The sequence below is a fragment of the Streptomyces sp. NPDC002004 genome (genome assembly GCF_053593975.1).
Genome location: NZ_JBSFDP010000016.1, coordinates 92632 through 149814 on the forward strand (window position 1 = coordinate 92632; position 57183 = coordinate 149814).

At 72.1% G+C, this 57183-nt stretch carries 50 protein-coding genes, 1 tRNA gene and 1 riboswitch (2 of these 52 cut by a window edge); of the genes, 22 read left to right on the top strand and 29 right to left on the bottom strand.

Annotation, left to right across the window (positions count from 1 at the left end; genetic code table 11):
* The 4 genes from ectA to thpD form a co-directional block, all read left to right on the top strand.
* Positions 1-90, top strand: the 3' end of a protein-coding gene (gene ectA / locus ACWCP6_RS23290; RefSeq protein WP_450934430.1) for a diaminobutyrate acetyltransferase. It extends 501 nt beyond the left edge of the window; 90 of the gene's 591 nt are visible here — the last part of the coding sequence; the start codon falls outside the window, past its left edge; its stop codon occupies positions 88-90.
* 70 nt (positions 91-160) lie between these two features.
* Complete coding sequence (gene ectB, locus ACWCP6_RS23295; RefSeq protein ID WP_450934431.1) at positions 161-1432, top strand: diaminobutyrate--2-oxoglutarate transaminase; 1272 nt, start codon at positions 161-163, stop codon at positions 1430-1432.
* Positions 1433-1481: 49 nt separating this feature from the next.
* A complete protein-coding gene (locus ACWCP6_RS23300) occupies positions 1482-1892 on the top strand; it encodes an ectoine synthase (RefSeq protein WP_450934432.1) in 411 nt (136 codons plus the stop codon).
* A gap of 5 nt (positions 1893-1897) precedes the next feature.
* A complete protein-coding gene (thpD, locus tag ACWCP6_RS23305) occupies positions 1898-2785 on the top strand; it encodes an ectoine hydroxylase (RefSeq protein WP_450934433.1) in 888 nt (295 codons plus the stop codon).
* A gap of 139 nt (positions 2786-2924) precedes the next feature.
* Here the strand turns inward: thpD and hutI are convergent, their stop codons facing one another.
* The 4 genes from hutI to hutU all read right to left on the bottom strand — a co-directional run bounded on the left by hutI (position 2925) and on the right by hutU (position 8520).
* Positions 2925-4097, bottom strand: coding sequence for an imidazolonepropionase (hutI, locus tag ACWCP6_RS23310; protein WP_450934434.1), 1173 nt, complete (start codon positions 4095-4097; stop codon positions 2925-2927).
* 105 nt (positions 4098-4202) lie between these two features.
* The gene (locus tag ACWCP6_RS23315) at positions 4203-5534 is read right to left on the bottom strand and encodes a formimidoylglutamate deiminase (RefSeq protein ID WP_450934435.1); all 1332 of its coding nucleotides are present in this window, start codon (positions 5532-5534) and stop codon (positions 4203-4205) included.
* Positions 5531-6859, bottom strand: a complete 1329-nt coding sequence (locus ACWCP6_RS23320; protein WP_450934436.1) for an allantoate amidohydrolase — start codon at positions 6857-6859, stop codon at positions 5531-5533. The genes ACWCP6_RS23315 and ACWCP6_RS23320 overlap by 4 nt, the downstream gene beginning before the upstream one ends.
* Positions 6856-8520, bottom strand: a complete 1665-nt coding sequence (gene hutU / locus ACWCP6_RS23325) for a urocanate hydratase (protein WP_450934437.1) — start codon at positions 8518-8520, stop codon at positions 6856-6858. Before hutU ends, ACWCP6_RS23320 begins: the two co-directional genes overlap by 4 nt.
* Before the next feature lie 125 nt (positions 8521-8645).
* Here hutU and ACWCP6_RS23330 point away from each other — a divergent pair, with 125 nt between their 5' ends.
* The 5 genes from ACWCP6_RS23330 to ACWCP6_RS23350 all read left to right on the top strand — a co-directional run bounded on the left by ACWCP6_RS23330 (position 8646) and on the right by ACWCP6_RS23350 (position 12685).
* The gene (locus ACWCP6_RS23330) at positions 8646-10115 is read left to right on the top strand and encodes a diaminopimelate decarboxylase (protein WP_450934438.1); all 1470 of its coding nucleotides are present in this window, start codon (positions 8646-8648) and stop codon (positions 10113-10115) included.
* 404 nt (positions 10116-10519) lie between these two features.
* A complete protein-coding gene (locus tag ACWCP6_RS23335; protein ID WP_450934439.1) occupies positions 10520-10927 on the top strand; it encodes a hypothetical protein in 408 nt (135 codons plus the stop codon).
* The gene (locus ACWCP6_RS23340; RefSeq protein WP_450934440.1) at positions 10924-11700 is read left to right on the top strand and encodes a transcriptional regulator; all 777 of its coding nucleotides are present in this window, start codon (positions 10924-10926) and stop codon (positions 11698-11700) included. Before ACWCP6_RS23335 ends, ACWCP6_RS23340 begins: the two co-directional genes overlap by 4 nt.
* Before the next feature lie 82 nt (positions 11701-11782).
* On the top strand, positions 11783-12175 hold the full coding sequence (locus ACWCP6_RS23345) for a roadblock/LC7 domain-containing protein (protein ID WP_450934441.1): 393 nt from the start codon (positions 11783-11785) through the stop codon (positions 12173-12175).
* 135 nt (positions 12176-12310) lie between these two features.
* Complete coding sequence (locus ACWCP6_RS23350; protein WP_450934442.1) at positions 12311-12685, top strand: hypothetical protein; 375 nt, start codon at positions 12311-12313, stop codon at positions 12683-12685.
* Positions 12686-12756: 71 nt separating this feature from the next.
* Here ACWCP6_RS23350 and ACWCP6_RS23355 read toward each other — a convergent pair whose 3' ends face one another.
* On the bottom strand, positions 12757-13605 hold the full coding sequence (locus tag ACWCP6_RS23355) for a MurR/RpiR family transcriptional regulator (RefSeq protein ID WP_450934443.1): 849 nt from the start codon (positions 13603-13605) through the stop codon (positions 12757-12759).
* A 317-nt stretch (positions 13606-13922) separates the two neighbouring features.
* On the opposite strand from ACWCP6_RS23355, the gene ACWCP6_RS23360 reads away from it, so the two are divergent.
* Both ACWCP6_RS23360 and ACWCP6_RS23365 read left to right on the top strand, forming a co-directional pair.
* The gene (locus ACWCP6_RS23360; protein WP_450934444.1) at positions 13923-15437 is read left to right on the top strand and encodes a purine-cytosine permease family protein; all 1515 of its coding nucleotides are present in this window, start codon (positions 13923-13925) and stop codon (positions 15435-15437) included.
* Between the two features lie 110 nt (positions 15438-15547).
* Complete coding sequence (locus ACWCP6_RS23365) at positions 15548-15961, top strand: hypothetical protein (protein ID WP_450934445.1); 414 nt, start codon at positions 15548-15550, stop codon at positions 15959-15961.
* 370 nt (positions 15962-16331) lie between these two features.
* Here the strand turns inward: ACWCP6_RS23365 and ACWCP6_RS23370 are convergent, their stop codons facing one another.
* On the bottom strand, positions 16332-17720 hold the full coding sequence (locus ACWCP6_RS23370; protein ID WP_450934446.1) for a cystathionine beta-synthase: 1389 nt from the start codon (positions 17718-17720) through the stop codon (positions 16332-16334).
* Between the two features lie 143 nt (positions 17721-17863).
* Between ACWCP6_RS23370 and ACWCP6_RS23375 the strand changes: the two genes are divergently transcribed.
* From ACWCP6_RS23375 to ACWCP6_RS23385, 3 genes are all read left to right on the top strand, one after another.
* Entirely contained in the window at positions 17864-18886 is a 1023-nt protein-coding gene (locus ACWCP6_RS23375; RefSeq protein WP_450934447.1) for an SGNH/GDSL hydrolase family protein, read from the top strand.
* Between the two features lie 1115 nt (positions 18887-20001).
* Positions 20002-21222 (top strand): acetyl-CoA C-acetyltransferase, encoded by a 1221-nt coding sequence (locus tag ACWCP6_RS23380; RefSeq protein ID WP_450934448.1) that lies wholly within the window; start codon positions 20002-20004, stop codon positions 21220-21222.
* Positions 21223-21520: 298 nt separating this feature from the next.
* Positions 21521-22300 carry a hypothetical protein gene (locus ACWCP6_RS23385; protein ID WP_450934484.1) on the top strand — a complete coding sequence of 260 codons (780 nt, stop codon included), beginning with the start codon at positions 21521-21523 and terminating at the stop codon, positions 22298-22300.
* Between the two features lie 27 nt (positions 22301-22327).
* Here ACWCP6_RS23385 and ACWCP6_RS23390 read toward each other — a convergent pair whose 3' ends face one another.
* Positions 22328-22639 (bottom strand): hypothetical protein, encoded by a 312-nt coding sequence (locus ACWCP6_RS23390; protein ID WP_450934449.1) that lies wholly within the window; start codon positions 22637-22639, stop codon positions 22328-22330.
* A gap of 101 nt (positions 22640-22740) precedes the next feature.
* Between ACWCP6_RS23390 and ACWCP6_RS23395 the strand changes: the two genes are divergently transcribed.
* On the top strand, positions 22741-22971 hold the full coding sequence (locus tag ACWCP6_RS23395) for a DUF4287 domain-containing protein (RefSeq protein WP_450934450.1): 231 nt from the start codon (positions 22741-22743) through the stop codon (positions 22969-22971).
* A gap of 129 nt (positions 22972-23100) precedes the next feature.
* On the opposite strand, the gene ACWCP6_RS23400 is transcribed toward ACWCP6_RS23395, so the two are convergent.
* From ACWCP6_RS23400 to ACWCP6_RS23410, 3 genes are all read right to left on the bottom strand, one after another.
* Entirely contained in the window at positions 23101-24012 is a 912-nt protein-coding gene (locus tag ACWCP6_RS23400) for a Bax inhibitor-1/YccA family protein (protein ID WP_450934451.1), read from the bottom strand.
* A gap of 516 nt (positions 24013-24528) precedes the next feature.
* Positions 24529-24906 (bottom strand): hypothetical protein, encoded by a 378-nt coding sequence (locus ACWCP6_RS23405; protein WP_450934452.1) that lies wholly within the window; start codon positions 24904-24906, stop codon positions 24529-24531.
* 119 nt (positions 24907-25025) lie between these two features.
* Positions 25026-25108: transfer RNA gene (locus ACWCP6_RS23410), tRNA-Leu, on the bottom strand.
* A 380-nt stretch (positions 25109-25488) separates the two neighbouring features.
* Between ACWCP6_RS23410 and ACWCP6_RS23415 the strand changes: the two genes are divergently transcribed.
* Positions 25489-26259: an ABC transporter ATP-binding protein gene (locus ACWCP6_RS23415; protein ID WP_450934453.1), complete on the top strand. Its 771-nt coding sequence runs from the start codon at positions 25489-25491 to the stop codon at positions 26257-26259.
* Positions 26260-26832: 573 nt separating this feature from the next.
* Positions 26833-29361, top strand: coding sequence for an ABC transporter permease (locus tag ACWCP6_RS23420; protein WP_450934454.1), 2529 nt, complete (start codon positions 26833-26835; stop codon positions 29359-29361).
* A gap of 82 nt (positions 29362-29443) precedes the next feature.
* Here ACWCP6_RS23420 and ACWCP6_RS23425 read toward each other — a convergent pair whose 3' ends face one another.
* From ACWCP6_RS23425 to ACWCP6_RS23490, 14 genes are all read right to left on the bottom strand, one after another.
* Positions 29444-30799, bottom strand: coding sequence for a class I SAM-dependent methyltransferase (locus ACWCP6_RS23425; RefSeq protein WP_450934455.1), 1356 nt, complete (start codon positions 30797-30799; stop codon positions 29444-29446).
* A 241-nt stretch (positions 30800-31040) separates the two neighbouring features.
* Positions 31041-32423 carry an NAD(P)/FAD-dependent oxidoreductase gene (locus ACWCP6_RS23430; protein WP_450934456.1) on the bottom strand — a complete coding sequence of 461 codons (1383 nt, stop codon included), beginning with the start codon at positions 32421-32423 and terminating at the stop codon, positions 31041-31043.
* Positions 32424-32877: 454 nt separating this feature from the next.
* Positions 32878-33834, bottom strand: coding sequence for a Ppx/GppA phosphatase family protein (locus ACWCP6_RS23435; RefSeq protein WP_450934457.1), 957 nt, complete (start codon positions 33832-33834; stop codon positions 32878-32880).
* A 43-nt stretch (positions 33835-33877) separates the two neighbouring features.
* Positions 33878-34399: a DUF501 domain-containing protein gene (locus tag ACWCP6_RS23440; RefSeq protein WP_450934458.1), complete on the bottom strand. Its 522-nt coding sequence runs from the start codon at positions 34397-34399 to the stop codon at positions 33878-33880.
* 34 nt (positions 34400-34433) lie between these two features.
* On the bottom strand, positions 34434-34904 hold the full coding sequence (locus ACWCP6_RS23445; protein ID WP_450934459.1) for an FtsB family cell division protein: 471 nt from the start codon (positions 34902-34904) through the stop codon (positions 34434-34436).
* Positions 34905-35146: 242 nt separating this feature from the next.
* The gene (gene eno, locus ACWCP6_RS23450) at positions 35147-36430 is read right to left on the bottom strand and encodes a phosphopyruvate hydratase (RefSeq protein ID WP_450934460.1); all 1284 of its coding nucleotides are present in this window, start codon (positions 36428-36430) and stop codon (positions 35147-35149) included.
* A gap of 237 nt (positions 36431-36667) precedes the next feature.
* Positions 36668-37339, bottom strand: coding sequence for a transglycosylase family protein (locus ACWCP6_RS23455; protein WP_450934461.1), 672 nt, complete (start codon positions 37337-37339; stop codon positions 36668-36670).
* Between the two features lie 4 nt (positions 37340-37343).
* A riboswitch (cyclic di-AMP (ydaO/yuaA leader) is annotated at positions 37344-37515 on the bottom strand.
* A 200-nt stretch (positions 37516-37715) separates the two neighbouring features.
* Positions 37716-38759, bottom strand: a complete 1044-nt coding sequence (locus ACWCP6_RS23460) for a transglycosylase family protein (RefSeq protein ID WP_450934462.1) — start codon at positions 38757-38759, stop codon at positions 37716-37718.
* 233 nt (positions 38760-38992) lie between these two features.
* Complete coding sequence (locus ACWCP6_RS23465) at positions 38993-40324, bottom strand: cytochrome P450 family protein (RefSeq protein ID WP_450934463.1); 1332 nt, start codon at positions 40322-40324, stop codon at positions 38993-38995.
* Positions 40325-40431: 107 nt separating this feature from the next.
* On the bottom strand, positions 40432-43053 hold the full coding sequence (locus ACWCP6_RS23470; RefSeq protein ID WP_450934464.1) for a DNA ligase LigA-related protein: 2622 nt from the start codon (positions 43051-43053) through the stop codon (positions 40432-40434).
* Between the two features lie 49 nt (positions 43054-43102).
* Positions 43103-44113: a nucleoside triphosphate pyrophosphohydrolase gene (locus tag ACWCP6_RS23475; RefSeq protein WP_450934465.1), complete on the bottom strand. Its 1011-nt coding sequence runs from the start codon at positions 44111-44113 to the stop codon at positions 43103-43105.
* 49 nt (positions 44114-44162) lie between these two features.
* Positions 44163-44846, bottom strand: coding sequence for a SurA N-terminal domain-containing protein (locus ACWCP6_RS23480; RefSeq protein ID WP_450934466.1), 684 nt, complete (start codon positions 44844-44846; stop codon positions 44163-44165).
* 135 nt (positions 44847-44981) lie between these two features.
* Positions 44982-45284 (bottom strand): hypothetical protein, encoded by a 303-nt coding sequence (locus ACWCP6_RS23485; RefSeq protein WP_450934467.1) that lies wholly within the window; start codon positions 45282-45284, stop codon positions 44982-44984.
* A gap of 50 nt (positions 45285-45334) precedes the next feature.
* Positions 45335-46165, bottom strand: coding sequence for a glycoside hydrolase domain-containing protein (locus ACWCP6_RS23490; protein ID WP_450934468.1), 831 nt, complete (start codon positions 46163-46165; stop codon positions 45335-45337).
* 429 nt (positions 46166-46594) lie between these two features.
* On the opposite strand from ACWCP6_RS23490, the gene ACWCP6_RS23495 reads away from it, so the two are divergent.
* The gene (locus tag ACWCP6_RS23495) at positions 46595-47335 is read left to right on the top strand and encodes a hypothetical protein (RefSeq protein WP_450934469.1); all 741 of its coding nucleotides are present in this window, start codon (positions 46595-46597) and stop codon (positions 47333-47335) included.
* A 92-nt stretch (positions 47336-47427) separates the two neighbouring features.
* On the opposite strand, the gene ACWCP6_RS23500 is transcribed toward ACWCP6_RS23495, so the two are convergent.
* A complete protein-coding gene (locus ACWCP6_RS23500) occupies positions 47428-47682 on the bottom strand; it encodes a hypothetical protein (protein WP_450934470.1) in 255 nt (84 codons plus the stop codon).
* Between the two features lie 75 nt (positions 47683-47757).
* Entirely contained in the window at positions 47758-48357 is a 600-nt protein-coding gene (locus ACWCP6_RS23505) for a TetR/AcrR family transcriptional regulator (RefSeq protein ID WP_450934485.1), read from the bottom strand.
* A gap of 68 nt (positions 48358-48425) precedes the next feature.
* Between ACWCP6_RS23505 and ACWCP6_RS23510 the strand changes: the two genes are divergently transcribed.
* On the top strand, positions 48426-49256 hold the full coding sequence (locus tag ACWCP6_RS23510; protein WP_450934471.1) for a class I SAM-dependent methyltransferase: 831 nt from the start codon (positions 48426-48428) through the stop codon (positions 49254-49256).
* A 233-nt stretch (positions 49257-49489) separates the two neighbouring features.
* Here the strand turns inward: ACWCP6_RS23510 and ACWCP6_RS23515 are convergent, their stop codons facing one another.
* Both ACWCP6_RS23515 and ACWCP6_RS23520 read right to left on the bottom strand, forming a co-directional pair.
* Complete coding sequence (locus tag ACWCP6_RS23515; RefSeq protein WP_450934472.1) at positions 49490-50245, bottom strand: HNH endonuclease family protein; 756 nt, start codon at positions 50243-50245, stop codon at positions 49490-49492.
* 111 nt (positions 50246-50356) lie between these two features.
* Positions 50357-51289, bottom strand: coding sequence for an SCO6745 family protein (locus ACWCP6_RS23520; protein ID WP_450934473.1), 933 nt, complete (start codon positions 51287-51289; stop codon positions 50357-50359).
* A gap of 138 nt (positions 51290-51427) precedes the next feature.
* Here ACWCP6_RS23520 and ACWCP6_RS23525 point away from each other — a divergent pair, with 138 nt between their 5' ends.
* From ACWCP6_RS23525 to ACWCP6_RS23535, 3 genes are all read left to right on the top strand, one after another.
* The gene (locus ACWCP6_RS23525) at positions 51428-52033 is read left to right on the top strand and encodes a TetR/AcrR family transcriptional regulator (RefSeq protein ID WP_450934474.1); all 606 of its coding nucleotides are present in this window, start codon (positions 51428-51430) and stop codon (positions 52031-52033) included.
* A gap of 203 nt (positions 52034-52236) precedes the next feature.
* Positions 52237-53070 (top strand): SDR family NAD(P)-dependent oxidoreductase, encoded by an 834-nt coding sequence (locus ACWCP6_RS23530; protein ID WP_450934475.1) that lies wholly within the window; start codon positions 52237-52239, stop codon positions 53068-53070.
* Positions 53071-53198: 128 nt separating this feature from the next.
* The gene (locus tag ACWCP6_RS23535; protein WP_450934476.1) at positions 53199-53570 is read left to right on the top strand and encodes a MerR family transcriptional regulator; all 372 of its coding nucleotides are present in this window, start codon (positions 53199-53201) and stop codon (positions 53568-53570) included.
* Between the two features lie 80 nt (positions 53571-53650).
* Here ACWCP6_RS23535 and mfd read toward each other — a convergent pair whose 3' ends face one another.
* Positions 53651-57183, bottom strand: the 3' portion of a protein-coding gene (mfd, locus tag ACWCP6_RS23540) for a transcription-repair coupling factor (RefSeq protein ID WP_450934477.1). The gene runs 7 nt beyond the window's last position; 3533 of the gene's 3540 nt are visible here — the last part of the coding sequence; its start codon lies off the right edge, out of view; the stop codon is at positions 53651-53653.

A 57183-nucleotide genomic window follows, 5' to 3' on the forward strand; every position in this document is an offset into this window, starting at 1 on the left:
TTCGCCGCCGAGGTGTTCCCGGAGGGCGAGGCGCACGACCCCGAGGTGCTGTACCGCATCGGTCCGCTGGCCCTTCCCCGCACGGCGTAGCCCGCTCGGCGTTCCCCCCACCCCCCGAGCCCTCAACCCCTCACACCCCATATCTCCCAGGAGAAATGCTGTGACCATCACCCAGCCCGACCTGAGCGTCTTCGAGACCGTGGAGTCGGAGGTGCGGAGCTACTGCCGTGGCTGGCCCACCGTCTTCGACCGGGCGCTGGGCAGCCGCATGTACGACGAGGACGGTCACGAGTACCTCGACTTCTTCGCCGGTGCCGGGTCCCTCAACTACGGCCACAACAACCCCGTCCTCAAACGCGCCCTGATCGACTATCTGGAGCGGGACGGCGTCACGCACGGCCTCGACATGTCGACGACGGCCAAACGCGGGTTCCTGGAGGCCTTCCAGAACATCGTGCTGCGCCCGCGCGACCTGCCGTACAAGGTCATGTTCCCGGGCCCGACGGGCACCAACGCCGTGGAGTCGGCGCTGAAGCTGGCCCGCAAGGTCAAGGGCCGGGAGTCGATCGTGTCGTTCACGAACGCCTTCCACGGCATGTCGCTCGGCTCGCTCGCCGTCACCGGCAACGCGTTCAAGCGCGCCGGGGCCGGAATCCCGCTGGTGCACGGCACGCCGATGCCGTTCGACCACTACCTGGACGGGCAGGTGCCCGACTTCCTGTGGTTCGAGCGGCTGCTCGAGGACCAGGGCTCCGGCCTCAACCAGCCCGCGGCCGTGATCGTCGAGACGGTGCAGGGCGAGGGCGGCATCAACGTGGCGCGCGCGGAGTGGCTGCGCGGACTCGCCGACCTGTGCGCGCGGCGCGACATGCTGCTGATCGTCGACGACATCCAGATGGGCTGCGGCCGGACCGGCGCCTTCTTCTCCTTCGAGGAGGCGGGCATCGTGCCGGACATCGTGACCGTCTCCAAGTCGATCAGCGGCTACGGACTGCCGATGTCGCTGTGCCTGTTCAAGCCGGAGCTGGACGTCTGGGAGCCGGGCGAGCACAACGGCACGTTCCGCGGGAACAACCCCGCCTTCGTGACGGCGGCCGCCGCACTGGAGACGTACTGGAGCGACGGCCCCGCGATGGAGAAGCAGACCCTGACGCGCGGCCAGCAGGTCGAGCAGGGGCTGATCGCGCTCACCGAGGAGAACCTCGCGGACGTCAAGGAGTACCGGGGCCGCGGCCTGGTGTGGGGCATCGAGTTCCACGACAAGGCACGGGCCGGCCGAGTTGCTCAGCGGGCCTTCGAACTGGGCCTGCTGATCGAGACGTCGGGACCGGAGAGCGAGGTCGTGAAACTCCTGCCCGCGCTCACCGTCACGCCCGACGAGCTGGACGAGGGGCTGCGGACCCTGACCCGGGCGGTCCGGGAGACCGCCTGAACCAGGGCCCCGCGCCACCCCCTCACGTAAGAAAGGAAGTTGCACCACCGTGATCGTCCGATCCTTCAAGGACATCGAAGGCACCGACCGGCATGTCAAGGCCGCCTCCGGGACCTGGGAGAGCAAGCGCATCGTGCTGGCCAAGGAGAAGGTCGGCTTCTCCTTCCACGAGACCGTCCTGTACGCGGGCACGGAGACGTCGATGTGGTACGCGAACCACATCGAGGCCGTCCTCTGCGTGGAGGGCGAGGCCGAGCTGACGAACGACGAGACCGGCGAGAAGCACTGGATCACGCCCGGCACGATGTACCTGCTGGACGGCCACGAGCGGCACACCATGCGGCCCAGGACCGACTTCCGCTGTGTGTGCGTCTTCAATCCCCCGGTGACCGGACGGGAGGACCACGACGAGAACGGCGTCTACCCGCTGCTGACCGAACCCGAGACCGAGGAGGCCTGAGACCCATGGCGACCCTGACCGACCTGTACCCGAGCCGTGGCACCGCCGAGGTGTCCGTGCCGCGCCAGGACCCGGTCGTCTGGAGCCCGCCGGGCGCACCGGGGCCGATCAGCACGTCCGATCTGCACGCGTACGAGCGTGACGGCTTCCTCGCGGTCGACCAGCTGATCACCGACGAGGAGGTCGCGGTCTACCACGCGGAGCTGGAGCGCCTGGTCTCGGACCCGGCGATCCGGGCGGACGAGCGGTCGATCGTGGAGCCGGCGTCGCAGGAGATCCGCTCGGTCTTCGAGGTGCACCGGATCAGCGAGCTGTTCGAGGCGCTCGTGCGTGACGAGCGTGTGGTGGGCCGGGCGCGGCAGATCCTCGGCTCGGACGTGTACGTCCACCAGTCGCGGATCAACGTCAAGCCGGGCTTCGGTGCGAGCGGCTTCTACTGGCACTCGGACTTCGAGACCTGGCACGCCGAGGACGGTCTGCCGAACATGCGGACCGTGTCCGTCTCGATCGCGCTGACCGAGAACTACGACACCAACGGCGGTCTCATGATCATGCCGGGGTCGCACAGGACGTTCCTCGGCTGCGCGGGTGCGACGCCGCAGGACAACTACAAGAAGTCGCTCCAGATGCAGGACGCGGGCACTCCGTCGGACGAGGCGCTGACGAAGTTCGCCGACCGGCACGGCATCAGACTCTTCACGGGCCGGGCCGGGTCGGCGACCTGGTTCGACTGCAACTGCATGCACGGCTCCGGCGACAACATCACGCCGTATCCGCGGAGCAACGTCTTCATCGTGTTCAACAGCGTGGAGAACGCTGCGGTGGAGCCGTTCGCGGCACCGGTGCGCCGGCCGGAGTTCATCGGCGCGCGGGACTTCACTCCCGTGCGGTGACGCGGAAACCACTCGCGGCCGGGCCCGGCACCCCCCGGGGGGGGGGGGGGGCGGCCGGGGGCGGGGGGGGTGTACCCCCGCGGGGGGGGCGGGGCGGCCCCCCGCCCCCCGCCGCGGGGCCGTGGGACCGGACCGCGGCTCAGACCGCGCGTGTGCCGCGCCGCCAGACCCCAGTGACCAGCGGGACGCCCGGCCGGTAGGCCAGGTGGACGTGGCTGGGCGCGTCGAGCAGCGCAAGGTCGGCGTAGGCGCCCGGGGAGACCCGGCCGATGTCGGCGCGGCGCAGTGCACGCGCGCCGCCCCCCGTCGCCGACCAGACGGCCTCGTCCGGGGTCATGCCCATGTCCCGTACCGCGAGGGCGATGCAGAACGGCATCGAGGACGTGAACGACGACCCCGGGTTGCAGTCCGTGGACAGCGCGACGGTCACACCCGCGTCCAGCAGCCGGCGGGCGTCGGGCCACTCCGCGCGCGTGGAGAACTCCGCGCCGGGGAGCAGGGTCGCCACGGTGTTGCCGTGTGCGAGGGCCGACACGTCCTCGTCGGTCAGGTGGGTGCAGTGGTCGGCGCTCGCCGCGTCCAGCTCCACGGCGAGCTGCACTCCGGGGCCGTACGAGAGCTGGTTCGCGTGGACGCGCGGGATGAGCCCCTTCGCGCGGCCGGCCGTGAGCACGGCCCTCGCCTGGTCGCCGTCGAAGGCGCCCTTCTCGCAGAACACGTCCACCCAGCGGGCGTGCGGGGCGCAGGCCTCCAGCATCTCGCCGGTGACGAGGTCCACGTACGCGGCCGGGTCGTCGGCGTAGTCCGGGGACACGATGTGGGCGCCGAGGTAGGTCACCTCGTCCGTGTGCCGGGCGGCGATGCGCAGGGCCCGGGCCTCGTCCTCCACGGTGAGCCCGTAGCCGGACTTGGTCTCGAAGGTCGTGGTGCCCTGGCGCAGGGCCTCCCGGAGGTGGTGCGTGAGGTTGGCCTCCAGTTCGGCGTCCGAGGCGGCACGGGTCGCTGCGACCGTGGTGCGGATGCCGCCCGCCGAGTAGGGGCGGCCCGACATACGGGCATTGAACTCCTCGGTGCGGTCGCCCGCGAAGACGAGGTGGGAGTGGGAGTCCACGAAGCCGGGGATGACGGCGCGGCCGCCCGCGTCGTACGCCGTGTCGGCGGCCGGGGCGTCGGCGGTGGGGCCCACCCAGGCGATCCGCTCCCCGTCGACCACGACGGCGGCGTCCCGCACCAGGCCGAGGGGGCCCTCGCCCAGCGCCCGGTCGTTGGTGACGAGGCTTCCGATGTTGCTGATGACCGTGCTGTTGCTCATGTCTTCCTCTCTGCCGTCCGCCCGTCCCCGGCACCCGGGCCGCGCACCGTGCCCTCGCGGCCCGGTTGCCGAGCGGTCCGGTGCCGAGCCGTCCGGGCGGCGGCCTCAGGCCCTCAGTGCCCCGATGGCTTCGGTCAGTTCGCGCGCCACGTCCGGCACCGCGGTGTGGACGCCGTCGCGGACCACATGGCGTCCGCCCACCACCGAGTGCCGCACGTCGGCCGCCGTGGCCGCGAACACGGCCGTCTCGGCGCCGAGCCGCGGCACGGGACCGGCGGTCCGGACCGAGTCCAGCGCGACGGTGGTGAGATCGGCCAGGGCACCGACCTCGATGGTTCCGGCGTCGGTCCACCCCAGCGCCGCGTGACCGTCGGCCGTGGCCGCCCGCAGCAGCGCGGCCGCCGTCCAGTGGCCCCGGGTCCGGGTCCGCAGCCGCTCGTCCAGCTCCATCGCCCGCGCCTCCTCCAGGAGGTCGATCACGGCGTGGCTGTCCGAGCCGAGGGAGAGCGGGCTGCCCGCCGCCTGGAGCGCCACCGCGGGGCCGATGCCGTCGGCCAGGTCCCGCTCCGTCGTCGGGCACATGCACGTGCCGGTGCCGGACCCGCCGATCAGCGCGATGTCCTCGTCGGTGAGGTGGGTGTTGTGGACGCCGGTGGTGCGCGGTCCGAGCACCCCGTGGTCGGCGAGCAGCCGTGTCGGCGTACAGCCGTGCGCGGCCCGGCAGGCGTCGTTCTCCGCGGTCTGCTCGGACAGATGGACGTGCAGCGGGGCGCGCCGGTCCTGCGCCCATTGCGCCACGGTGGTGAGCTGCACCGCCGGGACGGCCCGGACCGAGTGGATCGCCGCCCCGATCCGCACCCCGTCCCGATCCTTGAGCAGCGAGGCCCGCTCGGCCCACTTCTCGGCCGTGCCGTCGGAGAACCGCAGCTGGTGGCGGTTGGGTGCCTCGCCGAAACCGGACGACAGATACGCCGTATCCAGCAGCGTGATGCGGATGCCCGCGTCCTCGGCGGCCGCGATCAGGGCCTCCCCCATGGCGTTGGGGTCGGCGTACGGCGCGCCGCCGGGCGCATGGTGCACGTAGTGGAACTCGCCGACGGTCGTGACCCCGGCGAGCGCCATCTCCGCGTACACGGCCCGCGCCAGCCGGTGGTACGTCTCCGGGGTGAGCCGGTCCGCCACCGAGTACATGACCTCGCGCCACGTCCAGAAGGTGCCGGAGCCCACCTGCACGGTGCCGCGCAGCGCCCGGTGGAAGGCGTGCGAGTGGGCGTTGGCGAGACCCGGGAGGGTCAGTCCGCGCAGGATCTCGGCGCCGGGCGGCGGCCCGTCCTGCTCCGTGCGGACGGCGCCGATCCGCCCGTCGGCCACGTCGACGGCCACGCCCGGCTCGACATGGGTGTCGAGCCAGGCGTACTCCAGCCAGTACGTCTTCACTGATCTCCACCTCGTGAGGGCGCGCACGCGAGCCCCTGCAGTACGTCGGCGAGTGCGGTCACCCCGGCGAGGCAGTCGTCCTCGGCGGCGTGCTCGGCCGGGGAGTGCGAGACGCCCGTCGGGTTGCGTACGAACAGCATGGCGGTGGGAACGGTCCCGGAGAGTATTCCGGCGTCGTGTCCCGCGCCCGTGCCGAGCACGGGCACCGGACGCCCGCCGCCGAGGAGCCGGCCGAGCTCGTCCCGCAGGGCGTGCTCGAACTCGACGACCGGCGTGAACGACTCGCGCACGACGGCGAGTTCGATGCCGTGCCGCTCCGCGTACTCCTGGGCGGCCTTCTCGATGCCGGTGACCACGGCGTCCAGGGTCGCCTGGTCGGCGGCGCGCGAGTCGAGCCAGCCGCGGACGAGGGACGGGATGGCATTGACGCCGTTCGGCTCGACCGCGATCTTACCGAAGGTGGCGACGGCGCCTGCGAGTTCCGCCTCGCGACGGGCCGCGAGGACGGTCTCCGCGTACGACAGCATCGGGTCGCGCCGGTCCACCAGACGGGTCGTGCCGGCGTGGTTGGCCTCGCCCCGGAAATCGAACCGCCAGCGGCCGTGCGGCCAGATGGCGGACGCGATGCCGACGGGGTCGCCCGACAGGTCCAGGGCCCGCCCCTGTTCCACGTGCAGTTCGACGAACGCGCCGATGCGGGCAAGCCGCTCCGGGTCCGGGCCGATCGCCGACGGGTCGTAACCGGCGGCCTCCATGGCCTGCGGGAGGGTGATGCCGTCACCGTCGGTCAGCAGGTGCGCCTGCTCGACCGTGAGCCGGCCCGCCGTGAGGCGGGAGCCGACGCAGGCCAGGCCGAACCGGGCGCCCTCCTCGTCGCCGAAGTTGACGATCCCCAGCGGTCTGGTGAACTCCGCTCCCCTCCCGCGGAGTTCGTCGAGCGCGGCGAAGGCGGACACCACGCCCAGGGGGCCGTCGAAGGCGCCGCCGTCCGGCACGGAGTCCAGGTGCGAGCCCGTGACGACGGCGTCACCGGCCGCCGGGTCCCCGAGCCAGGCCCACTGGTTGCCGTTGCGGTCCACCTCGTGGGTGAGCCCGCGCGCCTCGGCCTGCTCCCGGAACCACTCCCGGCAGTCGGCGTCGGCCCCGGTCCAGGCGAACCTGCGGTACCCGCCGCTGTCCGGGTGCCGCCCGACCGGCAGGAGCTCCCGCCACATGTCGAGGAAGCTACCGCCGGGGTACGGGCGGCCGTCGCGCCGGGCGTCCCCCGAGGGTCCGGGGGCACCGGTGGCGGCACGGCCTCCCGCAGGGGTCGCGTCGTGCGTCACGCGCTCTCACCCTCGCGCATGGGAACCCGCACGCCCCGCTCGTCGGCGACCCGCTCCGCGATGTCGTACCCGGCGTCGACGTGCCGGATGACGCCCATGCCCGGGTCGTTCGTCAGGACGCGGCGGATCTTCTCGCCGGCGAGGGCGGTGCCGTCGGCCACCGTCACCTGGCCAGCGTGGATGGAGCGGCCCATGCCGACGCCGCCGCCGTGGTGGATGGAGACCCAGGAGGCGCCGGACGCGACATTGACCATGGCGTTGAGCAGCGGCCAGTCGGCGATCGCGTCGGAGCCGTCGAGCATGGCCTCGGTCTCCCGGTACGGGGAGGCGACGGAGCCGCAGTCGAGGTGGTCACGGCCGATCGCCAGCGGTGCCGCCAGCTCGCCGCTCGCCACCATGTCGTTGAAGCGCTCGCCCGCGCGGTCCCGCTCGCCCTGGCCGAGCCAGCAGATGCGCGCCGGGAGGCCCTGGAAGTGGACGCGCTCGCCGGCCATCTTGATCCAGCGGTGCAGGGACTCGTTCTCGGGGAAGAGGTCGAGCATCGCCCTGTCCGTCTTGGCGATGTCGGAGGCCTCGCCGGAGAGCGCCGCCCAGCGGAAGGGGCCCTTGCCCTCGCAGAAGAGGGGCCGGATGTACGCCGGTACGAAGCCGGGGAAGGCGAAGGCACGGTCGTAACCGGCCAGCTGCGCCTCGCCGCGGATCGAGTTGCCGTAGTCGAAGACCTCGGCGCCTGCGTCCATGAAGCCGACCATGGCCTCCACATGCCGGGCCATCGCCTCACGGGCACGGGTGGTGAAGCCCGCCGGGTCCTTCGCCGCGTACGAGGCCATGTCGTCGAAGTCCACGCCGACCGGGAGATACGACAGCGGGTCGTGGGCCGACGTCTGGTCGGTGACGATGTCGATGGGGGCACCCTCGGCGAGCATGCGGGGCAGCAGCTCCGCCGCGTTGCCGAGCAGGCCGATGGAGAGCGGCTTGCGCTGGTCGCGGGCCTCGGTGGCCAGCCGGAGCGCGTGCTCCAGGGAGTCGGCCTTCACGTCCAGGTAGCGGTGCTCGATGCGGCGTTCGATGGCGCGCGGGTCGCAGTCGATGCAGATCGCGACGCCGTCGTTCATGGTGACGGCGAGCGGCTGGGCGCCGCCCATGCCGCCGAGACCGGCGGTCAGGGTGATCGTGCCGGCCAGCGTGCCGCCGAACTTCTTCGCGGCGACGGCGGCGAACGTCTCGTAGGTGCCCTGGAGGATGCCCTGGGTGCCGATGTAGATCCAGGAGCCGGCCGTCATCTGGCCGTACATGGTGAGGCCGAGCGCCTCGAGGCGGCGGAACTCCTCCCAGTTCGCCCAGTCGCCGACCAGGTTGGAGTTGGCGATGAGGACGCGCGGGGCCCACTCGTGGGTCTGCATGACGCCGACCGGGCGGCCCGACTGGACGAGCATGGTCTCGTCCTGCTTCAGGGTCCGCAGGGTGCGCACCATCGCATCGAAGGAGCGCCAGTCACGGGCGGCCTTCCCCGTCCCGCCGTACACGACGAGCTTGTCCGGGTGCTCGGCGACCTCGGGGTCGAGGTTGTTCTGGAGCATCCGGAGGGCGGCTTCCTGCTGCCATCCCAGGGCGCTCAGTTCCGTACCGCGCGGAGCTCGGACGGGGCGGGGTCCTGACATGGTCTGCCTCCCGGGGAAGTGGGCACGAGTGTTTCTCTGTCTATTCACATCCTGATGTGCTGAATAGAACTAGTCAACACCTTCGCGGCCCCGCATCGCCGCGGCCCGGATGATTGGCTGGATCCATGGCTGAGGGCGGAGCACACGAAGCACACCGGACCCACGGGACGCACGAGGACCACGGGCCGCGCGAAGGCCGACGGGCACGGGCCGACCACGGCCGGCCGACGGGCGGGGGCCGCGCACCGCTCGGGAGCCCCGACACGGGCGGGGCGGCCGCGGCCCGCCGTGACGAGGCCGTGCGCGCGGCCGTGGAGCAGGGGGTCGTCGGGCCCGGAACACCCCTCGCCGGACTGCTGGACGTCACGGGCATCCGGGAGAGCGCCGCCCGGCTGACGGCCGCCTTCGACGCGGTCGTGGCACCGGGTACACCGGTGCTGCACGCCTTCGCGGTCAAGGCGAGCCCGCTCGTCCCGGTGCTGCGGCTGCTGTGGAGCGAGGGCATCGGCGCGGAGGTCGCGAGCCCCGGCGAGCTGGCGCTGGCCCGCGCCGCGGGCGTGCCGGCCGACCGCACGGTCCTGGACTCGCCCGCCAAGACGGAGGACGAACTGCGGCAGGCGCTCGCCCTGGGCATCGCCGTCAACGCGGACAACCCCCAGGAGCTCGCCCGTATCGACGCCCTGGTCGCGCGGGCCGCCACCGCGTCGCCCGTCGGGCTGCGGGTCAACCCGCAGGTCGGCGGAGGCTCCATCGACGCACTGTCGACGGCGACCCCGACGTCCAAGTTCGGCGTGGCCCTGCGGGACGAAGGAGCGCGCGAGTGGGTCGTACGCGCCTTCCTGGACCGGCCGTGGCTGACCCGGCTGCATGCGCACTCGGGCTCCCAGGGGATGCCGCTGGAGCTGATGGCCCGGGGCGTCGCGGAGACGTACGCGCTCGCCGAGGAGATCAACACGCGCGCGGGGCGGCGGCAGGTCGACACGATCGACATCGGCGGCGGGCTGCCCGTCAACTTCACCTCCGACGAGCAGACCCCGACGTACGCGGCGTACGCGGGACTGCTCGCCGACCGGGTCCCCGGCCTCTTCGACGGCCGCTACGGCCTGGTGACCGAGTTCGGCCGCTCCCTGCTCGCCAAGCACGGCACGGTGCTGGCCCGCGTCGAGTACACGAAGACCTCCGGAGGCCGCCGTATCGCCGTCACCCACGCGGGCGTCCAGATCGCGGCCCGCACCGTGTACGCGCCGGACGCCTGGCCCCTGCGGATCGCCGCGTACGACGCGAAGGGCCGGCCGCGGACCGGCGCCGCGGTCCCCCAGGACGTGGCGGGCCCGGCGTGCTTCGCGGGAGACCTGCTGGCCGTGAACCGTTCGCTCCCGCCGCTCGAACAGGGCGACTACGCGGCGGCCCTGGACACCGGCGCCTACTACTTCGCGCACCACTACGCGTACAACTCGCTCGCCCGTCCGGCGGTCCACGGGTTCACGACCGGCCCGCGGGGCGAGGTGCGCTTCGCGCTCGTACGCCCGGAGCAGACCCTCGACGAGATCGTCGCGGAGTCGGGCGGGGCACAGGCCGGCGCCCTGACGGACTGATGGGCTGCCGGGCTGCCGGGCTGCCGGCCGATGCCCCGGTGCGCTCACGGACCGACGGGCCGTCGGCGGGCCGGTCGGCGCAACGGAGCACCGGGGACGGCGGTTGGACGAACCGAGCGGCCCGGCGGATTGACGAACTGGTGAGCGAGCATGGCCCGGGGGCCCCGCCACTGACGAACTGGCGAGCTGACGCTGAAGCCACCCCGGCCAAGTGAGCACAAAGAAACGCAGAACATTCACTTTCGATCAGGCGTGCCAGGTTCCGCTATCAAGTTCCGTCAGTCGCGGGCATGTTCCTTTGGAAAATGCCAGACCCTCCCCATGGACCCATGTGCGGTGCGTAACGTCCTGGTCACCGGGTGCGGGCCCACCGCCCCGGTCGCGCCCATGGGGAGGGGAGCCGCGTGCCCGGAATCGACGTATGTCTGCTGGAAGCGATGACGCTGCCCGGTGCGCGGGGGGCGGCGATCGTCGACTGGACCAGCGGGCTGGCCCTCGGTTCGGTCGGCGAGTCGGCCAACGGGGACCATGAGGCGACGGCCGCCGAGACCGCGGAAATGGCGCGCTCCGCCGCCGAGTACGCGGTCTTCGCCCCGGGGGAGCCACGGGCCGGTGAGGCGGAGGCGGCCAAGGGGCCGGCCGTCGAGGACCTCGTGGTCGCCACCCGCACCGCGTTCCACGTCATGCGCTTCGTCGAGACGACGTTCGACAGCAGTGTCTTCCTCTACCTCTGGATGGACCGGGACACCGGCAACCTCGCCCTGGCCCGCATCCGGCTCAGAGACCTGGCGGAACGGCTGGTACTGGCATGAGCACCGCCGGGACCACTGCGATATCCCCGATGCTCCTGCGCCTGGCGAGCGAACGCGCCACGGGCGCACTCCTCCGCGACCAGGGCACCCTCTACCTCGCCGACGGCCGCATCGTCCACGCGGAGAGTCCCGCGGCGCCCGGGCTCGACGTCCTGCTGACCGCGGGCGGCACCCTCCCGCCCGAGGACTGGCAGGAGGCGATCGACCGGGCCGGGGCGCGCGGCACGGTCGGCCGTCATCTGGTCGACAGCGGACGGCTCGCCGAGGGCGAACTCCAGATGTGCCACCTCGGCGCGCTGTTCGACGCCGCCTACTTCGTGCTCGGGCCGACCACCGGACCGACCCGGTTCCGCTACGGCGTCGCGCACTGGCTCGGCCGCGTCCAGGAGGTCACCGCCGAGGCGGTCGACCGCGAGTCGCGGCGGCGCCGCGCCCTGCTCGACGGGGTCTGCCCGTACCCCGAGCTCGACACGGCGCCCGTGGTCCCCCGTGCGCCCGCGCCCGGGCAGGCCGTCACCGGACGTCTGCGCGCGGTGCTGCGGCTGGCGGACGGGGTGCGCACGCCGTCGGCCATCGCCTGGGAACTCGGCCGCCCCGCCTTCCACACGCTCCTCGAGGTCCGCCGGCTGGCCGCCGCGGGTCTCGTCGAAACGGCGGTCCGCTCCGCCGCGGCCCTGCCACCGGCGCTCCCCGACTGGGTCACCGTGAGCGCCGAGGACCCCGACATCGCCCTGTTACGCCGGCTCCGTGACGCCCTGGAGGCAACGCTGTGAATGCCCGCACCGCCCACCGGGCCCCACTTCCGGCCTCATGAGGCTCTTTGCGCTCTGGCAGCGCGCCGAGAGGAGACAGCTGATGGCTGCCGAAGCCGAGGTGCTCGGCGAACTGCGACGCCTGCGGACCCGGATTCCGCAGCTCACCGGGGCCCTGGCCGCCAGTGTGGACGGACTGGTCCTGGCCCAGGACACCTCCGACGTCGAGGCGGAAGGCGTCTCCGCCCTGACCGCCGCCGCCCTGGGGGTGGCCATCAGGCTCGCGTCGGCGACCGGACAGGGCGAGTTCCGGGAACTGCTCGTGCGCGGCGCCGGCGGCTATATCGCGACGTACGCGGCGGGCAGCTCGGCGGTCCTGACACTGATGGCCGAACCCCGCATCAACGTGGGCCGCCTGCATCTGGAAGCGCGGCGGGCCAGCGCCCGCATCGGAGAACTCGTCGACGCCGCCGTCACCCAAGCGGAGGAAGTCTGACCCATGCCACCCACATCGTCGTCACTACCGCCCGAACGCCCACCGTCGTCCCGCGGATCCGCCTCGTCGCGCACATCCGCTTCCGCACGCACATCCACGCGAACACCCAGCAGACGAAAAGGGAGTACAGCACCCATGGCGAACACCGAGACCGCGCTGAAGGACTTGGCCACTTCGATCGACGGCGTCATCGGCGCCGCACTCGTCGACTACACGAGCGGCATGGCGCTCGGCACCATCGGCGGCGGCAAGGACATGGACCTCTCCGTGGCCGCCGCGGGGAACACGGACGTCGTCCGGGCCAAGCTGCGCACGATGGACATGCTCGGCCTCAAGGACGAGATCGAGGACATCCTGATCTCACTCGGCAGCCAGTACCACCTCATCAGGCTGATCAAGGGCCGCAACCACAACGGCCTGTTCCTCTATCTGGCGCTCGACAAGGACCGGGCCAACCTCGCCATGGCCCGCCACCAGCTCAAGCGCATCGAGGCCGATCTGGAGGTCTGAGCACGGACCGGGTCCCGGCGCCGGCACCGGCGCCGGGCACACACTGCCGCCCGGCCCGTGAGGCCGGGCGCCTATTCCACGAACAGCCCCCGCGCCGCCGCCTGCGTGTCGAACTCCTCCAGCCGCGCCTGGGCGTCCGGGAGGTCGTCGCACATGGCCTCCAGGAGCACCCGGCCCAGCAGCATCGGCGCACAGGCCGTGTCGAAGGCGAGACCGGTGCCGACGGCGGCCGGGACGAGCAGGTCGGAGACCTTCGCGACCGGCGCAAAGGCCGAGTCCGCGACGGTGACGACGGTGAGGCCCGCCTCGCGCGCGTAGCCGAGTGCGTCCAGCACCTCGCGCGGATGCCGGGGCAGCGCGAAACAGAGCAGGGCCGTCGCCCCGGCCCGCACGGCCGCGTCGATCCGGTCGGCGAGCATGGTGCCGCCCTCGTGCAGCAGGCGCACGTCCGGATGGACCTTGGCGGCGAAGTACGCGAAGCCGTACGCCTGGGACGCCGCCGCGCGCAGGCCGAGCACCGGCAACGGGCGGGAGGCGGCGAGGATACGCCCCGCGCGGGCGACCGGAGCCGGGTCGGCGAGGAGCTCGGACAGATGGCGGAGGTTCTCGATCTCGGCGTGGACCGCCTGCTGGTACTCGTTCAGCGTCGTCTCGGTGGGCGGCGCCTCCGCGGGGGCGACCTCGCGCAGGTGCTTGCGCAGCGCCGGATAGCCGTCGAAGCCGAGTGCGACCGCGAACCGCGTCACCGAGGGCTGGCTGACGCCCGCCAGTTCGGCCAGCTCGACGCTGGAGAGGAACGGCACGTCGGCGGCGCGGCGCACCATGCAGTGCGCGATGCGGCGCTGCGTCGGCGTCAGCCGATGCCCCTCGAAGAGCGCCTGCAGCCGTGCGGCAGGGGTGTCGTTCCCACTGCTGTTCATCGCGTGCTCCCCCAAGGCGTGTCCGCCCATGACGTAGACCCCCTCCGGATACCCCTGACAGCGTGACCGACCCGGCGGAGCCCGGCGCCCGCAATACGGCCGCTGTCCACCATGTGGAACGACATCACGGAGATTCCCTCCCACATCCGGCGTCTCGTCTTGCCTGTCGGTCTTGCGGAGCCATCGATTCGCACCGGATTCCGGCCGGAGCATTGACAACTTATTCAGATACCCAGAACTCTGCATGACGGTATGCAGGCCGGGCAAGGGGGGCCTGGCCTTGCGTGTTCCCGTGGCAGAGCGCTGAGGAGATCTCGATGGCAGACACCAGGGCGGGCACGGTGGTGGAGCGGCGCTCCATCGACGTCGTACCGGACGGGGAACGGCACGGCACCGCTTTCTCCCAGTTCACGCTGTGGCTGGGCGCCAACCTCCAGATCACGGCCGTGGTCACCGGCGCGCTCGCCGTGGTGTTCGGCGGCGACGTGGTCTGGTCGCTCGTCGGGCTGCTGCTGGGCAATCTGCTCGGCGGCGCCGTGATGGCCCTGCACTCCGCACAGGGCCCGAAGCTCGGACTGCCCCAAATGATCCAGTCGCGCGCCCAGTTCGGGGTGCGGGGCGCGGTGGTCCCGCTCCTGCTGGTCGTCCTCATGTACGTCGGTTTCTTCGCCAGCGGCAGCGTGCTCGCCGGACAGGCGGTCGGCAGGCTCACGCACACCGACGACACGACCGGCATCCTGCTCTTCGCCGCCGTCACCGCCGTGGCGGCCACGGTCGGCTACCGCGTCATCCACGTGCTGGGCCGCACGGCGAGCGTGATCTGCGCGCTGGCCTTCGTCTACCTGGGGATACGCCTGATGCAGCGGGCGGACGTGCCGGCGATGCTGCACCACGCCCACTTCTCGCTCCCGATGTTCCTGCTCGCGGTGTCCCTGTCGGCGTCCTGGCAGCTCGCCTTCGGGCCGTACGTGGCCGACTACTCCCGCTACCTCCCGCGCACGACGTCCGGCCGGGCCACCTTCTGGTGGACGCTGTCGGGCACGGTGCTCGGGTCGCAGTGGTCGATGACGTTCGGCGTGCTCGTCGCGGCGGCGGCCGGCGAGAAGTTCCTCGCCGACCAGGTGGGCCTGCTGGTGGGCCTCGGCGGCGCGGGCCTGACGGCGTCGTTCCTGTACTTCGTGATCGCCCTCGGCAAGCTCACCGTCAATGTGCTCAACTCCTACGGCGGCTTCATGTCGCTGGTGACGAGTGTGAGCGGCTTCCGGGGGCAGCGGGTGCTCGGCCCGCGCGGCCGGGCGGCGTACATCGCGCTCATCATGGTGGCGGGCACGGCGGTGGCGCTGCTGGGCAAGGACAGCTTCCTGCCCGCGTTCAAGGACTTCCTGCTGTTCCTGCTGACCTTCTTCACGCCGTGGTCGGCGATCAACCTCGTCGACTACTACCTGATCTCGCGCGAGCGCTACGACATCCCGGCGCTGTCCGACCCCCACGGCCGCTACGGCGCGTGGCGCTGGGACGCCCTCCTGGTCTACGCCCTCGGTCTGCTGGCCCAACTGCCCTTCCTGTCCACGGCCTTCTGGACCGGCCCGCTGGTGGCCCCGCTCGGCGGCGCGGACGTGTCCTGGATCGTGGGTCTCGTGGTGCCGGCGCTGCTGTACTGGCTGCTGGCACGGCGCGACACGACGCACGTCCCGGCCGAGACGATCCTCACGGCACCCGCAGCACCCGGAGAGCCCCCGCTGCTGCCTCACGACTCCCTCGGCCTGCCGGGCCGGGGCGGGCACACGACGACGGCCGACGACGGTGTGACGGGCACGGGACGGGCCGTGTGACGGGCCGTCCGACGGGCGGCGGGGCGGGCCCGCCGCCGACCGGGTGAGTCGGGGGAACCGGGGGGCTAGCCCCAGTGTGGCGGCGCACAGGGGTGCCTAGCGTGGACACCATGGACGCGCGGGATGCCGAACTCAAGAAGGAACTCGACGCCACGCTGCGGGCTCGGGGCGAGCTGGGCGAGGAGTACGAGTCCGCGCTGGCCGACTCCTTCCTCGCGAAGGTGGAGCAGCGGCTCGACGGCGCCGTCGAGAAGAGGGTGCGGCGACAGCTGGCCGAGCAGCAGACGGCCGCCGCGCGGGGCGCGCGCGGCGGCCGGCAGGGCGACTCCTGGGGCGAGCGCTTCGGGCTCGCGATCATCTCGCTGATCCTGGCGATCCCGCTGTCCGCCATCGCCGTCGCCAACGCCCGTCTGCCGGGCCTGCTGGTCGCCTGGGCAGGGATCGTGGGTGTGAACGCCGTGTACGCGCTCGCGGGGCGCCGGGGCGCGGGCATCGGCTCCGCTTCCCCGCCGTGGGAGGACTGACCCACGGCCCGTCAGGAGGCGAGGAGTTGCGCGGGGACCGCCGCACCCCCGTGTACGGGGGGCGGGACGACGGCGGTCCCCGCGTGGGACGCGAGCCGGGTCAGGCCGGGCATCGCGTCCTGGGCGTCCAGGAGGTCCGGGAGCCGCTCCGGAGGTCCTTGGCGCCGTTTCGGTGCCGGTGCGAGTGAGGAGCTTCCCCCGGGGCTCGGAGCCCGGGCGGTGTCTCCGTCACCCCCGCCGACACCCACTACAGTGCCGGACCCGTGTTAAGCCGGTGCTGCGCGAACGTGTCGTGCTCGTACCACTTCCACGAAGTTCCCGAAGGTGCGGAAGTCAAGATCCACGCGTCCGGACCGGCGGCCCGTGACGGCTACCTGGTGCCTTCCTTGGCCAGGAACGCCAGCAGGTCCTGCCTGCTCACGACACCCGTCGGCTTGCCCTCGACCAGCACGATCGCCGCGTCCGCGGTGCCCAGCACCGACATCAGGTCGGCGACCGGCTCGCCGGAGCCGACCTGCGGCAGCGGCGGCGACATGTGCTTCTCCAGCGGGTCCTCGAGCGAGGCGCGCTGCGCGAACAGGGCGTTCAGCAGCTCACGCTCGACGACGGAGCCGACGACCTCGGCGGCCATGACGTCGGGGTGGCCGGCACCGGGCTTGACGATCGGCATCTGCGAAACGCCGTACTCCCGCAGCACCTCGATCGCCTGACCGACCGTCTCCTCGGGGTGCATGTGGACGAGCGACGGCAGGCCGCCCTCCTTGCGGTCGAGGACGTCGCCCACACGCGGCTGGTCCCCGGCCTGCTCCAGGAAGCCGTAGTCGTTCATCCACTCGTCGTTGAAGATCTTCGAGAGGTAGCCGCGGCCGCTGTCCGGCAGCAGCACCACCACGACGTCGTCCGGGCCGAGCTTCTCCGCGGCCTGGAGGGCCGCGACGACCGCCATGCCGCAGGAGCCGCCGACGAGCAGGCCCTCCTCCTTGGCGAGGCGGCGGGTCATCTGGAAGGAGTCCTTGTCGGACACGGCGATGATGTCGTCGGTGACGTTCTGGTCGTAGGCGGTGGGCCAGAAGTCCTCACCGACACCCTCGACGAGGTACGGACGTCCGGAGCCGCCGGAGTAGACCGAGCCCTCCGGGTCCGCGCCGATGACCTTCACCCGGCCCTCGGAGATCTCCTTGAGGTACCGGCCGGTGCCGGAGATGGTGCCGCCGGTGCCGATGCCCGCGACGAAGTGGGTGATCTTCCCCTCCGTCTGCTCCCACAGCTCGGGACCGGTCGAGTGGTAGTGCGACAGCGGGTTGTTCGGGTTGCTGTACTGGTCCGGCTTCCATGCGCCGGGGGTCTCACGGACGAGACGGTCGGAGACGTTGTAGTACGAGTCCGGGTGCTCCGGGTCCACGGCCGTGGGGCACACGACGACCTCGGCGCCGTAGGCACGCAGCACGTTGATCTTGTCGGTGGAGACCTTGTCCGGGCAGACGAAGATGCACTTGTAGCCCTTCTGCTGGGCCACGATCGCCAGGCCGACGCCGGTGTTGCCGCTGGTCGGCTCCACGATCGTGCCGCCGGGCTCGAGCGCGCCGCTCTGCTCGGCCGCCTCGATCATGCGCAGGGCGATGCGGTCCTTCACGGAACCGCCGGGGTTGAAGTACTCGACCTTCGCCAGGACCGTCGCCTGGATTCCCGCGGTCACATTGTTGAGTTTCACCAGCGGGGTGTTGCCGACGAGACTGATCATCGAGTCGTGGATGTGCACCGTTGTCTCCGGGCTGCATGGGGCCATAAGGGTTGTGCCGCCAGCCTAAGCCCCCCGTCGGGCGTTCACCGCGTGTTGCGATTGGCCGACCTCCTCCACGGGGCAATGAGTGGATGTACGGCTCGAGGAGGTGGCTGCGACGCATGTCGAGGGCGAGGGTGGCACGGCGGATCGCCGCGGGCGCGGCGTACGGCGGTGGAGGGATCGGTCTGCTCGGAGTGGCGACGGTGGGGGTGCTGCTGGCGGAGGTCCGGCTGGCGAAGCGGCATGTGGGCAACCACAACAGCGGCAACGGCGCACCGCCGCGCGCCGACGGCCTCTACGGCGGGGAGCTCGACGGCCTCACGCCGCTGGCGGAGCCCCTGCGGCTCGCGATGCTCGGGGACTCGACGGCGGCGGGGCAGGGGGTGCACCGGGCGGGGCAGACGCCGGGGGCGCTGCTCGCGTCCGGGCTCGCCGCGGTCGCCGAGCGGCGCGTGGAGCTGCGGAACGTGGCGGTGCCGGGGGCGCGCTCGGACGACCTGGAACGCCAGGTGTCCCAGATCGTGACGGAGCCCGGATGGGTGCCTGACGTCTGCGTGATCATGGTCGGCGCGAACGACGTCACGCATCGGATGCCGCCGACGCAGTCCGTGCGGCACCTGTCGGCGGCGGTTCGGAGGCTGCGGACGGCGGGGGCCGAGGTGGTGGTCGGCACGTGTCCCGACCTGGGGACGATCGAGCCGGTGGCCCAGCCGCTCAGCTGGCTGGCACGGCGGGCCTCGCGGCAGCTGGCCGCGGCGCAGACGATCGGGGTGGTGGAGCAGGGCGGGCGGACGGTGTCGTTGGGCGACCTGCTGGGGCCCGAGTTCGCGGCGAATCCGCGGGAGCTGTTCGGGCCGGACAACTACCACCCCTCCGCGGAGGGGTACGCGACCGCGGCGATGGCCGTGCTGCCGACGCTGTGCGCGTCGCTGGGGCTCTGGCCGGAGGAGGAGCGGCCCGATGCGTCGCGGCGGGAGGGGTTTCTGCCGGTGGCGCGGGCCGCGGTGCAGGCCGCGGCGGAGGGGGGCACCGAGGTCACGGCGGCGATGCCGACGGGGCCTCGTGGCCCCTGGGCCCTCCTCAAACGCCGCCGCCGTCGCCGGATCCCCGACCCGACGCTCCCCCAGGAACTCTCGACGTAGCCTCGGGCCGGCGGGCCGGTACGGACGCCACGCGGCCGGGGCGCCCGCGCGTGGCGGGGCGACGGCCACCCGCGTGGCGCGGGTGCGCCCAGGGCGGGTGGGCGGCTGCCCGGGTATCGGGATGGTGCGCCTACGGCAGTGGGCGGCCGAGGCCCGCCTGGGCGACTTCCCGTGGGCGGGTGGTGCGCCCACGACCTGTGGATGGCTGGGGCCTCCTGGGCGACTACCCGTGGCCGGGTGATGCGCCCACGACCGGTGGATGGCTCGGGCCTCCTGGGCGACTACCCGTGGCCGGGTGATGCGCCCACGGCGGGGGGCCGGGGCTGCGTCGGCGTCTGGCGGGTGGTGGAGCGGCGCGTGCGGTCGGTGGGTGGGGCGGGGCCGCGCCGGGACCTCCGTCCTCGGACCGGCGCGCTCCCGTCGCCCGTCGAGCCACCCGGCACTTGCGCGCCGGCCGCTGCGGGCGGAGGTCCCGCCACGTCCCCTCCCGCCGGTCCGGCGGCTGCGGGCCGCCATCCCGTCCACCACGACGACTACGGCACCGCCGGAGCCACAAGCGACGGGACCGCGGTCGCCCTCCGGTGCCGCTACCGCCCTGGGCAACCGTTCCGCCGGGCGGCGCAACGCGCCGTCTCCCGCTGTGGGCAGTCGTTCCGCCGGGGAAGAACAGGTGGGCGGCACAGCGCCGTCTCCCACTGTGGGCAGTCGTTCCGCTGGGGCGATGGGGGTCCCCCCTGCTCGAGCGCAGTCGAGAGCTTGGGGGAGGGTGGGCACAGCCCCCGGTGCCGGTGACCGGGCGGGTGACGTGAGGTGGTGCCGGGGGTGCGGCCCAAGTGCCGGAAAGGCAGGGCCGTGGCGTGAGGTGGGGCCGGGGGCGGGGAGGTGGTGCCGGTGGGAGTGTCGGGCTCCGGTGGTCGCAGGAGGCGTTACGGCGGCGGGGCCGGGGTCGGTGGGTGACGTGCGGGTGGGTAGACACGGGTGAGGGCGCCCCCGCCAGACTGAGCAAGCGCTTAGAAAAGTGCGGTGGGTGTCACACGCCCCCACCGGTGACCTGCGCCGTACGGGCGGGTAACTTCCCCCCAGGCCCACCCACTTCCCAGCCCTCTGGAGCCGTGATGCCCGAAGCCGTGATCGTCTCTGCCGCCCGCTCCCCGATCGGCCGCGCCTTCAAGGGCTCGCTGAAGGACGTGCGGCCGGACGACCTGACCGCCACGATCATCCAGGCCGCCCTGGACCGGATCCCCGAGCTGGACCCCAGGGACATCGACGACCTGATGCTCGGCTGCGGCCTGCCCGGCGGCGAGCAGGGGCACAACCTGGGCCGCATCGTGGCCGTCCAGATGGGCATGGACCACCTCCCGGGCTGCACCATCACCCGGTACTGCTCCTCGTCGCTCCAGACCTCCCGCATGGCCCTGCACGCCATCAAGGCGGGCGAGGGCGACGTGTTCATCTCCGCCGGCGTCGAGACCGTGTCCCGGTCGGTCAAGGGCACCTCCGACGGGCTCCCGGACACCCACAACCCCCTCTTCGCCGAGGCCGAGGCCCGCACCGCGGCCGTCGCCGCCAGCGAGGGCTCCACGTGGCACGACCCGCGCGAGGACGGCCTGATCCCGGACGCGTACATCGCGATGGGCCAGACCGCCGAGAACCTGGCCCGCCTGAAGGGCGTCACCCGCCAGGACATGGACGAGTTCGGCGTCCGCTCGCAGAACCTCGCCGAGGAAGCGATCAAGAAGGGCTTCTGGGAGCGCGAGATCACCCCGGTGACGACCCCGGACGGCACCGTCGTGTCCACGGACGACGGTCCGCGCGCCGGCGTCACCCTGGAGGGCGTCCAGGGCCTCAAGCCCGTCTTCCGTCCCGACGGCCTGGTCACCGCGGGCAACTGCTGCCCGCTCAACGACGGCGCCGCCGCGCTCGTGATCATGAGCGACACGAAGGCCCGCGAGCTGGGCCTCACCCCGCTCGCCCGCATCGTGTCCACCGGCGTCACCGGCCTCTCCCCCGAGATCATGGGCCTCGGCCCGGTCGAGGCGTCGAAGCAGGCCCTGCGGCGGGCCGGGCTGACCGTCGACGACATCGACCTGGTCGAGATCAACGAGGCCTTCGCCGCCCAGGTCATCCCGTCCTACCGCGACCTGGGCATCGACATCGACAAGCTGAACGTCAACGGCGGCGGCATCGCCGTCGGCCACCCCTTCGGCATGACCGGCGCCCGGATCACCGGCACGCTGATCAACAGCCTCCAGTTCCACGACAAGCAGTTCGGCCTGGAGACGATGTGCGTGGGCGGTGGCCAGGGCATGGCCATGGTCATCGAGCGCCTCAGCTGAGGTCCCGGCCGGGGCGGCACGCCCGCCCCGGCACGCTCCCGGCGGCCACGGCCCCTCCCATGGAGGCCCGGTTTTCACACGTCGGCCACGGATTCGTAATCCAATCTCCCCCAGGATGTGACCTATCTCCTGGGGGAGTGGCATTTCCGCAGGTCAGCGCCATTCTCCAGGTAAACCACGCCGCAAAATACCTGTCCATTTCGTGACGTTACGCACTGACAGGGGGCTAGTTGGGGCTTCAAGCTGTTGTAGATAGTCGGGGGACCCATGTGAAGCCAGGAGTACGTCAGTGAGCGCTATGCCCCTTGTCCTGCTGGTCACCACGGCCGCCGCGACGGCCGTGGGCACCGCTGCCCTGCATTCCGTGCGGGGACTGCGCCGGCAGATCACCGCCCTGCACACCGAGCTGATCGACACCCGTACCGCGTCCGCGCGGCCCCTCGTTCCCGCTGCCCGCAGCGCCGACACCGAGGAGATACGCGCTGCCGTCGCCGCCGCACTCGCCGAGGAGCGCGAGCGGGAGATGGCCGAGGCACGTGCCTTCTGGGCCGCACAGGAGGCGCGTGACGCCTCCGACGCGCCCTCCCTGCTCGGTCTGCCGACGGACGACCTGTTCCTGCCGCGCCAGTCGGACTTCGCGGGCCTGGACCACCTGGAGCCGGTGGCCGAGGCCGCCGCGGAGACGGACGAGCACACCGGAGAATCCGCCGAGCTGGCCGCCGCCCGTCGCCGTCACCCCTCGCACCCCGACTTCGTGCCGGTGCAGCCCCCCGCGGTCGGCGACCAGGAGCGCACCGCAGCCACGCTGGAGGAGCTCGCGGAGGCCCGTACCGCCCTGGCCGACGTGCGCCCGGGCCCGCTGGGCACGCTCGACGTCTACGTCTTCGCGGACGGTACGACGCTGTGCATGACGCCCGGGCACCGGGAGACCGCCGAGCGGCTGGTCACCGCGCTGCGCGCGGGCGAGGCGCCGGTCCTGCTGGGCGGCTCCGGAGTCTCCGGCGCCTACGCCCTGACCTTCACCTGCGGCGACGAGAACATCTACGTCCTGGCGGACCGGGTGATCGCCTCCGCCTGAGGCACGGACGTGCACGCGCCGGGGACATCACACCCCGGCGCGTTTCTGTGCCTCCTCCACCAGCGCCACCGCCTCCGCCAGCTGCTCGCCGTCACGCAGAACGAGCGCCAGATCGCGCGCTGCGACCGTGACCTGGTCGGCGGCGGCGAACATACCCGCGTCGGGCATGGCGCGCGGTGCGGCCGACGGGTCCTCCAGGCGCTGCGCCCGGTCGGCGAATTCCCTGGCCAGAGCCAGTGCCTCGGCCGCCGCACCACGCTGGAGCCTGCTCTGCGGCGCGGCCCGCAATCGGTCGGCGAAATGGTCCACGGCTGACGTCAGAGGGGTCGTATCAAGCACGCCGTGACCTTATGCGCCCGACCCGGACTGTTGCCAACACCCGAACGCTGAGGCACGGTGGCGTGAAGGACGGACCACATCGCACGCGTCCGGAGGCGCCGATGTCCCAAGTCTTCTCCGAGGAGACCCATCGCAATCTGCTCGCCCGCATTCCCCACTGCACCGGCAAGGAAGTCTCGGAGTGGCTTCGCACCCTCGAAGAGGGACCTGCGTTCTTCCGCTTCGACGAGAAGGTCAGCTGGCTCCGCTTCGAGCACAACCTCGCGTACGGCCACGCCAAGGCACTCGTACACGAATTCGACCTGCGGCGGGCCACCCGCATCCGCCACTGAGGACGCGTCGCCGGTAGGCACCGCTTCCCACCACCGACAACGACCCCGACGACCCGAAGGGCCCGCGAACCGGTGTTCGCGGGCCCTTCGGCGGGTCACTTCCCGGGGGCGTCGGCCGCCCGGAGAAGGTCAGTCGTCACCCTGGAGGATGGCGATGATGCGCAGGAACTCCATGTAGATCCAGACCAGCGTCATGGTCAGACCGAACGCGGCCAGCCACGCCTCCTCGCGGGGCGCGCCGTAGGCGATGCCGTCCTCGACCTGCTTGAAGTCCAGGGCCAGGAAGCAGGCGCCGATGATGATGCCGATCACGCCGAACACCACGCCCAGCGGGCCGCTGCGGAAGCCGAGGCCGTCGCCGCCGCCGAAGACCATGAACAGCAGGTTCACGGCCATCAGCAGGATGAAGCCGAGCGCCGCGGCCATCACGAAGCCGTAGAAGCGGCGGTTCACACGGATCCAGCCCGCGCGGTACGCCACGAGGACGGAGACGAAGACCGCCATGGTGCCGAGCACCGCCTGCATCGCGGCGCCGCTGGCGATGTGCTGGTCGACGATGCTGCTGACGACGCCGAGGAAGACACCCTCCAGACCGGCGTACGACAGGATCAGCGCGGGCGACGCCTTGCGCTTGAAGGACTGGACGAGGCCCAGCACCATCGCGACGAGGCCGGCACCGATCGCGATGCCGTACGAGCGGCCGATGTTGGCGACGTCGACCGGCAGCAGCGCCCAGGCGAGCGCGGCGGTCAGCACCAGCACGCCGAGCGTGGTGGCGGTGCGCATGACGACGTCGTCCATCGTCATGCGCCCGGTGGAGACCGGGGCCTGGGGCGGCGCGCCGTACTGCAGGTCCTGCTGCGCGTACGGGTTCTGGGCGTACGGGTTGCCGGGGGTCTGCGCGTAAGGGTTGCCCCCCGCGTACGGGTTGCCCTGCGTACCTGCAGCGGGTCCCCCGGCCTGCGGCGCGGCGTTGAAGCCCGCATAGCCGTTGTCGCGGCTGAAGCCCCGTCGCGAGAAGACCGGGTTACTGCTCCTCATTTCACTCCTCCATGGCTCACCCTGCGTGGCCTTGGCCCAAGAGTAATGGGTAGGCAAAGCCTTGACTCTAGTGCTTGGGGAGGATCTTTCCCTCATCCTTGTGACGCGGAACACACCCCGTCGGCCCGATGCCGGGGATGCGGAAGGGATTGGCTCGATCCGGAGGGAAGCCCGCGCACACGTCCCGGCGAGCCCGGCCTCGGCGGCGCGGGACGCGGTGAGGCGGCGCCGGCGGTCCTGGCGGGCGCGCGGGCCCGGGCGAGGACGTCACCCACGGTGCGGTTCGGGCGCCCGGCGGGGTCCTCGACACGACGCGCGGCCCCCATCGACGGAGAGCCGCCCCTTACCGCAAGGCCCTTGGACGTAACCGCGCATCGGAGTGACCGACTTGGCCGGCCGCCTTCCCGCGCGCGGGCCGTCACACGTCCCCGCGCGCCGGGCGCCGCGCCTGCGCGCCCCGGATCCCGTCACGGCCGGCGCGGGTGCGGCTCGATGGTGCGGCTCGACGATGCACCGTCAATCGGTGTTCTTCTTCTGCATGTTCTGCGTCACCGCGGCCTCGACCACCCGCAACTGCGCGGTGGGGCTGAACTGGAGCAGTTCGGTGTCGGCGTCGACCAGGGGCACATGGCCCGGTGGGAGATAGAAGGCGTCCCCCGCCTCGAAGACCTCTTCATGGGTGGGGAAGCGGAAGGTCGCGCGGCCCTTGAGGACGTACCCCCAGTGGGGACAGCTGCAGCTGTCACCGGGAAGCCCCTCGAACAGCTCGGTGCCGTCGATGCCCTGCCGGAAGGACACGAAGTTGACGGTGTAACCATCCACGTCCTCGTGGTGGTCGACGACCGCGCCGTGGTCCTCGACCTGCGCGGCGCTCTCCCTCGAAACCTTGGGCATCTGCCTCATCTCCTCGACGCCCGCGCGACACCGGCCCCCCTCCAGGCTCACGCCCGCGCCAGAACCCTGCAAGCGAGAGGAAGAGAGTGATCACGGGGGCGGAGAAACGGCCGCGAAGGTGCCCGGAACCGGACTTGAACCGGTACGCCCGCGAGGGGCAGCGAGGTTTAAGCTCGCCGTGTCTGCATTCCACCATCCGGGCAGGCCATGGGCTCCGCATCGAGTGGTCCGAGCCTATCCGGATACGTCCCCCGAACAGCGGAACCACAGACCGATGTTGTCTTATTTTATTGAGGTCTGAGGGAGCATCAGCCCTTGTCGCAGGGCGTTCTCACTTACGGGACGGCCTTCTGCGGGGCTTTGGTGATCGGTACGGAATGACGGAATTTCACCGTCTCGGTGGACCCCCGGTCTCAGGGACGGTTGTCATCCCCAGGTATGAGGGAGGCGCCTCCCGTCCGACCGAAGACTGCCCCAGGAACCGGAACAGCGGCTGACTCCAGCGGGCCGCGCCGCCAGGACGATGGAAGAGTCCCACCCGGCGGCCGCCGCCGGCCCTCGTACCGACAGGAGCACCGTCCCGTGACCACCACTCCCATCGCCGACCGCGCCACCGCCGTGGCCGCACGGGCCACGGATCTGACCAAGGTCTACGGTCAGGGCGAGACCCAGGTGGTCGCCCTCGACCGGGTCTCCGTGGACTTCAAGCAGGCCGAGTTCACCGCGATCATGGGCCCCTCCGGGTCCGGCAAGTCCACGCTGATGCACTGCGTGGCGGGCCTGGACACCTTCTCCTCCGGGTCGGTCCGCATCGGCGACACCGAGCTCGGCTCACTCAAGGACAAGCAGCTCACCAAGCTGCGCCGGGACAAGATCGGGTTCATCTTCCAGGCGTTCAACCTGCTGCCGACCCTGACCGCCCTGGAGAACATCACGCTCCCGATGGACATCGCCGGGCGCAAGCACGACAAGCAGTGGCTGGAGACCGTGATCCACATGGTCGGTCTGTCGGGACGGCTCGGGCACCGGCCGTCCCAGCTCTCCGGCGGTCAGCAGCAGCGTGTCGCCGTGGCGCGGGCACTCGCCTCCAGGCCGGAGATCATCTTCGGTGACGAGCCGACCGGAAACCTCGACTCGCGGTCGGGGGCGGAGGTGCTCGGGTTCCTCCGGAACTCGGTGCGGGAGCTGGGGCAGACCGTGGTGATGGTGACGCACGACCCGGTTGCCGCCGCGTATGCCGACCGGGTCGTCTTCCTCGCCGACGGGCGGATCGTCGACGAGCTGTACGGGCCGTCGGCCGACGCGGTGCTGGACCGGATGAAGCGGTTCGACGCCAAGGGCCGCACCAGCTGACCGACCCCGGCCCACGGCACCACCGGGGCCGGGACGCCCCTGGCCCACCTCCCGGCACCACCTCACATCACCCTCCAGGTCACCCGGCACCGGGGCTGTGCCCACCCTCCCCCAAGCTCTCGACTGCGCTCGAGCAGGGGGGAACCCCATCGCCCCAGCGGAACGACTGCCCACAGCGGGTCACGGAGCTGCGCCGCTCCACCCCGATCCGCCCAGGCGGAACGCATGCCGGGTGGGAAGGAGGCCGCCGCCGCGCCGCTACGGCGAAGTGGCCGCCCTCCGGCGGGAGGGGACGTGGCGGGACCTCCGCCCGCAGCGGCCGGCGCGCAAGTGCCGGGTGCCAGGGCGGGTGACGGCTGCGCGCCGGTCCGAGGACGGAGGTCCCGGCGCGGCCCGGCCCCACCACCGACAGCAGGCGCACCACCCCGCCACCGACAGCCGCCCACCCACCGCGGACCCACCACCCCGCCGCCGCAGCGCACCGCACCGCACCACCCGCCACCGGCAGCCGCCCGGGCGGCCCCAGACCCAGACCCAGTCCCAGATCCGACCCCGACCTGAACCGAGAAGGAAATGTTCCGTACCGCCTTGCGCAATGTGTTCGCGCACAAGGGCCGGCTGTTGATGACCGTGCTTGCCGTGATGCTCGGCGTGGCGTTCGTCTCCGGCACGCTCGTCTTCACCAACACCATTTCCGACGCGTACCAGAAGAGCTCCGCCAAGGGCTTCGACCAGGTCGACGTCGCCATCACCCCGGAGGGCCCCCAGGACACCGGCGACAAGGTCGGCAAGGAGCCGAGGCTGACCCGGCCGACCCTCGACCGCGCAGCCCACGTGCCCGGCGCCGAGCGCGCGATCGGCGTCGTCAGCGGGTTCACCGCCGTCGCCGACAAGGACGGCAAGCTGCTCGGCAACGGCTTCCAGTCGCAGGGCGGCAACTACTGGGGCGTCAAGGACCCGCGCTACCCCCTGGCCAAGGGCCACGCCCCCAAGGGCCCGGGCCAGGTCGCCCTGGACTCCAGGACCGCGGAGCGCGCCGGGTACAAGGTCGGCGACACCCTGCGGATGTCGGTCGACGGCCCCGTCCTCACGCCGCGCATATCCGGCATCTTCACCACCGACGACGGCAATGTGGCCGCCGGCGGCAGTCTCGCCCTGTTCGACACGACGACCGCGCAGCGGCTGTTCCACAAGGGCGGCGCCTTCGACGAGATCGACGTGAAGGCGGCCCCTGGCACCACGCAGGCCGCCCTCCGGGCCGAGCTGGACAGGATCCTCCCGAAGGACCGGGCGAGCACGACCACGGGCAAGCAGCTCGCGGACGACCAGGCGCGGATGATCGCCGACTCGATGAGCAGCATGAAGACGAGCCTGCTCGTCTTCGCCGGCATCGCCCTGTTCGTGGGCGTCTTCATCATCGCCAACACGTTCACGATGCTGGTCGCCCAGCGCACCAAGGAGCTCGCGCTGCTGCGCGCCGTCGGCGCCTCCCGGCGCCAGGTCACCCGCTCGGTGCTGATCGAGGCGTTCGTGGTCGGTGCGGTCGCCGCCGTGGCGGGTCTGGTCGCCGGCATCGGCATCGGCGCCGGACTGCGCTCGTTGGTCGGCTCGTTCGGCGGCAGCGTCCCGGACGGCCCGCTGGTGATCACTCCGGGCACGGTGGCCACCGCACTGGCGGTTGGCGTCGTCGTCACGATGCTCGCCGCATGGCTGCCGGGCCGCCGTGCGGCGAAGATCCCCCCGGTCGCCGCGATGGGCAGCCTCCACGCGCCGGCCACCACCAAGTCGCTGGTGCTGCGCAACACGATCGGTGCGCTGTTCTCCGCCGCGGGCATCGCCGTGGTGCTCGCCGCCACGGGTATGGGCAGCGACTCCGGCCAGGCCCCGATGGGCGTGGGCGCGGCGCTCCTCATCATCGGCGTCTTCGTGCTCACGCCGCTGCTGTCCCGCCCGCTGATCGCGGCGGCCGCCCCGCTGATGCGCATGTTCGGCGTCTCCGGGAAGCTCGCCCGCCAGAACTCGGTGCGCAATCCGCGCCGCACCGCGGCGACGGCCTCGGCGCTGATGATCGGTCTCACCCTGATCACCGGTATGACGGTGATCGCGGGCAGCTCGCAGCAGGCGATCGACAAGATGGCGACGGCCGCGCTGAAGGCGGACTACGTCGTCAGCATGGCGAACTACAACAGCCTCTCGCCGGAGGTCGACAGGAAGCTCGCGGCCGTCGACGGCGTCACCGCGACGAGCCCGATGCGCGACGCGCCCGCCCGTATCGCCGGTACGACGGAGTACCTGACCGGCGTCAACGGCCGGACCATCGGCGAGCTGACCGACCTGAAGGCCGACGACGGCTCCTTCGAGGTCGGCGGAACGACGGTCACCGTCGACGCGGAGACCGCGAAGCTCCACCACTGGAAGGCCGGTTCGACGTTCACCGCCGCGCTCGAGGACGGCAAGCGGGAGCGGCTGAGGGTCGCGGGCGTCTACGAGGGCAACGAGCTGATCAGCGGGATCCTGATCGACAACCGCACCCTCACCCCGCACCTCTCGGCCCCGTCCGACATGAAGGTGATGGTGAAGGCCGACGGCGGTCCGACCGCGGCGGTCAAGAACCGGATGGAGAAGGCCCTCGGCGACAACCCGGGCATCAAGGTCCAGGACAAGCAGGAGATCTCCGACGGCATCGCGAAGTCGTTCACGCTGATGCTGAACATGCTGTACGGCCTGCTGGCCATGGCGGTGATCGTCGCGGTCCTCGGTGTCATCAACACGCTGGCGATGTCCGTCTTCGAGCGTTCGCAGGAGATCGGCATGCTGCGGGCGATCGGCCTCGACCGGCGCGGCGTCAAGCGGATGGTCCGCCTGGAGTCGCTGGTGATCTCCCTGTTCGGCGGTGTCCTCGGGGTCGGCCTGGGCGTGTTCTTCGGCTGGGCGGCCGGCGAGCTGATCGGCGGCAAGATGTCGACGTACGAGCTGGTGCTGCCCTGGGGCCGGATGGCCGTGTTCCTGCTGCTGGCCGGGGTGGTCGGTGTCCTGGCCGCGCTGTGGCCGGCCCGCCGGGCGGCGCGTCTGAACGTGCTGACGGCGATCAAGTCGGAGTGATGCCGTAGTCCGTGCGCGTGCGTGCGTGGGGCCCCGTCCGGTCCGGACGGGGCCCCTTCGTGCGTGTCGCGGCCTGCGCCGCCTACGGGGTCCGCCAGTCGCGAGCCCGCAGCGGCATGCCGGACGGCCCGCCGTCCGGGGTCTTCACCGCGAGGACCTGGTTGACGCCGATGCGGTTGTGTTCGAAGGACAGCGCGGACGCCGCCATGTAGAGCCGCCACACACGGGCGCGGCCGGGGCTGGTCAGCTTGATGGCACGGCCCCAGCCGGCCTCCAGGTTGGTGACCCAGCGGCGCAGCGTGAGCGCGTAGTGCTCGCGGATCGACTCCAGGTCGCGCACCTCGAACCCGGCCTGCTCCAGCAGGCCGACGGTGGTGCCGACGGGGGCGAGCTCACCGTCCGGGAAGACGTACGCGTCGATGAACTCGTCGACCTCGTACGCCTCCTCGTCGGTCTGCGGGCGCCGGCCGATCTGGTGGTTGAGCAGCCGCCCGCCGGTCTTGAGGAGGGCGTACAGGGCGCGTGCGTACTCCAGGTACTGTGCCGAGCCGACGTGCTCGGCCATGCCGATCGAGGAGATCGCGTCGTACGGCCCGTCGGAGACGTCCCGGTAGTCCTGGACCCGGATCTCGACCCGGTCGGTCAGCCCCTCGTCCGCGGCGCGCTTGCGGGCGTACGCGGCCTGCTCGCCGGAGAGGGTGATGCCGACGACGTGTACACCGTGCTCACGGGCCGCGTGGACGGCCATGGCGCCCCAGCCGCAGCCGACGTCGAGCAGCCGCTGACCGGGCTTCAGGTCGAGCTTGCGGCAGATCAGTTCCAGCTTGTCGCGCTGGGCGTCCTCCAGGCTCCCGTCGGGCGCGTCCCAGTAGGCGCACGAGTAGACCATCGACGGGCCGAGCACGAGCTCGTAGAAGTCGTTGCCGACGTCGTAGTGGTGGCTGATGGCCTGCTTGTCGCTGCCCCTGGTGTGCAGGTGCAGCCTGCGGTGTCTGCGGGCCTCCTCGCGGGGCGGGGCCGGCGGCGGGAAGGGGCCCGCGAGCCTGACGAGGTCCCGTGCGGCCTCGCGCACGGATGGGTCGCGCAGTGCGGCCAGGACGCCGCCCCCGCCACCCTCGCCACGCTCCCAGACCAGTCCGGCGAGCAGATCCAGCGCCTGGTACAGGTCGCCCTCGACGTCCAGTTCACCGGCCACCCAGGCCCGGACGAGGCCCAGTTCGCCCGGCTTCCAGAGCATGCGGCGCAGGGCCCGCCGGTGACGTACGACGAGCACGGGCACGTCCGTGGCGGCGGGGGCTGTGCCGGGGGCCTCGCCCGGAGCCCGACGGACGACGGGCGGGCCGGATTCCGAACCGTCCCAGGCACGCAGCCGCACCGGGAGCGGCGCCCCCAACAGCTGCTCGGCAATGGTTCTCAGCCGCAGTGCGGCATCCTGCATGGCGCACACCTCCGTGATTGGGGTTCCCCGGCGCTCACGAGGGTCGCGAACTCGGGGAAAGATCCCGGAAACGGTCCGACTCCACGTAAACACCGCGGGGGCCGATCCTCATCCGTGTCGGGACATCTCTTCCCGGATCCGCACATCTGCGTGCGCCGCGGCGGGAGGTGGTACGCCGAAGGGGGCGCCCGCACCACGGATGGCGGGCGCCCCCTTCGGGGTCACACGAACTGACCGGAGGTCAGGAGGCCTTGGCCTTCTCCTCGGTCTTGGCGGCGGCCGGGGCCGGCGCCGGCTTGGCGGCCTCGTAGAACTCCTCGCGCGGAGTCTCCATCGCGCCGAGCGAGACGACCTCGCGCTTGAGGAACATGCCGAGCGTCCAGTCGGCGAACACGCGGATCTTCCGGTTGAAGGTCGGCATCGCCATGCCGTGGTAGCCACGGTGCATGTACCAGGCGAGACGGCCCTTGAGCTTGATCTTCACCTTGCCCATGACGATCATCGCGACGCCCTTGTGCAGGCCGAGACCGGCGACCGCACCCTTGTTGGCGTGGCTGTACTCCTTCTGCGGGAAGCCCCGCATACCGGAGATCACGTTGTCGCCGAGGACCCGGGCCTGACGCAGTGCGTGCTGGGCGTTCGGGGGGCACCAGGCGTTCGGGTTGCCGGCCTTGCGGCCGACGAGGTCCGGGACCTGGGCGTTGTCGCCGGCGGCCCAGATGTAGTCGGTGCCCTGCACCTGGAGCGTCGTCTGGGTGTCCACGTGGCCGCGCGGGCCGAGCGGCAGACCGTAGCGGGCGAGCACCGGGTTCGGCTTCACACCGGCGGTCCACACGATCGTGTTGGAGTCGACCTCGAGGCCGTTCTTCAGCACGACGTGGCCGTCGACGCAGGAGTCCATGGAGGTGCTGAGGTAGATCTCGACCCCGCGGCTCTCCAGGTGCTCCTTGCCGTACTGGCCGAGCTTGGGGCCGACCTCGGGGAGGATCTTGTCCGCGGCGTCGACGAGGATGAAGCGCATGTCCTCGCGGGACACGCTGCTGTAGTACTTCGCCGCGTCGCGGGCCATGTCCTCGACCTCACCGATGGTCTCCGCACCGGCGAAGCCACCGCCGACGAAGACGAAGGTGAGGGCCTTGCGGCGCACTTCCTCGTCCGTGGTCGAGTCGGCCTTGTCGAGCTGCTCGAGGACGTGGTTGCGCAGACCGATGGACTCCTCGATGCCCTTCATGCCGATGCCCTGCTCGGCGAGGCCGGGGATCGGGAAGGTGCGCGAGACGGCGCCGAGGGCGACCACCAGGTAGTCGAAAGGCAGCTCGTAGGCCGCGCCGACGAGCGGCGCGATCGTGGCGACCTTGCGGTCCTGGTCGATGGTGGTGACCCGACCGGTGAGGACCTCCGCCTTGGGCAGCACGCGTCGCAGCGGGACGACGACATGCCGCGGGGAGATGCTGCCGGCGGCGGCTTCGGGGAGGAAGGGCTGATAGGTCATGTACGACCGCGGGTCGACGACCGTGACGGTCGCCTCGCCGTAGCGCATCTTCTTGAGGATGCGCCGAGCTGCGTACAGGCCTACGTACCCACCGCCTACTACGAGGATCCTGGGACGCTCCGTGGTGCTCATGCCATCGAGTATCCACCCGCCCGGAGGGGGTCGCTCGTGAGCCCCTTCACAAGCATGCAGGGTCCCTCTGCTACACTGCGCGGCCCACGTGACGGAGGTCATGGGCCCCGGGGGGAACCACGGTGCAATCGGAAACGTTGCCGACCCCGCTTGAACAGCCTCTCCGGCCCCATCCGGCCGCTGGACCACTCGTCGATTTCACACGCGCGTAACATACGGGGAACCCCTCAACGCCCCGTGCCGCGAAGCAATCGAAGGCTTCGGCGGGCCCTGACGGTGCAAAACCTCGCCCTCCCGAGCCGAAATCCTTGTGAAGAACTTCACGAAGTTTTCCGACGGGGCCTCCTGCGACGCGCTCACGAGGCACTTCGGCGCGCTCATCCGCCGCGCGCCCCGCTCAGCCGAGGGGCTTTTCCGGTCCCCTCGGCCGGGTCGTCGGGACCCTGCGGGCCGCCTATCGTCCGTCACCCTCGACCAGGCTGAACGCGATGCCGTCGAGGATGTCGTGCTCGCTGACGACGACCTCACGGGCCCCGATCCGCTCCATGATCGACAGAAGGATCAGCGCGCCCGCGCCGATCACGTCGACCCGCCCCGGGTGCATGACCCGGTACGCCGCACGCTGCTCGTGCGTGGAGTGCAGCATCTCCCCGGTGATCTCCGCGACCCGCTCGTGGGAGACACGGGCGTGGTGGATCCTGTCGCTGTCGTAGTCGTCCAGGCCGAGCGCGATCGCGGCGACCGTGGTGACGGAGCCCGCGAGCCCGACCAGCGTGTGCGCCTCGCGCAGCGGGACCGTCTCCTCGGCGAGGTCGAGGGCGGCCTCGATGTCCGCGCGGACGGCGCGGATCTGATCGGGCGTGGGCGGGTCGGTGACCGCGCCGTCGTGCACGAGGTGCCGCTCGGTCATCCGTACGCAGCCGATGTCGACGGAGCGCGCGGCGTTCACCCGGGTGTCGCCCACGACGAACTCGGTCGAGCCGCCGCCGATGTCCACGACGAGGTAGGGCCTCGCCAGGTCGGCCCGCCCGGCCAGTTCGCGCGTGGCACCGGTGAAGGAGAACTCGGCCTCCTGGTCGCCGGTGACCACCTCGGGCTCGACACCCAGGATGCCGAGCACCCCCGCCACGAACTCGTCCCGGTTCTCGGCGTCCCGCGACGCCGAGGTGGCCACGAAGCGGACCCGCTCCGCGCCGTGCTCCTTGATCACGGCCGCGTACTCGCGGCACGCGGCGAAGGTCCGTTCCAGCGCCTCGGGGGCGAGCCGCCCCGTCCTGTCGACGCCCTGGCCGAGCCGCACGATCGTCATACGACGGTCGAGCTCGACGAGTTCACCGGTCGCGGCGTCGACGTCGGCGACGAGCAGACGGATGGAATTGGTGCCGCAGTCGACGGCGGCTACGCGGGTCATGGGTGGGGCTCCTTGCTGGGTGCTCAGGGGCGGGGGCGGCCGGCTACTCGGCGCACGGGGTCACGCACGGGCCCTTGGCCCACCACTCGGGCAGCAGGGCGATGGCCTCGTCGCCCAGGGGGTTCACGCCGGGACCCGCGGCCAGGGAGTGCGCCACGAGCACATGGAGGCACTTCACGCGGTCGGGCATGCCCCCCGCGCTGGGGAAGCCCTTGAGCTCCTCGATCTCGTCGCGGCGCCGGACGTAGTCCTCGTGCGCCGCGCGGTACGCGGCGGCGAGCTCGGGATCGGTGGCGAGCCGTTCCGTCATCTCCTTCATGACGCCCTCCGCCTCGAGCGTGCCGATCGCGGACGAGGCCCGCGGACACGTCAGGTAGTAGAGCGTCGGGAAGGGGGTGCCGTCCGGCAGCCGCGGGGCGGTCTCGACGACGTCGGGCTGCCCGCACGGGCACCGGTGTGCGATCGCGCGCAGCCCGCGCGGCGGCCGCCCGAGCTGCTGTTGGAAGGCCTCGACGTCGGCCTCGGTCGGCTCGGTGCGCGGAGTGCTGGGCGGGGGCGTTTCCATGCCGTGAAGTGCGTCTTTCTTGTTCGTATGGGGTTCACTGGTCCGCGCGGTCGGCCTTGTCGACGCCGTCCCAGACGTTGGAGTACCAGGGCCGGTCGGCCGCGCCCTGGGTGGTGCGGGTGCGGTGGGCCGCCTCGGGGTCGACCACCGTGTACCCGGTCTCGCCCGGCATCACGTAGTGCAGGCGGTCCCTTATGCGCTGCCTCGCGTACGAATCGTCCTGCCATCGGGCCTTCTCGTCGCGCAGTTCCTCGACCCGCTGCCGCTCCCGCTCCTGCTGGCGGCGCAGATCGGCGATCTCGGCGCGCTGGGAGACGTACTCGCGCATCGGATAGGCGATCGCGACGACCATCGAGCAGAACACCAGCACGAGGATCGCGGCCCGGCCGGTGAGCCGGGAGCGGCGGGCCTGCCGTTTGGTCTGGGAGCGGTAGACGCGGGCCGCGGTCTGCTCACCGAGCAGTCGCAGCCGGGTGGCGGTGGAGAACCGGTCCCGGCCGCTCACCGGACCTCACCTCGCCGGAGCGCGCCGGGCACGTCGTCCCGCCCTTCCGGCCGGGGGTCCGGGGGGCGTCCCCCGGGAATGCACGACCCGGCCATGTGTCCCGCCTCCCCTTGTATGCGGTCCCGGTACGCGCCCATCGGGGCGTACGCGCGTACGTCCCCGCACACGGTACGGGACCGGGCGCGAGGACGTACGTACGACGGGGCTGTCACCCGTGCCGGGCACGGGAGCCCCGGCTGTGCCTACTGGTTCCGGAAGCGCGGGAAGGCGCTGCGGCCGGCGTACACCGCGGCGTCGTCGAGGATCTCCTCGATGCGCAGCAGCTGGTTGTACTTGGCGACGCGCTCGGAGCGGGCCGGGGCGCCGGTCTTGATCTGGCCGCAGTTGGTCGCGACGGCCAGGTCGGCGATGGTGACGTCCTCGGTCTCGCCGGAGCGGTGCGACATCATGCACTTGAAGCCGTTGCGCTGGGCCAGCTCGACGGCGTCCAGGGTCTCGGTCAGCGAACCGATCTGGTTCACCTTCACGAGCAGGGCGTTGGCGGTGCCCTCCTCGATGCCGCGGGCCAGGCGCTCCGGGTTGGTGACGAACAGGTCGTCACCGACCAGCTGGACCTTGTCGCCGAGCTTGTCGGTGATGGTCTTCCAGCCGGCCCAGTCGTCCTCGAACAGCGGGTCCTCGATGGAGACGAGCGGGTAGGCGGCGACGAGCTCCGCGTAGTACTCCGTCATCTCGGCGGCGGAGCGCTCCTTGCCCTCGAAGAGGTACGCGCCGTCCTTGTAGAACTCGGACGCGGCGACGTCGAGCGCCAGGGCGATCTGCTCGCCGGGGGTGTAGCCGGCCTCCTTGATGGCCTCGATGATCAGGTCGAGGGCCTCGCGGTTGGAGCCCAGGTTCGGGGCGAAGCCGCCCTCGTCGCCGAGGCCGGTGGACAGCCCGCGCTGCTTCAGCACGGCCTTGAGCTTGTGGTAGACCTCCGTGCCCCAGCGCAGGGCCTCGGAGAAGGACTCCGCACCGATCGGGGCGATCATGAACTCCTGGATGTCCACGTTGGAGTCGGCGTGCGAGCCGCCGTTCAGGATGTTCATCATCGGAACGGGCAGCAGGTGCGCGTTCGGGCCGCCGAGGTAGCGGAACAGGGGGAGGTCGCTGGCCTCGGACGCGGCGTGGGCGACGGCCAGGGAGACGCCGAGGATGGCGTTGGCGCCGAGCGAGGACTTGTCCGGGGTGGCGTCGAGGTCGAACATCGCCTGGTCGATCAGGCGCTGCTCGGTGGCGTCGTAGCCGACGAGCTCCGGGCCGATCTGCTCGATGACGGCGAGGACGGCCTTCTCGACGCCCTTGCCGCCGTAGCGGTTGGCGTCTCCGTCACGGAGCTCGAGGGCCTCGAACGCACCGGTGGACGCACCGGAGGGAACGGCGGCACGACCCGTGCTGCCGTCGTCGAGGCCGACCTCGACCTCGACCGTGGGGTTGCCTCGGGAGTCGAGGATTTCCCGGGCTACGACGACGTCGATGGACGGCACGAGCATCTCCTTCTGGGATGTGACGCGTGTACGCGGGCCGCTCGACCCGCGAAGGGGTGCGGGCCTGGAGGGGCCTCGCGACATGAGCCTAACCGGCTCCGGGGCATCGGCCAGCCGACGGACCGCCCCGTGGACAAAAACCCGGAGCAAATTGTTTTCGAACGGAACAAAAAGAGCCCCGCCCCGGTGCGTACGGGGGAACACGCACCGGGGCGAGGCGGTCTGGGGGGCCTGGGATCAGCCGAGGTGCAGCTGCTGGCCCGGGAAGATGACGTCGGCGTCGTCGACGATGTCCTTGTTCAGACGGAACAGCTTCTGCCAGCCGCCCTCGACGTGCTTCTTCGCGGCGATCGAGCTGAGGGTGTCGCCCTTGACCACCTTGTACTCGCCGTCACCCTTCTTGACCTTCTTGCCGGTCGGGGTGGTCACGGTCTTCTGGACCGGCGCGGTGCGCTGCTGGGAGCGGGAGGCGGCCTGGGAGTCGGTGTGCGGGGCACTCGGCTTCGGGGCCGGAGCCGGGGCGGACTGCTGCGGGGAGGCGCCGGACAGGCCCGTGCCGCAGTTCGGCCAGGCACCCTTGCCCTGGGCGGCGAGGACCTTCTCGCCGACGGCTATCTGCTGCTCCTTGCTGGCCTTGTCGGCGGTCGACGCGTAGGCGCTGCCGCCGTACGCGGACCAGGTGGAGGCGGAGAACTGCAGACCGCCGTAGTAGCCGTTGCCGGTGTTGATGGCCCAGTTGCCACCGGACTCGCACTGCGCGACCGCGTCCCACTCGGAGGTGGTGGCGGCGGAGGCCGAGCCGGCCGCCACCAGCGGGGCGGCGACGGCGACGCCGGTGACGCCGACGAGAGCGGCGACGCGGGTGGCCTTGGACGGACGGCGGTGCTTGCCCTTGCCGGAAAGCAGCATGAAGTGATCCCCTCACCGACGCCTACGAGGTGAGCTGTCGGGTTCGGGCCGTGTGAGTGCCCGGCCGTGCGTCCATGCGCACGACTTCACCCCAAGCCGTTCCCGGATCGTCTTTCAACTCCCGGGCCCGGCACCTACCTTGGGTCCCCCGCTCCTGCCTACGGCGCTTGACGCGACGACTGTTCCCGCACGGCCGTCGGCAGGATTCGGCGTGACGGCCCTGGGTGCCCGCTGCGGCGAGCGGTCACGACCGTAGGCAGGTAAACCGGCGAATTTCAAAGAGGATCAGGGCCCTTGAGACCCATCTCTCAGTTTTTCCAAACCGGACATTCAACGTGAAGTGCCGCTAATCGCCGTCCGATTCGGGCGCCGTTCTCTACTTGTCCGACGTCTCGTCCTGGGTTGCGTCGCCATCGGCACCCTTGTCGCCCTTGTCGCCCCCCAGACCGAGGTCGAGGCTCTGACCGGGGATGATGAGGTCCGGATCGGAGCCGACGGTCTTCTTGTTGTCGGCGTACAGCGCGCTCCAACCCCCCTCGACGTCATGGGCGTCGGCGATGGTCCAGAGGCTGTCGCCCTCGCGCACGGTGTACGCGCCGCCGTCGGCGCCACGGGAGGCGTCGCCGCGCGAGGCGTGCCGGCCGGCGGAGTCGTCGGCGCGGGTGCCGGCCGGGTCCTCCTGGGCCGCATCGCCGCGGTGCCGGCCGGACCCGGCGCCCGGGTCGTCCGACGTGTCCTTCGAAGTGCCCTCGTCGACGCCGGACTTGTCCGACTTCGTGGTGGCGTCGTGACTCTTCTCTCCCGCACCGTCGGTACCCGTGCTGGATGAATCCGACGAGTCGGATGTCTTGGACGACTCAGAAGAATCGGATGAGTCGGAGGAGTCGGATGACTTACCCGCACTGGAGGACTTGTCAGTCCTGTCGGACGAACCGGACGCGTCCGGCGACATGCCCAGCGGTTCCGTCAGGTCCCCGCCGTCCTCGTCCGCGGACGCCGACGGGTCACCGTCCGGCACACCGGTGTCGACCTTGGCCGCCGCTCCGCCCTGGGTGAGCCCCACGAGCGGCGCGCAGGTGGTCCAGGCGCTAGGACCCACATCGGCGAGGACCTTCTCGGCGACCGCTATCTGCTGCGAGCGGCTGGCCTGGTCCGCGCGCGACGCGTAGTCCAGACCGCCGTACTGCTCCCACATCTCCTGCGAGAACTGGAGTCCGCCGTAGTAGCCGTTGCCGTCGTCCGCGCTCCAGGAGCCGCCGCTCTCACAGTCCGCGAGCCGGTCCCAGGTGGTGACCTCGGCGGCGTGTGCGCCGGTGGCCCCGAGCAACGGGATCGCGATGGCGGAGCCGGTCACTCCGGCCGCGACGACCAGAGCGGGAGCCTGACGGGGGCGACGATGGCGGCCGTTCCCGGAGAGCATGCGGTTGCCTTTCGCGTGAGAGCTGTGGCGACAGCGGCGACCGTGGGTCACCGAGTCGGGGTGAACCTAGCGGGAGTCGAACGTGTGTCACAAGTCGATGCAGCGCAGATCACGCGAAGATCACAGTTATGACGCTGCGTCAGTTCCATGAGGTCCGAAGTGTCCGGAACGCAGGGCTCCGACGCCGCGCCGCGTGGGCCCGGCGACCGCACCGGAGCCGCGGATGCAACAGCTCAGGCCCCGTCGGGAACCGAACGGGCCGGTTCCGGCGTGAACTCCACCGGAAGCGTGCGCAGCCCCCGCATGATGAGCCCGCCCCGCCATCTCAAGTCGTCCGGTTCGGCGGCGAGACGCAGATCCGGGAGCCGGCGCAGCAGTGTCGCGAGCGCGGTCCGGCCCTCCAGCCGGGCCAGCGGCGCGCCGAGGCAGTAGTGGATGCCGTGCCCGTATCCGAGGTGCTGGTTGTCGCGCCGGGCGAGGTCGAGCGTGTCGGGCTCGCCGAACCGCTCCGGGTCACGGTCGGCGGCGGCGAGGACGACGAGCACGGGGTCGCCGGCCGCGATGCGCTGCCCGCCGATGGCGAGCGGCTCGGTGGCGAACCGCCAGGTGGCGAGCTCGACGGGCCCGTCGTAGCGCAGCAGTTCCTCCAGGGCGGTCGCGAGCAGACCGGTCTCACCGGCGGCGAGGGACGCCTGGAGCAGCGCGCGCTGCTCCGGGTTGCGCAGCAGGGCGTACGTCCCGTTTCCGATCAGATTGACCGTGGTCTCGAAGCCGGCGAACAGGAGGATGAAGGCCATCGCCGCGGCCTCGTTCTCGGTCAGGTGCTCGCCGTGGTCGGAGGCGCGGATGAGGCCCGAGATGAGGTCGTCGCCGGGGGCGGTGCGCTTGCGGTGGATGAGCTCGGCGAGGTAGCCGCGCATCTTCTTGACCGACCGGGCGACGCCGCCACGGGGCCCTCCCCCGTGCCGGATCATCATGCCCGCCCAGTCACGGAAGTCGTCCTGGTCCTCGCGGGGGACGCCCAGCATGTCGCAGATGGCGTAGATGGGAAGGGGGAAGGCGAACTCGTGGATGAGGTCGGCCTCGCCCCGCTCGGCGAACGTGTCGATGAGCCGGTCGGTCAGCTCCTGCACACGCGGGGCGAACTCGGCGACGCGGCCGGGCGTGAAGGCCTTCGACACGAGGCGGCGCAGCCGGGTGTGGTCCGGCGGGTCGATGTTGAGCAGATGCGTCATCAGCTCGGCCTTGCGTTCACCCGGAATGCCCGTCTTGCCCTTCGCGTGCGCGGGTTCGTCGTGGTGCACCGGGTTCTTGCTGAGCCGCTGGTCGGCCAGGGCCTGCCGGGCGTCCGCGTACCGGGTGACCAGCCATGCCTCGACTCCGCTGGGCAGCCGGGTCCGGTGCACGGGCGCGTGCTCGCGGAGCCAGGCGTAGGCGGGATAGGGGTCTGCGGCGAACTCCCAGCTGAAGAGTTCGGGGGCGGGTCCGGCGGCTTCGGCGGCCGGGCCGCCGGGGGCGGGTCCGGCGAGGGGCGTGCTGTCCGGGACGTCGGGCTTGTCGGTCACCACCCGACCGTATCCTCAGCCCGCTCGACGGCCGTATCCCCGTCGTCCCCGGCGCACTCCCGGAGCGCCCCGCCCGCCCGACGGCCCCCTCCCTGCCGTCCTCCGGCTCACTCCCCGGCCGTGCCCGGCCCGTCCGGCTGTTCGCCGAGCGCCCGCCGGGCACCGGCGTGCCCGAGGCCGGCGGCCTTGCGGTACCACTGTTCGGCCTCGGCCCGCTCGCCCTCGCCCCGGAGCAGCTCGGCCAGCCGGAAGGCCCCGTACGCGTCTCCCGTCTCGTATCCCTTGCGGTACCAGATCCTGGCCTCGTCGAGACGGCCCCGCGCTTCGAGGAGCACGCCGAGGTTGGCGGCGTCGAGGCCGACGCCCGCCTCGGCGTCGTCCCGGAAGAACGCGACCACGTCGTCCGGGGCCATCGGCCGGCGCAGGTCGAACTTGAGCGTGTGGGCGGCGCGTTCGTCGCCCGCGTCGGCGGCGCGGCGCAGCCAGACCTCGGCGATCTCGGCCTCGTTCCAGAGCCGGTGCAGGGCGCCGAAGCCGAACGCGACCGGGGCGTACCGGGCGTTCGCCGCCTGCTGGTAGCAGCCGAAGGCCGCGTCCTCGTCGCCGCTACCCAGCAGCAGGTCGCCGAGCCGCTGGGCGGCCTCGGGGTTCCCGGCCCGTGCGGCCTTCGTCAGCCAGTGCACGGACCGGTCGCGCAGCAGCGCGCCGAGCAACGTCGCCGCGTCGCCGTCCCCGGCCTCGGCGGCGAGTTCCAGGAAGGTCTCGGCCTCCTTGCCCGCGCCGCGCTCGGCGAGCATCCGGCCGAGCCGCACCGCGGACTGCGTCTGCCCGGCGGCCACGGCGCGCCGGAACCAGCGCTCGGCCTCCTCGCCGTCGCCCAGGGTCTCGGCGAGTGCGCCGAGCCGGTGCAGGGCGGTGGCGTCGCCGGCGTCGGCCGCCGCCTCGAGGGCGGCGCGGGCGCCGGAGGCGATCCGTTCGAGGGCGGCGGCGTCGTAGGTGTCCTCGTCGTCGCGCGCGACGTCCAGGGCGAGTTCCCGGAGCCGGGCGTCCACGGGTGGCAGCTCCTCGTACGAGGCGGCGGCGTCGACGAGGAGGGGCGCGGGGCGGTACGCCACGCCATGGGCGTCGTTGTCCTCGGGGACGAGAAGGCGCAGCCCGCCGTACCGGCGTTCGGTCGCCCAGGCGAGGGCATCGGTGTAGCGCTCGCCGTCCATGACGTCCGCGTCCGCTTCCGTCTTCGGGTACTCCTGGTGCACCGCCTCGAGCAGGTCCATCGGCAGGGCGCCGGTGAGACCGCAGCGGGCGAGGTCGAGGGCGGCGCGGACGAGGGCGTGGCCGCGCGGGTGCCGGTCCGCATGGCGGGCGCGCCACCACTCGCGCCACAGCAGTGGGCCGACGGCGAGGTAGGTGGCGACGCCCTCCGTCCTGCTGAAACCGTCCGCTCGAGCCAGCCGGTGGTCGCCGGCCGGATGGGACGCCTCGGCCGCCCGCTCGCGCAGGCGGTCCTGCTCCGCCGCGGTCCATGCGCGCGCCAGCTCCACGGTCCGGGCGTGGTCGAGGACGCGGCCCCGCGGTTCGTGGCGCTGCTCGTCGTACGCGTCGTCGCTCATCGTGGCCAGGACGACGACGCCCCGGCCGGTGAGCTGGGCCAGCAGCCGTGGTTCCAGTCCCCCGTCGCCGAGGTGTCCGTCGAGGTCGTCGAGCCACAGGGCGTACCGGTCCGGACGGCCCTGGAGCAGCGCGGGCAGCCCGCGCAGATCGTCGCCGCGCGCGGGCGCGAACACCCGGAATCCGCCCAGTTCCGCGCTCATGGCCTCCAGCGCCGTGCGGGACTTCCCCGTGTACGGCGCTCCGAGCACGAGCACGAACCCGCCACGCGCCCGCGCCTCCCGCACCGCCGGGCCCAGCACGGCGTCACGGTCGCGCGGGACGTACGGGGGCAGCGGCGGAAGGCCGCTGACGCGCCAGGTGGGGCGGACGCCGAGGTCGAGCGGGTCGAGGTCCTCGGCGCGGGGCCAGGTGCCGGGGTCGGGGAGGAGGCCCTGGTAGTACGACTGGGCATGGAAGGTGACCGCACCGATGCTGCCCGCCTGGACGACGTGGCCGTGGGTGCCGCCGGAGACGGTGTTGCGGACGGGGGTCCCGGGCGTCGCCCCGGATGCGGTCCCGGCGGCTGCGGCGCCCCTGTCGTTCGGGGAGTCGGAGGTGCTCAGCTCCGGGTACTTCTTCTCCAGCTCTTCCAGGGTGCGCAGCAGCCTGTCGAACTCGGCGTCCGAGATCACGGGCGCGTCCAGCAGGTGGTACCGGAAGCGGTGCCCCGCGATGTTCTGGGCGAGCTGCTCATATCTGTCCCGGACTTCCCGGGGTACCGGCCCGGACCCGTCCGCGGACCGCTGCGCGCCGTCGGACCGCTCGGTGTCCGGCGCGGCCTTCCCCCGGCCGGTCAGACGGGTCAGGACGTTGCGCAGCACGGTGGCCGACTGCGGCTTGCGCGTCAGCAGGCTCCGCAGTTGGGCCCGCCAGACGGTCTCCAGTTCGGCCTGCGAGATGCTGCGGCTGGACAGCGGCCGGGCCGTCGAGCGGGCGGCCAGCTCGACCTGTGCCTTCTCCGGCATGCCGCGGAACAGCCGCACCACGTGGTCGCGCTGCTCCAGCCAGCCCTCGGTGCCCGCCGTCCGGACGAGCACCGACGCCAGCTCGTCCGCCAGCTCCCTCAACTCCCCGTCCACACACGCCCCCACGCCCCGCCGCGCCCCAACTGCCGTCCCCCCAACGGTACTAAGAGGAACCCTTCTCGACCGCCACCACGGCGTCCCGGTAGGCGCGGGCCGCCGCGCGCAGCGCCGCCTCCGGGTCGACGCCTTCCCGCTCGGCCCGCACCGCCATCGCCAGCAGCTCGTAGCCGACCCCCTGACCGGGGGGCAGGGGCACGTCGAGTCCCGCCGTCCGCACCCGGGACGCGAGTTTCGCGGCGAGGGCCAGCCCCGGCTGTCCCAGCGGGACGCCGTCGGTCACCGAATCGCGCTGCTTCTCCTGCGCCTTGGTGCGCAGCCAGTGCTCCTTGACGTCCTCGGGGGTCTCGGCGGTGTCCTCGCCGAAGACATGCGGGTGCCGGTGGATGAGCTTCGCGACGATGGTGCCCGCGACGTCGTCGACGGAGAAGGGCTCGTCGGGGTCCTCCTCGGCGATGCGCGCGTGGAAGACGACCTGGAGGAGCACGTCCCCCAGCTCCTCGCGAAGCTCGTCGCGGTCGCCGTCCTCGATCGCCTCGACCAGCTCGTAGGCCTCCTCGATCGCGTACTTCGCGAGCCCCTTGTGGGTCTGCTTCGAGGACCAGGGGCACTCGGCGCGAATACGGTCCATGACCTGCACGAGGTCGAGGATCCGGGCGCCCGGCAGGTCGTACGAGCCGGGGAGCAGCTCCAGCTCCGGCATGGTCTCGCGGCCGGAGCCGGCGAGCCGGGCGAGGCCGTCGGTGAGCCGGGGCTCGCCCTCGCCGAGGGCGACGACGACCACGGTGCGCCCGCCGGCGCAGGCGTCGACCAGCTCCCGAGCGGTCGGGGCGCCCTCCTCGACCACGACACCGGCCTCGCGCAGATACGGCAGCTGGGGGTGCGCGCCGTCCGCGCACAGCACCCGGTCGGCGTCGCGCAGTGCCTGCCACGCCGGCCAGGACAGCAGCCCTGGCGCGACGCGGTGGCTCGTGGTGAGCAGGACGATCCGGCCGGGGCCAGGGACGGTGGAGCCCGGGGCCGGGACGGCGGGGGGCCAATCGGCGGAAGCGTTCACCCCTCGAACGTAACCCACCTCGCCGACAGTCCCGACCGCCCGTCGGCGGCTACGCCTGCTGGGGCGCCGAGACGTCCCGCAGCCACGGTGTCTTCGCGTCCTTGGGGCGGCTCTTCTCGTCGTCCCAGGCGCCGTAGCGGGGGTTCAGGTCGACGTGGAGCTTCTTGGAGGCCTGTGCGAGTGCCTTCCAGAAGACGGCCGAGCCCGCCGTCGTGTTCATGTCGGCGCCGAGGCGCTGGGCGAGCTTGCGTGCCTCCAGCTCGCTGCGCAGACTCTCGTCGAGGCGGCCCGGGGCGACGTTGTACTGCTGGAGCCAGGTCGCCTCGAGGGCCTTCGCCCCGCCGGCCTGCCGTTCGTAGCCGGCGCGGAACTCCTGGAGCTCCTTGGGCGTGGTGGTCACCCCCGCGTCGCCGGCCGCGCGGTGCAGCACGCGGTCGAGAACCAGCGTCTGCAGGGTGGTGCGGGTGAGTCCGCCGGATTTGGCGATGGCCTGCGCGTACTGCTGGTCGTCCGGCGCGGCGGACCGCTGGGCGTTCCGGATCTCGTCGACCCGGCCCTCCAGCTGTGCGACGGTGATCCGTTGGCCGCCCACCACGGCCGCGGCGCCGGGGTGTGCGGCACCGCCGCAGGCGGTCAGCAGCGGGGCGGCCGCGAGGAGCACGGCGGCCGCGGAGACGGTGAGCGACGGGCGACGGCCGCGACGGCCGCTGTGCTGGCGGAGCAGGCGGTGCAAGGTGGCCTCCCGGCGATTGTGCGACGGTGCACAAAGTCTTGCGGTGATCGATGGTAGGCAGTGGCCCTGATCTCGGCCACCCATTCGACCAACGATTCGCCGGGGTTCCGGTGGCGCGGCACTTGTGCCGGGAGCTCACCGTTGGGACACACGTCCGTGACCGCGTGCTTGCTCGGCGTGCGAGGGGCCCCGCGCCCCGTCCCGGCGCGGGTCCGTGATCGGCTGGCCGCGTGCGTCCGGTTCCCGTTCGACGGCCCCGGCGGCCTCGGTGCGCAGCCCGTCGCCGGTGTGCGTGACGGTGACGTTCCCGGCGTGGGTGCCCCTGCCCGCCCCGTCGACGAGGACGAACCCGACCTTCCGGTACCGGGGCGCGGTCTGCACGGCCGCGGTGACCTCGGGCCTGCCGACCGCGAGGACGACCTCGCACGAGCGCTGCAACAGGCTGTTTGGGGCTGCCCTCCGACCGGGCGGCGCCGGGCCGCCCCCTCTCAGCCGACGACGGCGACGGGCGCGTCCCAGGCGTCGCGGTCGACGGTGATGGTGTAACCGCCTCGGGACTCCTTGCTGTTGACCATGTACTGGTGGGCGCGGTGGCGCCCGGTGTAGAGGGAGGGGTTCCACGGCCAGTCGCTGGTCGTGGTGTTGACCTTGTCCCACTTGGCGTACCAGAGGTTGCCCGGCAGGTTCGTCCGGTCGGTCGCCTCGGCGACGGCCTTGGCGCTGGAGCTGCTGAACCCGTAGAAGCCGGTGCGGTAGTACTTCGCGTGGACGGCCTTCTGCCAGCCGCGCACATACGTCAGCGTCGCGTTGTCGCAGTTCGTGTCGGTCAGGTCGTACGGCTCCATGTCGAGGTAGAGCGCGCTGCCCGCCTTCATGCCGAGGGCGGAGGCCTTCGCCACCGCGTCCGCGCCGTCGGCTGCACCCTGCGACGCGGCGGTGCCCGGGTCGATCACCTCGGGGCTGGAGCCGGTCTGGCAGGACGGCTGGGCGGCGACGTAGATCGGGACGAGCTTGAACCCGAGCGTGCTGACGGACTTCACCCAGGACGCGGTGAGGTTCGGCTGGGCGCAGCCGCGGTTCTTGCCACCGACGTAGACCGCTGCGGCGCCGTAGAACCCGGTGTGCCAGGCCTTCATGGCGGACAGGGAGGGCGCGGTGCAGGTGTCGAAGGCACGGCCCGTGTAGACGGTGGCCGCGGGCCAGCTCGTGGTCGTGGCCAGGGAGTTCGTCGCCGCGATCCCGGCACCCGCCAGTACGGCGGCACCCGCCGTCGCCCACGCGACGTAGCGGCCCCTCTTCGACATCCGATGACGGGACATCCCCACCCCCAAGCACTCGGAAGACACGGCGGCGTCAGCGCACCGGTCCAGGACGACGTGGGCTCCGGCAACGGCCCGGTCGAGGCCCCCGGCAACGGCGCCCGCCTGCGCGACCACCCGCACGATGCGGTGGTGCGCCTCCCCTCGGCGCCCGGAGCGGATCGCACCGTAACCGACCCCGTCACCTTGATCGGGAAACCCCGCCCCTTGAGCATCACAAGTTTCACCCAAGGTGCAGCAAAGCTTCAGGTGGTGACGGCGCTTTGACCGGACTTCGGCGGACGGAGACCTGTACGTGACCGGGACGCCATAGAGTCCGCGCAGGCTCGCCGATCATCCGGGCCGCCGCCCGGGCCCGGTGGACCCCTCCGGTCTCCCGGAGGCACCCGGCCCCACCGCGGCACTCCGCACGACTTCCGAAGGACTCCGATGCGTCTCCCGTCCCGTGCCGTCAAGGTGCTCGCCGCGGCGGCACTCCCGCTCGCCCTGGCCGCCTGCTCCGCCGGTTCCTCCGACTCCTCCGACGGCTCCGCCACGGCCGCGACGCCCACCCGCGCCAAGGACCCCAACACCGGTCTGCCGACGGGTACGCAGCTGAAGAAGGCCCTGGCGCCCGCGTCGTTCTTCCCGTCCGGGTTCACCGTCGACACCGACGGGACCCGGGACACCGGCGGCACCTACCAGTCGCCGGCCACCAGGAGCGCCGCCAAGCCGGACTGCAGCGGGCTCGACGGCACGGGCTGGATCGACCTCACCGGTGTGGCCGGGGTGTCGTTCGCGCAGAGCGCCTACGTCGACAAGAACACCTCCGAGGAGATCGCCCAGGAGATCGACGTGTACCGCGGCACCACCTCGGCGGACGTGCTGAAGGCCGTGGAGAGGATCGTCACGGCGTGCCCGGGCTTCACCGACTCCGACACCCACAGCAAGGTGACGGTGTCCGGCAGGGCCACGCCCGGCCTCGGGGACGCCGCGTACACCATCACGCTCACCGACGGCGCCTGGCAGAACGGCACGACGCTGATCGCGGCCCGCGCGGGCACCGCCGTCGTCAGCGTGCTCTCCACGGACGGCCACGACAACGGCGCCGCGACCGCGAAGAAGCTGGCGGCCCGGGTGGTCGCGTCGCTGAAGGGGAAGACGGACGCGAGCGGGTCGCAGCACGGCTGACCGCTCGGACGGCACCCGCTGCACAGCGGCGCTCGCGACCACGCGCCGAGCGCCGCGCGTCGCCGCGTACGGGCTCGGGCCGGCGTGGCCCCTCAGCGCAGGCCCCTCAGCGCAGGCGCAACCTCCGTGACCTTCGCCTGCACATGGTGGCGGTGGCCGGCGGCCGTGCCCGACTGCTGGTGCGGCAGCTTGCCCCGGTGCGGGTCGGTGAACCATGCCGCCATCGGGCTCAGGCTGAAGCCGGGCAGCTCGACGCGGCCGAGATCCGCCCCATAGGCCATTGCCTGATTGATCGTCAGCGTCGACGCAAGCGCGGCGAGGACGAACAACGCGACGCTGCGGCGCACCCTCTCTTCATTGGGTGAAATCCTTTCGGTCTCCGCAACCGCACACGCCCGAGCGGGAGTCCGGCACCGGCCGGCTCACCGCGGCGGTTCCTGCACCACCCCCGCGACGACCGCCGACACGACCTTGTGGACGGCCGCGGCCTCGGGCGGGGCGTCCTGACGGCCGGCGAAGAGCAGGTGTCCGGCCCCGACCAGCGTGGGCGCGAGTGTGTCGATGTCGGCATCCGCCGCGATACGGCCCAGCTCACGCTCGGCGGCGAGATACGAGGCGATCATGGCGGTGGCCTCCGAGAGGACCGGAACGCCGGTCGGCGTGGTCCGGCGCAGCCGGGCACGCAAGGCGTCCCGCGAGGTGATGAGCGCGACGATCGCCACGGCCACGGACTCGAACAGGCCGGTCAGCGCACTGGCGAGATGGTCGGCGACGGTGCCGGTCCCGGCGGCGTCGCGCAGGGCCGCCGCCCGGGTGTCGATCCGGTCGATGCGGTCGCCCACCAACTCGGCGAGGAAGGCGTCGAAGTCGGCGAAGTGCCGGTGCAGAACACCCTTGGCACAGCCGGCCTCGACGGTGACCGCCCGGCTGGTCAGTGCGCTCGGCCCGTCCCGGAGCAGAACGCGCTCGGCCGCATCGAACAGTTGCTCGCGCGCGTCACGGATGGCCACCCCTGTCGGCACGACGACTCCTTCCTCCTTCACGAACCCGCTCCTTGACGAGTGGGCATGTGCCCACTCATAGTGGGCACATGCCCACTTTACCGCCGGAGCGCGCAGGCTCCGACCAGCCCGCGATACGTCAACACCAGGAGGTGGCCCAGTCGTTCGGCTCCGACGCCGAGCGCTACGACCGGGCCCGTCCCCGCTACCCCGACGCCCTGATGGACCGGATCGTCGACGCCGCCCCCGGGCGCGACGTCCTCGATGTCGGCTGTGGCACCGGTATCGCAGCCCGGCAGTTCCGGGCGGCGGGCTGCCGAGTGCTCGGCGTCGAGCCCGACGCACGGATGGCCGAGGTGGCACGGCAGTTCGGGATCGAGGTCGATACAGCGACATTCGAGGCCTGGGAGCCGGCCGGACGGGAATTCGACGCGATCGTCGCCGGTCAGGCCTGGCACTGGATCGACCCGGCCGCCGGAGCGGCCAAGGCGGCGCGGGCGTTGCGGCCCGGCGGTCTGCTGGCGGCGTTCTGGAACGCCTTCCGCCTTCCGCCCGACATGGCGGACGCCTTCGCCGCGGTCCTCCGACGGGTGATGCCCGACTCGCCTTTCGCCCTCCGGATGGCGGCGGGACAGACCGCGGACGGGTACCGGGAGCTGGTCGACGGGGCCGCCGACGGAATCCGGAAAGCGGGCGGATTCGGTGAACCGGAGCGGTGGAGCTCCACCTGGGAGTGGACCTACACCCGCGACGCATGGCTGGACCAGATGCCCACCCATGGCAGCCTCACCCTGCTCCCGCCGGACAAGCTGACGGAGGTGCTGGAGGGCGTCGGGACCGCCATCGACGTGATGGGCGGAAGCTTCACGATGCACTACACCACGGTGCTTGTCAGCGCGGTCCGCGCGGACGCCGGCTGACCGCCGCCGGGGTCGGTCCGCCGGGATCCCGACGAGGCGCCGCGCAGACGGGATCCCGGCGAGGAAGCCCGCGGTCGGGCGGCAGCACGGCGTCGCAGTCCTCCTCTCCTACGACCGCGACGCCGTGGCCCGCACGGCAAGGGCGCCTCACACCACACGGGGTCCCGGCGAGGGCGCCGCGCAGGCGGGACCCCCACGAGGACGCAGCGCGCGTGGGCGTCCTCGGCCGCCCGTCAGCCGTCACACTGCTTCAGCATCATCTGCCGGTCGGGCGTGGTCACCGGAATCCCGTACTTATGGGCGACCTGGGCGAAGCGGACCGCGTAGGCGCACCGGATCCGCCCGTTCGGCGGGAGCCAGGCCGCGGGGCCGGAGTCCCCCTTGGCCGAGTTGGCACGGCCCTGGACCGGGATCAGGTTGAGCGCGTCGTTCGCCAGTTGCTTGCGCTTGCTCTCCGGCCAGCGGGAGGAGCCCATCTGCCAGCTGTACGAGAGCGGCACCACATGGTCGATCTGCACCTCGGCGGCCTTCTGCTTGCGCCACTCGATGATGGTCCCGGTGTAGGGGTCACGCAGCGTCATGGAGACGACCACACAGTCGGAACCGGAACGGAAGTGCAGTTGCTGACCGTCGCGCTTCATCAGGTCGTTGCGCGTGTCGCAGCCGTTGTGCGCCAGCGGGACGCCGTCTGCGGTGTCCATCCACGCGTAGCCGAACTTGTCCCTGGCGTAGCCCGTCTTCGGCCCGCGCCCCTTCGTCGGCAGGGTCTCGATGAGCCTGCGTGCCGTGGCCTTGTCGGCCTCGCTGGTCAGGGGCGCGAGGCCCGGCCCGGTTCCGTCCGGGTTCTTGAGGGGGCTGACCGCGTGCCCGTCCGGCGCCGCCGCCCCGTGCCCGGTCGAAGAGCCGCCGGCCTCCGGGCTCTTGCACCCGGTGGCGCCCACCATCAGCAGCGCGGCGACCACAACCCCCGTACCCACCTTCGACACCATTGCGTCCCCTCCCCCAGCCCCTGCCCTACTCATGCCGGGGACCCACGGTAATGGGCCGCGGCGGAGCCGGGCATCGGGGTGTCGGGGGCTGAGGTTCGCGGCGTGTGACGCTCAGACCCTGCCTATGCCCAGGGTCGTCCCGGACGGCAGAATGCCCGACCCGATGACCGCCACCCAGAACTCGCCCAGCAGCTCGGAGAGTCGGGCCACGGCATCCGGACCGATGGCCTCCCAGGGGGCGGCGGCAAGGTCGTCCGTACGCTGCTCGACGGTCTCGCGCAGGGCGCGGCCCTCCACGGTGGCGGTGCCGTCGGGGTTCAGCAGGCCCCGGGCCACTAGGCGTTCGCGTGCCGCCGTCCACTCCTGCTCCGACCAGCCGCGACTGGCGAACGTCCCTTCCGGTGCGGCTCCTATGCCCGCGAAGGAGACCAGCGACTCGACCGGGTCCAGCCCTGCCGCCATGAGTGCGGCGAGATGGCCTTCGCCCCGGTGCTCGCGCAGGATCGTGGCCGCGTGCCACAGCCGGAGGTGCGGGGCCTGCGGCCACTGGAGCTCGGCGTTCGCCGCGGCCAGAGGGCGGCCCGCGGTACCGGCGGCCTCGGCGGCGCGCCGTGCGAGGGCCGCGGCCTCCGCCATCTCCGGGCTGTCGGTCCGGTCGCCGATGAGCCGGCGGTAGAACCGGTCGACGGCTCGCTCCCGGGCCGCCAGGACCTCGGCCGGGCCGGCGGTCCGCCATGCCTGCTCCATGTACTGCCCGACCATCCTCGGGCTGAAGCTGTAGAAGGCCGACGCCACACGCTCCGCCCCCACCGCGCCCAACGGCGCCGCCCGGTAGGGGAAGTAGCTCGGCCAGCGCTCCTGCGTCCCGTACCCGAGCGATGCCGCTTCCTCGAAGGACTCCGGGGCGTAGTACACGACCGCGTGCAGCGGTTCCAGCAGGTGCCACAGCTGGCGCACCCGGCCCCGCTCGATCCCGGAGAGTGCGGGGGCTCCGCCCTCCCGCGCCGTGCTCACCGTCTCGCCCACGCCCACCGACTCCGACATGACGCCTCCCGTTCGGTCCGTTCGTCCGGCAGCCTCCGCCGCCGTCTACCCCTCAGCCGGAACTGAACTTGCCAGTGACTAGATTGCCCCGCACCCCTCGAACTTGTCAATGCCTAGATTCCGCGTAGTCTGCTGACCATGACCAGCTCGCGCGCCGGTTCCGGCGACCGCCCTCCCGCCTCGCGCCCGTACCACCACGGCGACCTGCGCCGCGCCGTCGTCGCGGCCGCGCTGGACGTCATCGCCGTCGACGGGCCCGGCGCGCTGAGTCTGCGCGACCTCGCCCGGCGCGCGGGTGTCTCGCACGCCGCCCCGGCCCACCACTTCAAGGACCGCACGGGGCTGCTCACCGTCATCGCCGCCGAGGGGTACGCACTGCTGGCCGCCGCGCTCAGGGAGGCGGCGGACCTGCGCGAGGCGGGCGTCCGCTACGTGCGCTTCGCCCGCGAACACCCGGCGCACTTCCAGGTGATGTTCGCGCCCGAGCTGCTCCGGGCGGACGACGTCGAGCTCACCACCGCCCGGACGCTCGCCGCCGAGCGGCTGCGCTCCGCCGTGAGCGAGGTCCCCACGGCCGGCCGCGGCAGCGACGACCGGCTCGCCGGGGTCGCCGCCTGGTCCCTGGCGCACGGCTTCGCCACGCTGCTGCTGAGCCACAACCTGGACGGCCGCCTCGCGGACCGGGACCCCGAGGCGGCGTTCCTCGACCTCACGCGGATGCTGTTCAGGGCGCCGGAGGGGTGACCGCGGAGGGGCGGCGACGCACCGAGGGAGCCTGCGGACCCACCGGGGCCGAGCGGACGCGAGACAACGGGCCGACCCCCGGCGGCCCCCGCTCGATGCGCGACACGCACCTGCCCCGCACACCGTCCGGTCCGACGCGCAACATCGGCTCGCCTCGGCCCACTTGACCTTGACGCAGGCGGCAGGGTCGCACCATCCCGTGCATGGACAGCACCAGCACCGCATCCGTGTCACAGGACCACCACGACGGCCGGGTCGTCGTCGTCACCGGCGCCGGGACGGGCATCGGCCGGGCCACGGCCCGCGCGTTCGCCGCGCGGGGAGCACACGTCATCGCCGTCGGACGCAGGCCGGACCCGCTCGCCGGGACGACGGACGCATACGCCGGAAGCCGTACGCCGTACGCCGGGGCAGACACCCCGCACTCCGGAGCGAACGGCACCATCACCCCGCTCGTCGCCGACGTCACCGCCGACGACGGCCCCCGGCGCGTCGTCGACGCGGCCCTCGACCGGTTCGGGCGACTGGACGTGCTCGTCAACAACGCTGGCATCGTCCGGGGCGGCGCCCTCGGCACCTACACACGGGAAGTCTTCGGCCCCGTGCTCGCGACCAATCTGATCGCCCCCGCGCTGCTCGCCCAGGCCGCGCTGCCGGCGCTGGCCGAGAGCAGCGGCGTGATCGTCAACGTCAGCACGACGGTCGGGCAGCGCGCCTGGCCCGGCAGCGCCGTGTACGCGGCGAGCAAGGCCGCGCTCGACGTGTTCACCCGCAGCTGGGCCGTGGAGCTGGCGCCACGCGGCATCCGGGTCGTCGCGGTCGCCCCCGGCGCCGTGGACACGCCCATCGGCGAGCACATGGGTCTCTCACCGGAGCGGCAGGCTGCGCTGCGGACGTGGCAGCTCGCGCACACGCCGCTCGGACGGATCGGGGAGCCGGACGACGTGGCGTGGACGATCGTGCACCTCACCTCCGGCGAGGCCTCGTTCGTCACCGGTGTGGTCCTCGCGGTGGACGGCGGGGCGCTGGTCGCGTGAAGATCGTGGCGGCGCCGGGATCCGGCGAGTCCCGCGGACATGACCGGTCCGGGCGCGCACCGGGGTCCGTCGGACTCGCCGCGCGTCCCGGACATCCGGGGGCGGACGACAGGACGGGGGAGGCGGGCATGCGCATCGGGGAGCTGGCCGAGGCGACCGGGGTGAGCCCGCGCGCCCTGCGCCACTACGAGCAGGCGGACCTGATCACCGCCGAACGCGCCGCCAACGGCTACCGGGAGTTCGGCGCGTCGGCCGTCGTCCGGGTCCGCAACATCCGCCGTCTGCTGGACGCGGGCCTCACCCTCGACGACGTCCGCGTGTTCCTGCCCTGCCTCGACGGGGACGTCGCCGCCGGTGCGCCGACCGACCGCACCCTGCGCGTGGCGTTGGAACGGCTCGCCGTCATCGACGCGCGCATCGCCGCACAGATCTCCGTGCGCGACCGGCTCGCCGCCTCGATCGCCGAGACCACCGGGGGACGCATCCGCCCGGTGGCCTGAGCCGTCCCCGGAGGGACCACGCCCCCGCGGCCCTCACCGTCCCGGTCGACCTCGCCGGCACCTCGCAGCCACGGTCGCCGTCACGATCCCAGCACCGTGGTGAGGAACTCCCCCGTCCAGGAGAGCAGTTCGCGTCCCGTCACCGGCTTGCCGCCCACCTTCGCCGTCTTCGGGCGCGGCACCAGAACCTGGTGGGTCGCCGGCTTGATGACGGAGCCCGCGTACAGCCGCTTGAGGCGCAGCTCCTGCGACTCGCGCAACTCCACCGGGGCGAAACGGATGTTGTTGCCCTGGAGGACGATCTCACCGACGCCGCACGCGCGCGAGAGCATCCGCAGACCGGCCACGAGCAGCAGGTTCTCGACGGGCTCCGGCAGCTTGCCGTAGCGGTCGGTGAGCTCCTCGCGCACCGACCTGATGTCGTCCTCCGAGTTCGCCGAGGCGATGGCGCGGTACGCCTGCAGGCGCAGCCGCTCGCCGGGCGCGTAGTCGTGCGGGACGTGCGCGTCGACCGGCAGCTCGATCTTGACCTCCAGCGGCGGCTCCTCCTCGGCCCCGCCCTCCAGCGACGCCCGGTAGTCCGCGACGGCCTCGCCGACCATGCGCACGTACAGGTCGAAGCCAACGCCCGCGATATGGCCGGACTGTTCGCCGCCGAGGAGGTTGCCCGCGCCCCGGATCTCCAGGTCCTTCATCGCCACGTACATGCCCGCGCCCATCTCGGTGTGCTGAGCGATGGTGGCGAGGCGTTCGTGGGCGGTCTCCGTGAGCGGCTTCTCCGGGGGGTAGAGGAAGTAGGCGTAGCCGCGCTCCCGGCCCCGGCCGACGCGGCCGCGCAGCTGATGGAGCTGGCTGAGGCCGAAGTTGTCGCCGCGCTCGACGATGAGCGTGTTGGCGTTGGAGATGTCGATGCCGGACTCGACGATCGTCGTGGAGACGAGGACGTCGAACTTCTTCTCCCAGAAGTCGACGACGACCTGCTCGAGTGCCGTCTCGGACATCTGCCCGTGCGCGGTCGCGATCCGCGCCTCGGGCACGATCTCGCGCAGCCGCGCCGCCGCCCGGTCGATGGACTCGACGCGGTTGTGGATGTAGAAGACCTGGCCCTCGCGCAGGAGTTCACGGCGGATGGCGGCGCCGATCTGCTTCTCCTCGTACGGGCCGACGAAGGTGAGGACCGGGTGGCGCTCCTCCGGGGGCGTGGTGATCGTGGACATCTCACGGATGCCGGTCACGGCCATTTCGAGCGTACGGGGGATGGGCGTCGCGGACATGGTGAGGACGTCGACGTTGGCACGGAGCTTCTTCAGCTGCTCCTTGTGCTCGACGCCGAACCGCTGCTCCTCGTCGACGATGACGAGGCCCAGGTCCTTGAACTTGGTCTCCGACGAGAACAGGCGGTGCGTGCCGATGACGACGTCGACCGAGCCCTCCCGCAGTCCCTCCAGGACCGCCTTCGCCTCGGTGTCGGTCTGGAAGCGCGACAGGGCGCGCACGTTCACGGGGAACTGCGCGTACCGCTCGCCGAACGTGCCGAAGTGCTGCTGCACGAGCAGGGTGGTGGGCACCAGCACCGCCACCTGCTTGCCGTCCTGGACCGCCTTGAAGGCGGCGCGCACCGCGATCTCCGTCTTGCCGTAGCCGACGTCACCGCAGATCAGACGGTCCATGGGGACCGACTTCTCCATGTCCTCCTTGACCTCGGCGATGGTGGTCAGCTGGTCGGGCGTCTCCGCGTAGGGGAAGGCGTCCTCCAGCTCCCGCTGCCAGGGGGTGTCGGCACCGAAGGTGTGGCCGGGCGCCGCCATCCGCGCGCTGTACAGCTTGATCAGGTCGGCGGCGATCTCCTTGACCGCCTTCTTCGCCCGCGCCTTCGTCTTGGTCCAGTCGGCGCCGCCGAGGCGGTGCAGGGTGGGGGCCTCGCCGCCCACGTACTTGGTGATCTGCTCCAGCTGGTCCGTGGGGATGTAGAGGCGGTCGCCGGGCTGGCCGCGCTTGGCGGGGGCGTACTCCACGACGAGGTACTCGCGGGTGGCGCCCTGGACGGTGCGCTGCACCATCTCGATGTAGCGGCCGACGCCGTGCTGTTCGTGGACGATGTAGTCGCCCGCCTCCAGGGTCAGCGGGTCGATGGTCTTGCGGCGGCGGGCGGGCATCCGCTGGCCGTCCCGGCCGGCCGCCTTCTGCCCGGACAGATCGGTCTCCGTCAGGACCGCCACCCTGAGCGCCGGGTCGACGAAGCCGTAGTCGATGGAGCCGCAGGAGACGTGGACGACGGACGGGGTGAGGCCGTCGAGGTCGGCGTCCAGGCGGGCGGCGATGCCCTCCCCGCCGAGCACCTCGACGGTGCGGCTGGCGGGGCCGTGCCCCTCGGTGACGTAGACCGTGCGCCAGCCGTCGGCGAGCCAGCCCTTGGTGTCGGCGAGCGCCCGGGCGGTGTCGCCGCGGTAGGTCTCGGGGGCGTGCATGCCCAGCTTGAGGGTGTCCGCCTCCTCCGGGGACAGGGCCTCGTCCGCGGCGAACGGGGACACCGACCACCACATCACGCCCAGCTCGCGGGCCCGGTCGCGGACGTCCGCGATGGACCACAGGGAGGCCGCGCCGACGTCGATGGGAGCCTCGCCCCCGCCCGCGGTCGCCGCCCAGGAGGCCTGGAGGAACTCCTGCGAGGTGGCGACGAGGTCGGCCGCACGGGTGCGCACCCGCTCCGGGTCGCAGACAACGGCCATGCTGCCCGCGGGGAGCACGTCGAGCAGCAGCTCCATGTCGTCGACGAGGACCGGGGCGAGGGACTCCATGCCCTCGACCGCGATGCCCTCGGCGATCCTGCCGAGGAGTTCGCCGAGCTCGGGGTGGCGCTCGGCGAGGTCGGCGGCGCGGGCGCGCACCTGGTCGGTGAGCAGGAGCTCACGGCAGGGCGGGGCCCACAGACCGTGTTCGGCGACTTCGAGGGAGCGCTGGTCGGCGACCTTGAAGTAGCGGATCTCCTCGACGTCGTCGCCCCAGAACTCAATGCGGAGCGGGTGCTCCTCGGTGGGCGGGAAGACGTCGAGGATGCCGCCGCGCACCGCGAATTCTCCGCGCTTCTCGACGAGTTCGACGCGCGAGTAGGCCGCCGCGGCGAGCGCGTGGACCACGTCCTCCAGGTCGGCCTGCCGTCCCGGGCGCAGGGCCACCGGCTCCAGGTCCCCGAGGCCCTTGACCTGGGGCTGGAGGACCGAGCGGATCGGGGCGACGACGACCGAGACCGGGCCGGTCTCGGGGTCGTCGGTGCTGGGGTGCGCGAGGCGGCGCAGAACGGCCAGGCGGCGGCCGACGGTGTCGGAGCGGGGGGAGAGCCGCTCGTGCGGGAGGGTTTCCCAGGAGGGGTAGTCGACGACGGTGTCCGGGGGCAGGAGGGACCGCAGCGCGGCGGCGAGGTCCTCGGCCTCCCGCCCGGTGGCCGTGACGGCCAGCACGGGTCGTCCGGTCTCGCGGGCCAGGGCCGCCACCGCGAAGGGGCGGGCCGCCGGGGGGCCGACCAGGTCGACGTGGTGGCGGTTGCCGTCTGCGGCGGCCCTCACCGCTTCGGCGAGTGCCGCGTCCTCGAGTACGGCGTCCAGCAGACCGTGCA

Bases quoted from the DNA above. Each gene is read 5' to 3' on its own strand.
- ACWCP6_RS23525 (WP_450934474.1), top strand. From the start codon at position 51,428: ATGACCAGCTCGCGCGCCGGTTCCGGCGACCGCCCTCCCGCCTCGCGC.
- ACWCP6_RS23495 (WP_450934469.1), top strand. From the start codon at position 46,595: ATGCGTCTCCCGTCCCGTGCCGTCAAGGTGCTCGCCGCGGCGGCACTC.
- ACWCP6_RS23405 (WP_450934452.1), bottom strand. From the start codon at position 24,906: ATGCCCAAGGTTTCGAGGGAGAGCGCCGCGCAGGTCGAGGACCACGGC.
- ACWCP6_RS23330 (WP_450934438.1), top strand. From the start codon at position 8,646: ATGGCTGAGGGCGGAGCACACGAAGCACACCGGACCCACGGGACGCAC.
- ACWCP6_RS23425 (WP_450934455.1), bottom strand. From the start codon at position 30,799: ATGCAGGATGCCGCACTGCGGCTGAGAACCATTGCCGAGCAGCTGTTG.
- ACWCP6_RS23520 (WP_450934473.1), bottom strand. From the start codon at position 51,289: ATGTCGGAGTCGGTGGGCGTGGGCGAGACGGTGAGCACGGCGCGGGAG.
- ACWCP6_RS23430 (WP_450934456.1), bottom strand. From the start codon at position 32,423: ATGAGCACCACGGAGCGTCCCAGGATCCTCGTAGTAGGCGGTGGGTAC.
- ACWCP6_RS23530 (WP_450934475.1), top strand. From the start codon at position 52,237: ATGGACAGCACCAGCACCGCATCCGTGTCACAGGACCACCACGACGGC.
- ACWCP6_RS23350 (WP_450934442.1), top strand. From the start codon at position 12,311: ATGGCGAACACCGAGACCGCGCTGAAGGACTTGGCCACTTCGATCGAC.
- ACWCP6_RS23345 (WP_450934441.1), top strand. From the start codon at position 11,783: ATGGCTGCCGAAGCCGAGGTGCTCGGCGAACTGCGACGCCTGCGGACC.
- ACWCP6_RS23365 (WP_450934445.1), top strand. From the start codon at position 15,548: ATGGACGCGCGGGATGCCGAACTCAAGAAGGAACTCGACGCCACGCTG.
- ACWCP6_RS23490 (WP_450934468.1), bottom strand. From the start codon at position 46,165: ATGTCCCGTCATCGGATGTCGAAGAGGGGCCGCTACGTCGCGTGGGCG.
- ACWCP6_RS23355 (WP_450934443.1), bottom strand. From the start codon at position 13,605: ATGAACAGCAGTGGGAACGACACCCCTGCCGCACGGCTGCAGGCGCTC.
- ACWCP6_RS23510 (WP_450934471.1), top strand. From the start codon at position 48,426: ATGCCCACTTTACCGCCGGAGCGCGCAGGCTCCGACCAGCCCGCGATA.
- thpD (WP_450934433.1), top strand. From the start codon at position 1,898: ATGGCGACCCTGACCGACCTGTACCCGAGCCGTGGCACCGCCGAGGTG.
- ACWCP6_RS23395 (WP_450934450.1), top strand. From the start codon at position 22,741: ATGTCCCAAGTCTTCTCCGAGGAGACCCATCGCAATCTGCTCGCCCGC.
- ACWCP6_RS23400 (WP_450934451.1), bottom strand. From the start codon at position 24,012: ATGAGGAGCAGTAACCCGGTCTTCTCGCGACGGGGCTTCAGCCGCGAC.
- ACWCP6_RS23515 (WP_450934472.1), bottom strand. From the start codon at position 50,245: ATGGTGTCGAAGGTGGGTACGGGGGTTGTGGTCGCCGCGCTGCTGATG.
- ACWCP6_RS23340 (WP_450934440.1), top strand. From the start codon at position 10,924: ATGAGCACCGCCGGGACCACTGCGATATCCCCGATGCTCCTGCGCCTG.
- ACWCP6_RS23380 (WP_450934448.1), top strand. From the start codon at position 20,002: ATGCCCGAAGCCGTGATCGTCTCTGCCGCCCGCTCCCCGATCGGCCGC.
- ACWCP6_RS23375 (WP_450934447.1), top strand. From the start codon at position 17,864: ATGTCGAGGGCGAGGGTGGCACGGCGGATCGCCGCGGGCGCGGCGTAC.
- ACWCP6_RS23440 (WP_450934458.1), bottom strand. From the start codon at position 34,399: ATGGAAACGCCCCCGCCCAGCACTCCGCGCACCGAGCCGACCGAGGCC.
- ACWCP6_RS23385 (WP_450934484.1), top strand. From the start codon at position 21,521: ATGCCCCTTGTCCTGCTGGTCACCACGGCCGCCGCGACGGCCGTGGGC.
- ACWCP6_RS23455 (WP_450934461.1), bottom strand. From the start codon at position 37,339: ATGCTGCTTTCCGGCAAGGGCAAGCACCGCCGTCCGTCCAAGGCCACC.
- hutI (WP_450934434.1), bottom strand. From the start codon at position 4,097: ATGAGCAACAGCACGGTCATCAGCAACATCGGAAGCCTCGTCACCAAC.
- hutU (WP_450934437.1), bottom strand. From the start codon at position 8,520: ATGTCAGGACCCCGCCCCGTCCGAGCTCCGCGCGGTACGGAACTGAGC.
- ACWCP6_RS23460 (WP_450934462.1), bottom strand. From the start codon at position 38,759: ATGCTCTCCGGGAACGGCCGCCATCGTCGCCCCCGTCAGGCTCCCGCT.
- ACWCP6_RS23535 (WP_450934476.1), top strand. From the start codon at position 53,199: ATGCGCATCGGGGAGCTGGCCGAGGCGACCGGGGTGAGCCCGCGCGCC.
- ACWCP6_RS23360 (WP_450934444.1), top strand. From the start codon at position 13,923: ATGGCAGACACCAGGGCGGGCACGGTGGTGGAGCGGCGCTCCATCGAC.
- ACWCP6_RS23420 (WP_450934454.1), top strand. From the start codon at position 26,833: ATGTTCCGTACCGCCTTGCGCAATGTGTTCGCGCACAAGGGCCGGCTG.
- ACWCP6_RS23435 (WP_450934457.1), bottom strand. From the start codon at position 33,834: ATGACCCGCGTAGCCGCCGTCGACTGCGGCACCAATTCCATCCGTCTG.